General features: G+C 69.8%; 52 protein-coding genes and 1 tRNA gene (2 of these 53 cut by a window edge). 22 read left to right on the top strand and 31 right to left on the bottom strand.

The window, feature by feature from the left end; all coding sequences use genetic code 11:
* Together ABEA67_RS11355 and ABEA67_RS11350 are read left to right on the top strand one after the other, a co-directional pair.
* Positions 1–1,522 carry the 3' portion of an eCIS core domain-containing protein gene (locus tag ABEA67_RS11355; protein WP_345465176.1) on the top strand. 1,274 nt of this gene lie to the left of the window's left edge, so 1,522 of the gene's 2,796 nt are visible here — the last part of the coding sequence; its start codon lies beyond the left edge, outside the window; it ends in the stop codon at positions 1,520–1,522.
* Between the two features lie 35 nt (positions 1,523–1,557).
* On the top strand, positions 1,558–2,208 hold the full coding sequence (locus tag ABEA67_RS11350; protein WP_345465175.1) for a hypothetical protein: 651 nt from the start codon (positions 1,558–1,560) through the stop codon (positions 2,206–2,208).
* A 100-nt stretch (positions 2,209–2,308) separates the two neighbouring features.
* On the opposite strand, the gene ABEA67_RS11345 is transcribed toward ABEA67_RS11350, so the two are convergent.
* From ABEA67_RS11345 to ftsH, 4 genes are all read right to left on the bottom strand, one after another.
* On the bottom strand, positions 2,309–3,616 hold the full coding sequence (locus ABEA67_RS11345; protein WP_345465174.1) for a thymidine phosphorylase: 1,308 nt from the start codon (positions 3,614–3,616) through the stop codon (positions 2,309–2,311).
* A gap of 27 nt (positions 3,617–3,643) precedes the next feature.
* Positions 3,644–4,078: a DUF4279 domain-containing protein gene (locus ABEA67_RS11340; protein ID WP_345465173.1), complete on the bottom strand. Its 435-nt coding sequence runs from the start codon at positions 4,076–4,078 to the stop codon at positions 3,644–3,646.
* Positions 4,075–4,617, bottom strand: a complete 543-nt coding sequence (locus tag ABEA67_RS11335; protein ID WP_345465171.1) for a (4Fe-4S)-binding protein — start codon at positions 4,615–4,617, stop codon at positions 4,075–4,077. Before ABEA67_RS11335 ends, ABEA67_RS11340 begins: the two co-directional genes overlap by 4 nt.
* An 84-nt stretch (positions 4,618–4,701) precedes the next feature.
* Complete coding sequence (gene ftsH, locus ABEA67_RS11330; RefSeq protein WP_345465169.1) at positions 4,702–6,564, bottom strand: ATP-dependent zinc metalloprotease FtsH; 1,863 nt, start codon at positions 6,562–6,564, stop codon at positions 4,702–4,704.
* Positions 6,565–6,751: 187 nt separating this feature from the next.
* Here ftsH and ABEA67_RS11325 point away from each other — a divergent pair, with 187 nt between their 5' ends.
* Positions 6,752–8,152 (top strand): tetratricopeptide repeat protein, encoded by a 1,401-nt coding sequence (locus tag ABEA67_RS11325; RefSeq protein WP_345465168.1) that lies wholly within the window; start codon positions 6,752–6,754, stop codon positions 8,150–8,152.
* Between the two features lie 147 nt (positions 8,153–8,299).
* Positions 8,300–8,902, top strand: a complete 603-nt coding sequence (locus tag ABEA67_RS11320; protein ID WP_345465166.1) for a hypothetical protein — start codon at positions 8,300–8,302, stop codon at positions 8,900–8,902.
* A gap of 239 nt (positions 8,903–9,141) precedes the next feature.
* Here ABEA67_RS11320 and ABEA67_RS11315 read toward each other — a convergent pair whose 3' ends face one another.
* Positions 9,142–11,622 (bottom strand): glutamine--tRNA ligase/YqeY domain fusion protein, encoded by a 2,481-nt coding sequence (locus ABEA67_RS11315; protein WP_345465164.1) that lies wholly within the window; start codon positions 11,620–11,622, stop codon positions 9,142–9,144.
* Positions 11,623–11,681: 59 nt separating this feature from the next.
* Between ABEA67_RS11315 and ABEA67_RS11310 the strand changes: the two genes are divergently transcribed.
* Positions 11,682–12,410: a GNAT family N-acetyltransferase gene (locus ABEA67_RS11310; protein WP_345465162.1), complete on the top strand. Its 729-nt coding sequence runs from the start codon at positions 11,682–11,684 to the stop codon at positions 12,408–12,410.
* A gap of 457 nt (positions 12,411–12,867) precedes the next feature.
* On the opposite strand, the gene ABEA67_RS11305 is transcribed toward ABEA67_RS11310, so the two are convergent.
* From ABEA67_RS11305 to ABEA67_RS11295, 3 genes are all read right to left on the bottom strand, one after another.
* Positions 12,868–13,350: a multidrug DMT transporter gene (locus ABEA67_RS11305; protein WP_345465160.1), complete on the bottom strand. Its 483-nt coding sequence runs from the start codon at positions 13,348–13,350 to the stop codon at positions 12,868–12,870.
* Positions 13,351–13,505: 155 nt separating this feature from the next.
* Positions 13,506–14,648, bottom strand: a complete 1,143-nt coding sequence (locus ABEA67_RS11300) for a S1C family serine protease (protein WP_345465158.1) — start codon at positions 14,646–14,648, stop codon at positions 13,506–13,508.
* A 3-nt stretch (positions 14,649–14,651) separates the two neighbouring features.
* Positions 14,652–15,029 (bottom strand): hypothetical protein, encoded by a 378-nt coding sequence (locus tag ABEA67_RS11295; RefSeq protein WP_345465156.1) that lies wholly within the window; start codon positions 15,027–15,029, stop codon positions 14,652–14,654.
* Between the two features lie 143 nt (positions 15,030–15,172).
* Between ABEA67_RS11295 and ABEA67_RS11290 the strand changes: the two genes are divergently transcribed.
* Entirely contained in the window at positions 15,173–15,874 is a 702-nt protein-coding gene (locus ABEA67_RS11290) for an XRE family transcriptional regulator (RefSeq protein ID WP_345465155.1), read from the top strand.
* 23 nt (positions 15,875–15,897) lie between these two features.
* On the top strand, positions 15,898–16,458 hold the full coding sequence (locus ABEA67_RS11285; protein WP_345465153.1) for a gamma-glutamylcyclotransferase family protein: 561 nt from the start codon (positions 15,898–15,900) through the stop codon (positions 16,456–16,458).
* A 56-nt stretch (positions 16,459–16,514) separates the two neighbouring features.
* Here ABEA67_RS11285 and rpsO read toward each other — a convergent pair whose 3' ends face one another.
* Positions 16,515–16,790: a 30S ribosomal protein S15 gene (gene rpsO, locus ABEA67_RS11280; RefSeq protein ID WP_345465152.1), complete on the bottom strand. Its 276-nt coding sequence runs from the start codon at positions 16,788–16,790 to the stop codon at positions 16,515–16,517.
* 211 nt (positions 16,791–17,001) lie between these two features.
* Between rpsO and ABEA67_RS11275 the strand changes: the two genes are divergently transcribed.
* The 3 genes from ABEA67_RS11275 to ABEA67_RS11265 all read left to right on the top strand — a co-directional run bounded on the left by ABEA67_RS11275 (position 17,002) and on the right by ABEA67_RS11265 (position 18,977).
* Positions 17,002–17,076 (top strand) — tRNA-Thr (locus ABEA67_RS11275).
* A 202-nt stretch (positions 17,077–17,278) separates the two neighbouring features.
* Entirely contained in the window at positions 17,279–17,578 is a 300-nt protein-coding gene (gene rpoZ / locus ABEA67_RS11270; protein WP_345465150.1) for a DNA-directed RNA polymerase subunit omega, read from the top strand.
* Between the two features lie 139 nt (positions 17,579–17,717).
* Entirely contained in the window at positions 17,718–18,977 is a 1,260-nt protein-coding gene (locus ABEA67_RS11265) for a cation:proton antiporter (protein ID WP_345465148.1), read from the top strand.
* A gap of 74 nt (positions 18,978–19,051) precedes the next feature.
* Here the strand turns inward: ABEA67_RS11265 and ABEA67_RS11260 are convergent, their stop codons facing one another.
* The 5 genes from ABEA67_RS11260 to ABEA67_RS11240 form a co-directional block, all read right to left on the bottom strand.
* A complete protein-coding gene (locus tag ABEA67_RS11260; protein ID WP_345465146.1) occupies positions 19,052–20,878 on the bottom strand; it encodes an N-acetylmuramoyl-L-alanine amidase in 1,827 nt (608 codons plus the stop codon).
* A gap of 267 nt (positions 20,879–21,145) precedes the next feature.
* Positions 21,146–21,937 (bottom strand): AIM24 family protein, encoded by a 792-nt coding sequence (locus tag ABEA67_RS11255; RefSeq protein ID WP_345465144.1) that lies wholly within the window; start codon positions 21,935–21,937, stop codon positions 21,146–21,148.
* Positions 21,938–21,953: 16 nt separating this feature from the next.
* Positions 21,954–23,147, bottom strand: a complete 1,194-nt coding sequence (locus tag ABEA67_RS11250; protein WP_345465142.1) for a DUF418 domain-containing protein — start codon at positions 23,145–23,147, stop codon at positions 21,954–21,956.
* Between the two features lie 76 nt (positions 23,148–23,223).
* Positions 23,224–23,547, bottom strand: a complete 324-nt coding sequence (locus ABEA67_RS11245) for a hypothetical protein (RefSeq protein WP_345465140.1) — start codon at positions 23,545–23,547, stop codon at positions 23,224–23,226.
* Between the two features lie 77 nt (positions 23,548–23,624).
* Entirely contained in the window at positions 23,625–25,058 is a 1,434-nt protein-coding gene (locus ABEA67_RS11240; protein WP_345465138.1) for a phytoene desaturase family protein, read from the bottom strand.
* A 101-nt stretch (positions 25,059–25,159) separates the two neighbouring features.
* Between ABEA67_RS11240 and ABEA67_RS11235 the strand changes: the two genes are divergently transcribed.
* Entirely contained in the window at positions 25,160–26,461 is a 1,302-nt protein-coding gene (locus ABEA67_RS11235) for an MFS transporter (RefSeq protein ID WP_345465136.1), read from the top strand.
* A 105-nt stretch (positions 26,462–26,566) separates the two neighbouring features.
* Here the strand turns inward: ABEA67_RS11235 and ABEA67_RS11230 are convergent, their stop codons facing one another.
* The 4 genes from ABEA67_RS11230 to ABEA67_RS11215 form a co-directional block, all read right to left on the bottom strand.
* A complete protein-coding gene (locus ABEA67_RS11230; protein WP_345465134.1) occupies positions 26,567–27,664 on the bottom strand; it encodes a glycosyltransferase family 2 protein in 1,098 nt (365 codons plus the stop codon).
* Entirely contained in the window at positions 27,661–28,320 is a 660-nt protein-coding gene (locus ABEA67_RS11225; protein ID WP_345465133.1) for a lysophospholipid acyltransferase family protein, read from the bottom strand. The genes ABEA67_RS11230 and ABEA67_RS11225 overlap by 4 nt, the downstream gene beginning before the upstream one ends.
* Positions 28,317–29,318, bottom strand: coding sequence for a carotenoid biosynthesis protein (locus ABEA67_RS11220; RefSeq protein WP_345465131.1), 1,002 nt, complete (start codon positions 29,316–29,318; stop codon positions 28,317–28,319). The genes ABEA67_RS11225 and ABEA67_RS11220 overlap by 4 nt, the downstream gene beginning before the upstream one ends.
* 106 nt (positions 29,319–29,424) lie before the next feature.
* Positions 29,425–30,960, bottom strand: coding sequence for a phytoene desaturase family protein (locus ABEA67_RS11215; RefSeq protein ID WP_345465129.1), 1,536 nt, complete (start codon positions 30,958–30,960; stop codon positions 29,425–29,427).
* A 114-nt stretch (positions 30,961–31,074) separates the two neighbouring features.
* On the opposite strand from ABEA67_RS11215, the gene ABEA67_RS11210 reads away from it, so the two are divergent.
* The 3 genes from ABEA67_RS11210 to ABEA67_RS11200 are packed head-to-tail and all read left to right on the top strand — an operon-like array spanning position 31,075 to position 32,040.
* Entirely contained in the window at positions 31,075–31,347 is a 273-nt protein-coding gene (locus ABEA67_RS11210) for a helix-turn-helix transcriptional regulator (RefSeq protein ID WP_345465127.1), read from the top strand.
* Positions 31,344–31,817, top strand: a complete 474-nt coding sequence (locus ABEA67_RS11205; RefSeq protein WP_345465125.1) for a hypothetical protein — start codon at positions 31,344–31,346, stop codon at positions 31,815–31,817. Before ABEA67_RS11210 ends, ABEA67_RS11205 begins: the two co-directional genes overlap by 4 nt.
* A gap of 34 nt (positions 31,818–31,851) precedes the next feature.
* On the top strand, positions 31,852–32,040 hold the full coding sequence (locus tag ABEA67_RS11200; protein ID WP_345465123.1) for a hypothetical protein: 189 nt from the start codon (positions 31,852–31,854) through the stop codon (positions 32,038–32,040).
* Between the two features lie 16 nt (positions 32,041–32,056).
* On the opposite strand, the gene ABEA67_RS11195 is transcribed toward ABEA67_RS11200, so the two are convergent.
* Both ABEA67_RS11195 and ABEA67_RS11190 read right to left on the bottom strand, forming a co-directional pair.
* A complete protein-coding gene (locus ABEA67_RS11195; RefSeq protein ID WP_345465121.1) occupies positions 32,057–33,475 on the bottom strand; it encodes a D-alanyl-D-alanine carboxypeptidase/D-alanyl-D-alanine-endopeptidase in 1,419 nt (472 codons plus the stop codon).
* Positions 33,476–33,552: 77 nt separating this feature from the next.
* A complete protein-coding gene (locus ABEA67_RS11190; protein WP_345465119.1) occupies positions 33,553–34,422 on the bottom strand; it encodes an SDR family oxidoreductase in 870 nt (289 codons plus the stop codon).
* 182 nt (positions 34,423–34,604) lie between these two features.
* Between ABEA67_RS11190 and ABEA67_RS11185 the strand changes: the two genes are divergently transcribed.
* Complete coding sequence (locus tag ABEA67_RS11185; protein WP_345465117.1) at positions 34,605–36,236, top strand: APC family permease; 1,632 nt, start codon at positions 34,605–34,607, stop codon at positions 36,234–36,236.
* Positions 36,237–36,299: 63 nt separating this feature from the next.
* Here ABEA67_RS11185 and ABEA67_RS11180 read toward each other — a convergent pair whose 3' ends face one another.
* Entirely contained in the window at positions 36,300–37,043 is a 744-nt protein-coding gene (locus tag ABEA67_RS11180) for an enoyl-CoA hydratase-related protein (protein ID WP_345465115.1), read from the bottom strand.
* Positions 37,044–37,124: 81 nt separating this feature from the next.
* Here ABEA67_RS11180 and ABEA67_RS11175 point away from each other — a divergent pair, with 81 nt between their 5' ends.
* Together ABEA67_RS11175 and ABEA67_RS11170 are read left to right on the top strand one after the other, a co-directional pair.
* The gene (locus tag ABEA67_RS11175; protein ID WP_345465113.1) at positions 37,125–37,502 is read left to right on the top strand and encodes a HesB/IscA family protein; all 378 of its coding nucleotides are present in this window, start codon (positions 37,125–37,127) and stop codon (positions 37,500–37,502) included.
* Positions 37,499–37,885 carry a (deoxy)nucleoside triphosphate pyrophosphohydrolase gene (locus ABEA67_RS11170; protein ID WP_345465111.1) on the top strand — a complete coding sequence of 129 codons (387 nt, stop codon included), beginning with the start codon at positions 37,499–37,501 and terminating at the stop codon, positions 37,883–37,885. The genes ABEA67_RS11175 and ABEA67_RS11170 overlap by 4 nt, the downstream gene beginning before the upstream one ends.
* A gap of 7 nt (positions 37,886–37,892) precedes the next feature.
* Here ABEA67_RS11170 and pdxY read toward each other — a convergent pair whose 3' ends face one another.
* Entirely contained in the window at positions 37,893–38,789 is an 897-nt protein-coding gene (gene pdxY, locus ABEA67_RS11165) for a pyridoxal kinase PdxY (protein ID WP_345465109.1), read from the bottom strand.
* Positions 38,786–40,330 carry a Ppx/GppA phosphatase family protein gene (locus tag ABEA67_RS11160; RefSeq protein ID WP_345465107.1) on the bottom strand — a complete coding sequence of 515 codons (1,545 nt, stop codon included), beginning with the start codon at positions 40,328–40,330 and terminating at the stop codon, positions 38,786–38,788. The genes pdxY and ABEA67_RS11160 overlap by 4 nt, the downstream gene beginning before the upstream one ends.
* 505 nt (positions 40,331–40,835) lie before the next feature.
* On the opposite strand from ABEA67_RS11160, the gene ABEA67_RS11155 reads away from it, so the two are divergent.
* Both ABEA67_RS11155 and ABEA67_RS11150 read left to right on the top strand, forming a co-directional pair.
* Positions 40,836–41,351: a MarR family winged helix-turn-helix transcriptional regulator gene (locus ABEA67_RS11155; protein ID WP_345465105.1), complete on the top strand. Its 516-nt coding sequence runs from the start codon at positions 40,836–40,838 to the stop codon at positions 41,349–41,351.
* Positions 41,348–42,577, top strand: coding sequence for a cytochrome P450 (locus tag ABEA67_RS11150; RefSeq protein WP_345465103.1), 1,230 nt, complete (start codon positions 41,348–41,350; stop codon positions 42,575–42,577). The genes ABEA67_RS11155 and ABEA67_RS11150 overlap by 4 nt, the downstream gene beginning before the upstream one ends.
* A 308-nt stretch (positions 42,578–42,885) precedes the next feature.
* Here ABEA67_RS11150 and ABEA67_RS11145 read toward each other — a convergent pair whose 3' ends face one another.
* From ABEA67_RS11145 to ABEA67_RS11130, 4 genes are all read right to left on the bottom strand, one after another.
* Positions 42,886–43,899: a GNAT family N-acetyltransferase gene (locus tag ABEA67_RS11145; protein ID WP_345465101.1), complete on the bottom strand. Its 1,014-nt coding sequence runs from the start codon at positions 43,897–43,899 to the stop codon at positions 42,886–42,888.
* Between the two features lie 216 nt (positions 43,900–44,115).
* A complete protein-coding gene (locus ABEA67_RS11140) occupies positions 44,116–45,078 on the bottom strand; it encodes a ferritin-like domain-containing protein (protein WP_345465099.1) in 963 nt (320 codons plus the stop codon).
* A 208-nt stretch (positions 45,079–45,286) separates the two neighbouring features.
* Complete coding sequence (locus tag ABEA67_RS11135; RefSeq protein ID WP_345465097.1) at positions 45,287–46,231, bottom strand: ferritin-like domain-containing protein; 945 nt, start codon at positions 46,229–46,231, stop codon at positions 45,287–45,289.
* A gap of 368 nt (positions 46,232–46,599) precedes the next feature.
* Positions 46,600–48,312, bottom strand: coding sequence for a M3 family oligoendopeptidase (locus ABEA67_RS11130; RefSeq protein WP_345465095.1), 1,713 nt, complete (start codon positions 48,310–48,312; stop codon positions 46,600–46,602).
* Between the two features lie 79 nt (positions 48,313–48,391).
* On the opposite strand from ABEA67_RS11130, the gene ABEA67_RS11125 reads away from it, so the two are divergent.
* The 3 genes from ABEA67_RS11125 (at position 48,392) to argR (ending at position 51,363) form a co-directional block, all read left to right on the top strand.
* The gene (locus ABEA67_RS11125) at positions 48,392–49,516 is read left to right on the top strand and encodes a hypothetical protein (RefSeq protein WP_345465093.1); all 1,125 of its coding nucleotides are present in this window, start codon (positions 48,392–48,394) and stop codon (positions 49,514–49,516) included.
* 66 nt (positions 49,517–49,582) lie between these two features.
* Positions 49,583–50,824, top strand: coding sequence for a bifunctional phosphopantothenoylcysteine decarboxylase/phosphopantothenate synthase (locus tag ABEA67_RS11120; protein WP_425557191.1), 1,242 nt, complete (start codon positions 49,583–49,585; stop codon positions 50,822–50,824).
* Between the two features lie 77 nt (positions 50,825–50,901).
* Complete coding sequence (argR, locus tag ABEA67_RS11115; RefSeq protein ID WP_345465089.1) at positions 50,902–51,363, top strand: arginine repressor; 462 nt, start codon at positions 50,902–50,904, stop codon at positions 51,361–51,363.
* A 96-nt stretch (positions 51,364–51,459) separates the two neighbouring features.
* Here the strand turns inward: argR and ABEA67_RS11110 are convergent, their stop codons facing one another.
* The 4 genes from ABEA67_RS11110 to ABEA67_RS11095 form a co-directional block, all read right to left on the bottom strand.
* Entirely contained in the window at positions 51,460–53,052 is a 1,593-nt protein-coding gene (locus ABEA67_RS11110; RefSeq protein ID WP_345465087.1) for a sensor histidine kinase, read from the bottom strand.
* 122 nt (positions 53,053–53,174) lie between these two features.
* On the bottom strand, positions 53,175–53,852 hold the full coding sequence (locus tag ABEA67_RS11105; RefSeq protein ID WP_010887388.1) for a response regulator transcription factor: 678 nt from the start codon (positions 53,850–53,852) through the stop codon (positions 53,175–53,177).
* Between the two features lie 45 nt (positions 53,853–53,897).
* Complete coding sequence (locus tag ABEA67_RS11100) at positions 53,898–54,482, bottom strand: adenylate/guanylate cyclase domain-containing protein (RefSeq protein WP_345465085.1); 585 nt, start codon at positions 54,480–54,482, stop codon at positions 53,898–53,900.
* Between the two features lie 84 nt (positions 54,483–54,566).
* Positions 54,567–54,670, bottom strand: the 3' end of a protein-coding gene (locus ABEA67_RS11095) for a hypothetical protein (RefSeq protein WP_345465083.1). 340 nt of this gene lie beyond the right edge of the window; only the last 104 of its 444 coding nucleotides appear in the window; the start codon falls outside the window, past its right edge; the stop codon is at positions 54,567–54,569.

Here is a 54,670-nt window from a genome sequence, read left to right as displayed (position 1 = left end):
TGCTTCCTCATCCACCGCCCGAACGGCGGCCAGACCCGCGGGCAGTTCCACGACCAACACCAACAGGCCACGAACGTCTGCCGCTGCCCCAGCTTCTGCCACCGCCCGGCCTGCTCAGGCCTCGGCTTCTCGTCCCAGTCCTGGACAGCAGGCCCTGAATCTCGTCCGCTTCGGGGTCAATGCACAGTTGAACTACCAGAAGGACGTTTTCAGCGGCGCGTATAGCGGCGCAAAGGACATGGTCACCGGCCTCTGGAACCTGGGGAAAAGTGCTGCGCTTGGGGCCTGGAACCTCACTGCCGGCTGGGCCACGGATCCCAAGGCAGCCCGCAATACCTGGGCAAGCGTGAAAGGCACGGCTCCCTTGGTCTCTGACCTCAACATGATGGCCAATCCCCTCCTCTACGGTCTCTCGGACCCCCAGGGGTATGCGGCGGCAAGGTCCCGCACGCAGCAGCGCGGCCTGAATCTCTGGAACGGGCTGAAAGCCCCGTATCAGGAGGCCTGGCAGAGTGGGCATCCCGGCCAGGCTGTGGGGCGCGGCCTGGTGGACATGGGCAGCCTCTTCGCGGGCGGCCTCGGGACAGTCGGCAAGGTCGGGGAAGGAGCCAGCCTAACCGGACGGGCGGGGGAAACGCTCAATACCTTCTCTCTCGGAGCGAGGAATGCGCTGGCCCCCCGTACACGCATCGCCTTGCCGGGTGGTGGCTACCTTGAGGTCCCCACGGCATCCACGGTGGACCGCATGGCTGTCCCTGGTGCCCAGGGCAGCAGCCGGGCAGGCGGCGCAGCAGCCGCAGGCTTGCGGGCAGCACGGGAACAATTCACGGGACTACAGAACACGCTTGATAGAATCTTGCCCCCAGGGAGCGCCACGGGAGATACCGCCAAGATTCGCACCTCTATTGATCGGATCATGAGAGATGCCCAGATTAAGATTGGCAAGGCAAGTACACCTGACGAGATCGAGAGAATCACGGAGCATATGCGCCGCGAAGTAGGACGCCAACTCCAGGGCATTGACACCAGCAAGGGGCCGTTCCGTGCCTCACCCAACGAGGTGATGTACCAGACCCGACAACAGGCCATTGATGCCGCCAAAGTAAGAGCCGGCATTCCAGCTGGGGCCAAACCCGTAGACCGTTGGCAGGTTGGTTCATCTGACACACAAGCCAGTATAGCTAAAGGGGTAGCAGCTAGAGATGGCAGGGGGACAAACTATGTTTATAGCAATAACCCTGGAGGCTACGGGCAATACGAGGTCTACAAAACCACAGACAGGTATGGCAGAACTACTTATAGAACAGTAGTTGTGCATACGGAAGATACGAATAACTTTTTGCCACATGTGCATGCTGGCATTTATGAGGCACCCCCAAGCATTAGGTCCCAAACAGCAGGTACCAATGGAGATAAAGCGACAGTACCGGACTTTAGAAACGATTCTTATATTTCAGTAGGAGATGACCACCACCTCACCTATCAATATAGATCTGCTACCACGTCAAGTAAAGCAAAATAATCATGCTCAGCCACCTATCGCTAGAATTGAAGGGGATGATGGATCTGAAAATAATAGCAGAATTTGGCTTTCCCTGGTCAGAAAAGACTTACTCCTATGCACAGGAGGAAGTGCGAGAATATTTCAGCAGTGCCAAAGACCTTCTTATTGACGGCTGGTACTATGGATCAGGAATAAGTTTTGGGAATGAGGACTTTTTAAGTAATAGAATTGACGATGATCCTTTAATTAAATCAAGAAACAGCGCTCTACCCGGAGTGCGAGATGAATTTTTTAAAGCAATGACAGAATATTTTAAAGAGTTTGAGCATGAAGGCGCAACACGCTTCTACATCGTTTCCGCGCCAGGCTTGTTCGGGTCTATACTTGTAGGAGTATGGTATCGTTTTAAGGAAATATATGAATACATGCTGTTTAAGAAAGAGAGCTATTTCTCAATTATAGATATAGTTGAAGGAGCACGCTATTCATATCGCACAAATGAACACCATTATGCCCTCTATAAGAAACACACCATACCTCCCGGAATGGACCTGCACAAGCACTTCTTTAAGGTGTACGACTTTATAACAGACACCATCCTCGTCCACGTCCATGACGAGCCGGAAGTCGGCCCCATAGTAGTAGAAAACCCTGTTTTTATTCCTTACGAGAAGCCCGAGCTCGGGGACAAGGCTCAAAAGTAATCGCGTCCAGCCGTAGCCCTCGCCTCTAAAAACAAGCAGGCAACCCCGGCCGAAACCAGGGCTGCCTGGGACAGGAGCCAGTCTGCGTCGCTGCGCCCCCTCAGCTCACCCGGTCCAGAATCAGCGGTTCGGGCGTGGGGGCCGCTTCGCCCACGCTCAGGCCCGCTTGCAACAGCTCCCGCGCCGCCTCCAGCCCCCGCCCATCGCGGTGGTACAGGCGCAGCACTGGCTCGCCCGCCCGCACCGCCTCGCCGGGCTTTTTCAGCAGCTCCACGCCGACGCCGTGGTCAATCGGCTCGCCCTTGCGCTCGCGGCCGCCACCCAGCGCGAGAACGGCGCGGCCCACCGCCAGGGCGTCCATGCGCTCCACGTAGCCGGAGGATGGGGACATGACCTCCGCACGGCCGGGGGCCACGTCCAGCCGCTCGGGGTGGTCCACCAGGGCCGCGTCGCCACCCTGCGCGGCGATGAAGGCGCGGAACCGCTCAAGCGCCGAGCCGTCCTCCAGGGTCGCGCGGGCACGGGCCTCGGCCGCCGCCTCGTCCTCCCCGTAGGCAGCCAGGGCCTCCACGGCCAGCGCCACGCACAGCTCCGTCAGGTCGGCAGGACCCTCGCCGCGCAGGGTGGCAAGGGCTTCTTGCACCTCCAGGCTGTTGCCGGCCATGTGGCCCAGCGGCGTGTCCATATCGGTCAGCACGGCGCGCACCTGCCGCCCGGCGCGGGTGCCGATGTCCACCATCGCGCGGGCGAGGGCGCGGCCGTCCTCCAGGGTCCGCATAAAGGCCCCCGCGCCCACCTTCACGTCCAGCACGACCGTGTGCGCGCCCGAGGCGAGCTTCTTGCTCATGATGGACGAGGCAATCAGCGGCAGGCAGTCCACCGTCGCCGTCACGTCGCGCAGGGCGTACAGCTTGCCGTCGGCGGGCGCGAGGTCCCGGCTCTGCCCCACCAGCGCGAGGCCGATCTCGCGGGCCTGGGCCAGAAAGCGGTCCTCGGGCAGCTCGGGGGTCCAGCCGGGAAAGCTTTCGAGCTTGTCGATGGTGCCGCCGGTGTGGGCCAGGCCGCGCCCGCTCATCTTGGCGACCGTCAGGCCCAGCGCGGCCAGCATCGGCGTGAGAATCAGGCTGGTCTTGTCGCCCACGCCGCCCGTCGAGTGCTTGTCCACCGTGTGCGGCAGGTCCCCCAGGTTCATCTGGTCGCCCGAGTCCGCCATCACGCGCGTCAGGTCCGCCGTCTCCTGGGGCGTCATGCCGCGCAGGTAGACGGCCATCAGCCAGGCGCTGATCTGGTAGTCGGGCACCTCACCGCGGGTGTAGCCCAGCACCAGGGCTTCAAGTTCGGCGGGGGTGTGCGCCTCACCGTCGCGTTTCTTGCGGATCAGATCGGGGATGTTGGGGGAGGAAGGCATACGGCAGTCTAGGCCGGCAGACGGAGTTCAGTCGTTCGGATAGAGCGGATAGAGGTCCACGTCAATGCACGCGCCCAATGCCACGAGCCGCCGCATATTCTCCACCGAGAAGGTCACGGCGGGCGCAGAGGTCTGCCGCGCGTCCCATTCCGCCACCACGGACAGGGAAATCCCCAGTCCCCACGCTGCCACCGTGTCCCGTAACCGTTCCTGACGGCACGGGAACCGGGCGAGGAGTTCCGTGACCATCTCATCCACGTCAAAGCCATGCCGCGCGTGGGCGTGGAGCTGCCAGTGATCATAACGGGGCAGGTCAAGGTTGACATTCCTCTCTCCCCTCCGCCGCGACTCGTCCGCCTCCAGGCCCACCGTTTCCCCGAAGGCCCCAGGATCGAAGGCACCCCAGATGCCCAGATAGACGCGCAGGTAAGGGGCGTTTTGCCCCTCAGCTTCTGCGGTCACTTCCCCTCCAGCGTCTGCGCCCCGTCCGCCCGCTGCCCCTCGCCGGGCTGGTCGTCGCCGCGCTGGCTGGCCGGTGCCTCACCCTCGCCCCCCACATCGGCACTGCTCCAGCCGATCTTGGCGTGGGTGCCGTCGCAAAAGGGCTTGTTGTGGCTCGCCCCGCAGCGGCACAGCGCCGCCCGCACCTCGCGCACCTCGCCGTCCGGCGTCTGGACGACGAGGTCGCCACGAATGTTCAGGGGACCGTCGGTGACGGGCGTGATGGTGGTGGGGTCCGCTGGCGTCTCGGGGGGGCCGCCCTCCAGCACGTAATGGAGTGCCCCGGTCGGGCAGGTCCGCACCACTGCCGCCACCTCCTCGGCGCTCGCGTTCCAGGCCTGCACCCAGGGGCGCTCCTTCGGGCGAAAGACGCGCGGCAGCCCCCGCACGCAGTTGGCAACGTGGATACAGCGGGGCGCGTCGAAATAGACGGTCACGCCCTCGCCCTTGTAGGCCTTGCCGCGCGCGAGGTCGTCATGGGGTGGAGTGGTCTGCGTCATGGGCCATTGTAGGCCTGGCCCACAGGAAAACGGGGCAGAACAAAACCCCCCGCATGAACGGGGGGCCGGGTCAGGGTGCCTGGTTTACGCGGTCGGTGTCAGCGTCTGCGGGCTGCCCGCGCCGCCCACCCGGGCCACGGCGTCGCGGACCACGTCGCCGGTGATCAGTTCCTGCGACAGCAGCGCGTCCGCGACCTCGTGCATGGCCTGGGCGTACTCGGTCACCAGGGTCTTGGCCCGCTCGTAGGCGCGGCCCAGGATGCGCTTCACGTCCTCGTCGACCAGTTGCGAGGTGTGCTCGCTGAAGGCCTTGGGCTTGGCCATGTCCTCGCCCAGGAAGACCGGGCCGGAGTCGGTGGTCAGGGCCATGTTCTTGAAGTTCTCGCCCATGCCCCACTCCAGCACCATCTTGCGGGCGATATTGGTGGCCTTGCGGAAGTCGTCTGCGGCCCCGCTGGTCACGCTGCCCATAAAGACTTCCTCGGCGGCGCGGCCCCCCAGCGACACGATCAGCTGGTTTTCCAGGCGCTCCTTGCTCATCAGCACCTGCTCCTCGGGGAGGTAGAAAGCGGCCCCCAGCGCGCGGCCACGCGGAATGATGCTGACCTTCTGGAGCTTGTCGCTGCCCGGAATCACGGCGGCGGTCACGGCGTGCCCCGCCTCGTGGTAGGCGATAGCCTTTTTCTCCTCGGGGCTGATCGTCAGGGAGCTGTTTTCCAGGCCCAGGGTGATCTTGTCGAGCGCGCGGTAGAAGTCGCTCATGTCGATCTGGGTCTTGCCCAGGCGGGCGGCTTCCAGCGCGGCCTCGTTGGTCACGTTCTTGAGGTCGGCCCCCGAGAAGTAGGGCGTGCTCTTGGCGATTTCCGGCACGTCCACGCCGCCCGCCATCGGCTTGTTCCGCAGGTGGACTTTGAGGATGGCCTCGCGCTCCTTGAGGTTGGGGAGGTCGATCGTCACCTGGCGGTCGAAGCGGCCGGGGCGCAGCAGCGCGGGGTCCAGCACGTCAGGACGGTTGGTGGCACCCAGCACGATGACGCTGCTGGCCTTGTCAAAGCCGTCCATCTCCGAGAGGATCTGGTTGAGGGTCTGCTCGCGCTCGTCGTGGCCGCCGCCGATGCCCGCACCGCGCTTGCGCCCGATGGAGTCGATCTCGTCGATGAACATGATGGCGGGCGCACTCTTGCGGGCGTCCTCGAACAGCGTGCGGACGCGGCTCGCGCCCACACCCACGAACATCTCCATGAACTCGGAGGCACTCACCGAGAAGAAGGGCACGTCCGCCTCACCCGCGATGGCGCGCGCGAGCAGCGTCTTGCCGGTGCCGGGAGGGCCGACCAGCAGCACGCCCTTGGGAATCTCGGCCCCGATCTGGTGGTACTTGCCGGGATTTTTCAGGAAGTCCACGACCTCGATCAGCTCGCGCTTGGCCTCCTCGTGGCCGGCCACGTCGGTGAACTTGGTCTGGACGCGGTTTTCCTTGCCGTACTTCTTGGCGCGCGACTGCCCGAACTGCATCACGCCGTTCTGGCCGCCCTGCGCGCGCATGAAGAAGAAGTACATCATGCCGATCAGCAGGATGATGGGCAGCAGGTTGATCAGGATGGCAAACCACTGGCTGGGGGCCTCGAAGCGGTAATCGACACCCTGCGTCTGGAGCTGCCCTATCAGGCCGCTGTCGGGGGTGGCCTGGTTGCCGGGCAGACGCACGTTGAAGCCCGGCAGGGTCCGCGGCGTGTCCGAGCCGGCCACGTCCACGGGCGTGGGTTCTTTCAGCGTGACCTGCGCCTGGTTTTCCTGCACGACGACCCGCTCGATCTTGCCTTGCGCCAGCAGGTCCTTGAATTCGTTGTAACTGACATTGACCCGCCCGTTCATGGGTGCCTGAGAGAACATCAGGAACAGCGCCAGAACGAACAGGACGATGAGCCAGGGATTGAGCCGCCTCAAGTGTGGTCCTCCGGGGGAGAAAGGGGTCTATTGGGACGGTTTCCGCCCCACGGACTTGAGTGTACCAGACTCAAGATGTGTAGGCGTAGCCCGCATCACACAGAAGCGTCAGAACGGCGGCCACGCCAGGGCCGCACCGTGCCTGAGACCGCCTGCCAACCGCCTCCCCGCGTTATGCTGAGGGGTGATGATCGATGTCGCCACCACCTGGCAGCAGGCTTGCACGGCGCTCGCGGGGGGCGACTATGACACGGCCTTTGGCGTGCTGGACGCTGCCATGCAGGAAGCCAGGCGGCCCGAACGCGCCCGGCTCGCGCTGTACCTCGCCAGCGTTCAGGCGCTGTACGGGGACGCCGCCACGGGCGAAGTCGCCGCCGCCCTGCGCGAAGCCCGCACCCTCGACCCCGCGCTGCGCGAGGACCCGCTGTATCTCACCCTGAGTGCCGAGCTGGCGGCGCGCACGGGCAGCCCGGACGCGGCCCCGCTGCCCCAGGCCGTGCGCGAGGCCGCCGACCCGGTCGCCCGCTACCACGCGCTGGCGGCCCTGGCGCTAGCCGGACAGCCTCAGGCCGCGCTTGACGTGCATCTGCCGCTGAATGAGCTGCCCGAACACCTCCAGTGGCGGCTGCGCAGCTGGCAGGCCGACGCCGAGGAGGCCCTGGGCCACCCCCAGGAGGCCGCTCACCTGTACGCGGAGGCCGCCCACCACGCGCACGGGCCGGACCGGGCGGTGATGCTCCAGGAACAGGCGGCGCTGCTGCTGCAACTGGGGCAGCCCGACGAGGCCCAGCAGGTGCTGGATCAGGCCCTCCCCCTCTACACCCGCCACGACCCCGACGAGGGCCTGAACCTGGCGACCTGGCACTACCTGTCGGCCCAGGCCCGGCTGAACCTGGGCCAGCCCGACGAGGCCCTGGCCGCCATCCGCGAGGCCGACCGGCTGGAGCGCGCCCACGGCGACCCCAGCTACGGCGTCGCGCTGGTCTGGGGGCAGGTGATGACCCACCTGGGGCAGCCCGACGAGGCCCTGCGGCATTTCGAGCGGGCGCTGTCGCTCGCCACCGACGCCGACCGCCCCTACGCCCAGCACGAACTGGGGGTGGCCCTGCTTGACCTCGACCGGCCCGTGGAGGCCCGCGAGCGGCTGGAGGCGGCCCTCGCGGACCCCGACTACCCCTACCACCCCGAGGTGCTGGCCGACCTCGCGGAGTGCGACTACCGCCTGGGCCGTCTTCAGGAGGCGCAGCAGGCCGCCGAGCAGGCGCTGGCGCAGGGCGCGGTCATTCCTGCCAGCCTGGTGCTGGGCAGCGTGGCCCTGGACTACTACCACCTCGACGAGGCGCTCGATCACTACGAGCGGGTGGTGCGCGAGGCCGCCCCGCAGAGCCGCGACTGGATCACCGGCCACCAGATGGCCGCCGACGTGATGGCCCAGCAGGGCTTCCGCGACCCCGCCGCCGCCTACGCCCACGCCCAGCAGGCGCTGGAACACACCCCCGAGAGCGACGACTGGCACGTGACCCTGCAAGAGCACCTGAAAAAGGCGCAGGGCCTGATGGCGAGCAGCAGCGGGCGGATGCTGAATTAGGAGGAGGAGGAACCGGAACAGAGTCTCCTGGGAAAGCCCCTTTCCTGATGCCCAGGCTCATGGTTGCCGCCGGAGCCGCGTCTGGCGAGCAGGGACGGCAGCGCCCCGCCCTCACACAAGCTGACGGAAGGGGCCTAGAGTGGCGCGGTGAAAATCTCGTCCTGGCTGTTCCTCCCCGCCCTCCTCCTGACCCCGGTGTCGGCCCAGCAGGCCGCCGTGCAGCAGGTTCCCGGAGCCGACTGCACCACCGTCCGCCTCGACGATTTCGGCAGCCTGTCGGTGAAGGCCGGCAAGCAGACCGTCACCCTCCAGACGCCCCTGACCTTTCGCTGCGGCACGCTGAAGGTCATGGACAACGGTCAGATTCTGAATGTCAGCGGCAAGAACCTGGCCGAGGTGCTGTCCATTTTCCCCGCGGACAGCGCCTTCGGGCAGGTCTGGGGCCTGTACACGGTGGACTTCCGCAAGCCCGGCCAGCTCCGCATCCTGGACAGCTCCGACGGCACCACTCCCGACCCCGCGCTGCTGCAAAGCATGAAGGGCACCATCGGCGACGTGTCGGCCACCTTTACCCAGCCGGGGGGCACCAGCGGCTGGGTGTTCCGCAACGGCCAGATCCAGGCGGCCAAGTACGACATCAAGCAGCCCCTCACCGTGACCATCCGCTCCAGCCAGACCACCCCGCCCTGGACCTCGATTGTCCTCGATGCCCGCAAGGGAACGCTGCGGGCCGTCCGCGCCGCGCAGTAAAAGTAAAGCAGGAAAGCCAAACGTGGAGAACCGCCCCCCTCTTTTAAGCCGGGGGGCGGTTTCCTGTGCGCTGACCAGCACCGGCAGCCGAGTCATACGGGATTGCTCTGATTCCCGGACATCTGGGAAAGCGCCAGATGTCCGTCCATCGCCGCAACCCCGTCCTTTTTGCCACTCGCTCTCCTACGGAGCTGTGCCAGTCCGCTCGGATGATTCAAAGGAATCATCGCAATTTGGTATCAGCTTCCGCCCAGTGCCTCCGCCAGCTTCTGCCCGACCACCTGCGGGTCGGCCTGGCCCCCGGTCGCCCGCATCACCTGCCCGGTGAAGAAGCCCAGCAGGCCCGTCCTGCCGCCCCGGTACGCTTCCACCTTGTCGGGGTTGGCGGCCAGAACCTCGCGAACGGCAGCCTCGATGGCCCCGGTGTCCGTCACGACGCGCAGGCCCTCGCGTTCCACGATGGCGGCGGGAGCCTCACCGGACGCGGCGGCGCGGGCGAGGACATCCCGGGCGATGCGGGTGCTGATCTGCCCCTGTGCCAGCAACGCCGCCAGCGCGGGAAGGTCGCCCGCCGAGAGACGGCTCTCCCCTGACCGCAGCCCCGGCGCGAGGTCGTTCACCGTCCAGGCCGCCACCTGCCCGGCGTGTGCCCCGGCCTGTTCTGCGGCCTGTGCCCCCGCGAAGAACTCCCCCAGCACCGCGTCCCGCGCCAGCGTCCGCGCGTCGGCCTCCGCGACGCCCAGCGCGGTGAGGCGGGCGGCCTCGGCCTCCTGCTCGGGGGTGAGGAGGGTTGTGGGTGGTGGGTTGTGGGTGGTGGGGCGGGCCGCTTCGACCCTGGGCTTCGGCTGAGTGAGTTTGAGCTGTTCGGCCTTCTGCCTTCCGCCTTCCGCCTTCTGCGTCTCCCTCCCCCAGGTGTCCTTGAGCGTGATGATCCGCCCGAACACCAGCGCGTCCTCGCGGCTGTCCACCGGGTCACGCCAGAAGTAGCCCTGGCGCTCGAACTGGTAGCGGGTGCCCTGCGGGTCGCGGGCGACACTCGGCTCGACGTAGCCACGGGTCACGCGCAGGCTGTCCGGGTTGAGGTAGCGCAGGAAACCGGCGTCCAGGGGCGCGGCCTCGTTCTCGTGGCTCATGCGCTCGGGGTCGAAGTCGGGGGCGATGTCGTCGGGGTTCTCTCCCTCGGGGTTGGGCACGCGGAAGAGGCGGTCGTACAGGCGAAACTCGGCGGGGAGGGCGTGTGCCGCGCTGACCCAGTGAATCACGCCGGAAGCCTTCGCATCCTCGCCCAGCAGGGTCGCGTGGATGGTCGTGACGTTCCCCGCCTCGTCCGTCTCCACGTCGTCCGCGCGGATGATGCCCGCGCCGCGCAGGCGCACGGTGCCGCCCCTGGTCAGGCGCTTATAGCCTTTGGGCGGGTCCAGGTTGAAGTCCTCGCGCTCGATGTACAGCTCGCGCGTCAGGGGCACCTCGCGCACGGCCTGCTCGGGCGGCACGCGCTCGCCGGTGGGCAGGTTGACCAGGCCGTCGGGCGAGTCACGAATCACGTCGTGGGGCCAGTACGGCAGCGACAGGGTGCGCGTCTCCCCCGCCGGAATGTTCTCGACCACCACGCGCACCGGGTCGGTCACGGCCATCACGCGCGGGGCACGCCAGTTGAGGTCGTCGCGCACCGCGTTCTCATAAACGCTGATGTCCACAGTGCGGTTGGTGCGGTTCACGCCGATCTGACTGGCAAAGGCCAGGACCGCCTCGGGCGTCACGCCGAGCCGCCGCTGCGCGCGTAGGGTGGGCATCCGGGGGTCGTCCCAGCCGGTCACCCGGCCTTCCTGGACCAGCCGCCGCAGCTTGCGCTTGCTGGTGATGGTGTATTCCAGGCTGCGTCGCCCGAACTCGTACTGGTGGGGGCGAGGCGTGAACTCCAGCGCCTCCATCAGCCAGTCGTAGATGGCGCGGTTGTCCACGAACTCCAGGCTGCACATCGAGTGGCTCACGCCCTCCAGCGCGTCCTGAAGGGGATGCTGGAAGTCGTACATCGGGTAGATGCACCACGTGTCCCCGGCGCGGTAGTGCGGCGCGTGCAGGATGCGGTACAGCACCGGGTCGCGCAGCTTCATGTTCGGGCTGGCAAGGTCGATTTTGGCGCGCAGGACATGCGCCCCGTCGGGAAACTCGCCCGCACGCATCCGGCGGAAGAGGTCGAGGTTCTCCTCCACCGTGCGGTCCCGGTAGGGGCTGGGGGTGCCGGGCGTGGTGGCGTCGCCGCGCAGCCGCGCCATCTCGTCGCCGCTCACGCTGTCCACGTAGGCCTTGCCCCGCTTGATCAGTTCCTCGGCGTACTCGTAGTACCGCTCGAAGTTGTCGGAGGCGTAGTAGAAGTTCCCGTCCCAGTCCCAGCCCAGCCAGCGCAGGTCGTCGGCGATGGCGTCCACGTATTCCTGGGTCGCCAGTTCGGGGTTGGTGTCATCCATCCGCAGGTGGTAGCGCCCGCCGTACTGCGCCGCCGTCTGGAAGTCGAGGAAGGAGGCGAAGACGTGCCCCAGGTGGGCATACCCGCTGGGTTCCGGCGGAAAGCGCGTCACGACCGCCGGATACTTGCCGCTTTGCAGGTCGCGCTCGATGATCTCGGTGATGAAGTTGGGGGTCACGCGCGGGCCGGGGGCAGTTTCCGCGCCACCCGCAGGGTGGGCAGCCGGGTTGGGGGAGGCGTCGGGCGCAGTCATGGCCCCCAGGATACCGCCGCCCTCATGCCACACCCGGAGGCGGGCGCTACGTTGACCGCATGACCGTGACCGTCCGCCGCGTCACCGACCCCCACGACCCGGCCCTGACCACCTTCGGGCAGATTCAGGAGCGGAGCTACTACGCGCCCGACATGCTGATTCCCCCCGCCGCCTTCCCGCATCTGGTCGCGGGCGGCGGCCGGGGACCACGCGAAAACCGCATCCTGGTCGCCCAGGACGAGGCGGGGCGCGTGCTGGGTGGGACCGTCTTTCACCTGCTGCCACGCGCGGGTTTCAGTTCCTTTCTGGCGGTCGCCCCGGAGGCGCGGGGCCGGGGCATCAGCCACCTGCTGCACGCCGCGAGGCTCTCGGAGGTGCGTGGGGCTGGCCTGGCGGGCCTCTTTGCCGACAGCGTGTACGCGGGAAGGCAGGACGCGGCAGAACGCGAGGCCGAGGCCCGCACCGGCACCGACCCCGAAAGCCGCCGCCGCGCCCTGCACGCGCTGGGCTACCGCACCGTGGACCTGCCCTACTGGCAACCCGTCGGCGGCCCGGACGGCGGCCCCCTGACTGACCTCGACCTCCTGTACCACCCCCTGAACGGCGCGGATACGGTCCCCACCGACCTCGTGACCGACACCCTGCGCGCCTACTGGACAGGCTGGCTGGGCCAGGACCGCGCCAGCCGGGAAGCAGAGGCCCTGGCCCAGCGGGCCGGAAGCACCACCCTGGCCCTCCTCCCAGCGACGGAAACGCCGGCATACTGGCGGGACGGGGAAAGCAGCTAGAGAGGGAACTAGAGAGGGAAAGAGCCGCCTGGGGCTGCCATCCTCCACTCCACCTTCCCCGCGAGTGTGGAGGAGCAGAAAACACGCTCCTGCAAGCCCTTTTCTACTGTCCCCCCACAAAAGCAGAAGCTCCCGCTCCCCTGTCTTTTCAACTTTGGAGCGGATGCCCACATCCCACCCTCCAAGCGGTCAGGCATGGAAGAGGAGCCGTTCGGGCCGCCAGGCCCGAGGCCGCCCGGTGGGCCGGGCAGGGCGACCAGCGGGAAACCGGGGCGAAGCCTGGCAACCCTTCCACCGCAAGGAACCCCCTTGCCGAGCGCAGCGAAAAGCTCCCCCCTGCCCCCCGGTGGGGGGTAGGGGGGCTGGGGGGGCGGGGGGAAGCTCGCAGCAAGTTGCCCTGCCCCAAAAAAAACACCACGCCCCCACCCGGAAGCGTGATGCCCAACTCCAAACCCCCTTACGCCGCAGGCTGCTCGCCCACCGCCTCCCCCTCAGCCGCCCGCCGCCCACGAGCCGGCCGCTCCGGGGCCGCCTCCACAGGCGCGGCGCTGGCGGTCACAGGCACACCAATCCGCCCCAGCGTCTCCCCAAACGCCCGCATCGCGTCACTGGCCTCCAGCTCCGCGACCGCACGGGCGTTTAGCGCCTTGAGTTCCTCGCGCGTGACGGCGTACTCCGGGGCATCGTGGCCCTTGAGGGTCCGCAGCACGGCGTAGGCGTTGCCCGCCTCGATGGTCGCGCCCTTGCTGGTGCTGACGCTGGCGTCGCTGGTCATGTCGCCGCCGACCAGGGTGATCATCTCGGGCGAGATCAGGGTCACACGGTCACCCCGCTCCTCCATGTGGGCGGCGAGTTGCAGCAGGCCGCGCAGGTGCAGCATGTGGGTGAACAGGTCGAGGTGGGCGAGCATCGCGCCCGCTTTTTTCAGCAGGGTGTCCATAGTCGTATTGTTCTGTTTTTGGCAGAATTGTCAAGTCCCGTTCGGCTTAATCCTTCTCCTGCTTTCGTTGCTGGACAGAACGAGTGGGCAAAGCGCAGGGGGAGGTGGCGCGGCGGCCAGTCCTCCCCCTGCGGCAACTTCCCGCGAGGCCGACCTCAGCGGCGGAACTGGGGCCGGGCCGCGAGGGTGAGCCGGAGTTCCAGCGGCTTGCCCCCGCGCACCACGCTGAGGGTGATGGTCTGGCCGGGCTGGTAGCGGCGCACGGCAAACTGGAAGTCGGAGAAGTTGAAGACGCGCTGACCGTTGACGGCCGTAACGACGTCGCCGGTTGCGCGCTGACCGTCCGCGGTGGTCTTGAGGGGTTGCAGCCCGGCCTGCGCGGCGGGACTGTTCGGCGCAACCCCGGTGAAGAATGCACCGGGCGTAGTCCCCAGATCGAGGTTGAAGGTCTGCGTAAACTCCGCGAACAACTCGGCGGGCAGCGCGGTGACGGGGGACAGTTCATTGACCAGCGAGATGCCGATGATCGGCGCGTCCCGCTTGACCCCCTGCCGCAGGTCGGCCAGCCTGGGGTCTGCCTGCGTGACGGGCACCGCATAGGCGATGGACCGCTGACTGGGCGAAAAGGCCCCGTAGCTCACCACGCCGATGACCTCGCCGCGCGCGTTGATGATCGGGCCGCCGCTGTCACCAGGAATCAGTTGCGCGCTCAGCTCCAGCGTGCCGGGCGGCAGTTCGGCGTTGTCGGCCGCGTGATCCAGGCTCAGCAGGCGGCCCGTCTTGGGCATCAGGAAGGCCCCGTCGCCGTTGCCGATGGCGAGGGCCGGGTCGCCCACGGCGGGGCGGCTGGCTGCCAGCGGCAGGAAGGGGGTCCCGGCGGGGACATTCACCCGCAGCAGCGCCAGGTCGGCCTGATCGTCGTACCCGACCACCTCCACGGCGTAGCGCTTGCGGTCGAGGGTCTGGGCGCTGAGGGTCCCCGCCGCATACACCACGTGGTAGGCGGTCAGGGCGTAGCCGTTCCCGATCAGGAAGCCGGTGCCCACGCCGTCGGGGTCGCTGCAATCGTTGGGCGGGCAGCCCTCCAGCCGCAGGGTCGCGGGGCGCAGTTTGCGGTAGAGGGCGTCCAGGGCCGCCGCCTCGCTCTCAGACAGCGTACTCGGGGCCACGGTCTGCCGCTTGGCGGGCTGGGGAATCGGCGCGTGGACAGTGGTCTGGGCCAGGGCAGGCCCGGCACTGAGCAGCAGCGCCAGGGCGACGGACAGGCGGCGGGCAGCGGCCATCCAGACGGCGTTCATGCTTCAGTCTGACCCCCGGGAGGGCCGCCGTATGTGCCATGACTCCCGTTCCCCTGCTCCCTCGCGCGCGGCCTCGGGAGGCAGACCCAGTTTGCGCTCCAGCAGGGTCCCCAGGCGGGTCAGGATGCCGGGACCGCTCCAGCCTGTCACGCAGGCGGCGGCCAGCAGCAGCGCGGGCGCAGGCGCGGGCCGCAGCAGCGCCGTCAGCAGCGCCACGACCGTCAGCGCGGCAATCCCCGCGGCCGCCGCCAGAGCCGTCACCATCCGCGCACGCGGCGGCACTGGGCGGGCCAGTTGCCGCGCGAGCTGCGTCACTGCGCCGGCCAGAAACGCGCTGCCCAGCAGGGGAAGCAGGCCGGTGAGGGGAGTGGGGTCAGACATAGAAGCCACCTCCGGGGCAAGGGGGGCGAGGCAGGACGCGCAGGAGAAAGGGATGGATACGTCCACAGCATAATATGTCTACAGACATAAAGTCAACACACCCCATTCCATTCGTAGCACTTAGCGGCGTCTACACTGGCCGTATGCCGCGTCCCCTCCCCGAACCCTTCGACCTGGCATCCTGGCTGCGCGAGCGGCGGGCGGCCCTAGGCCTGCGCCAGGACGAGGTGGCCCGCCGCACGGCAGAACACGGCGGCGAGGCGGGAACGGTCACGCAGCCTTACCTCAGCCGCCTGGAACGCGGCACCCGGCCCCTGGCGGCCCTCACGGCGGCGCGGCAGGACGCGCTGCGGCGGGCGCTGGAGGTCAGCGCGGGCGAGTGGGTGGCCCGCACCGGCCTGCCGCTGCTCTCTCCCCTGCCGGAGGGCGGCGACGTGCTGTCCTCGCTGGAGTTGGTGCGGGTGCCGGTGCGGGCGCTGGCGACGGCGGGCCTGCCCCTGTCCGAAGACCCCGGCAGCATCATCGACATCGAGCTGGTGCCGGAGCGCGAGCACCGCCCCGGCATGCTGGTGCTGGAGGTGCAGGGCGATTCCATGAGCACCGCCGAGGGCGGCATCCGGCCCGGCGACCGCATCTACGTGGACCCCGGCGAACTCGACCTGCGCGAGGGCCGGGTGTACGTGCTGCACGTGCCGGGCCTGGGCCTGACCGTCAAACGCCTGCGCCACTACGGCGAACACGTCTGGCTGACCAGCGACAACCCCGACCATCCCCCGGTGCGCCCGGAGGAGGCGACCGTGGTGGGGCGCGTGTACTACCACCAGCCGCGCGGCACCCGCCTCTGAGCAGGCGCTGTACGCTGGGGCGCATGACCACGCCTCCCCTCATACCGACTGGCTCTGATTCCAGAACATCCGGGAAAGCGCCGGATGTTCTTCCATCGCCGCCAGTCGGTACTTTTTGCTGCTCGCTCGGCTCGGTTGATTCTTGCGAATCAACGCAACTTGGTCTCACCTGTGTCTTCGTCTACGGCACCCTGATGCCCGGTGAGCGGAATGAGGCCGTGGCCGCGCGGGGCGGGGCGTTCGAGGCTACCCCCGCCCGCCTCGTGGGCTTCCGCCTCCTGCACCTCCTGCCCGAGGAGTATCCGGGGATTGTCCCTGGCGAACCGGGGGAGGAGGTCCGGGGTCATATCCTGCGCTACCGCGAGTCGGACTGGCCCCGCGTCCTGCCCTTCCTCGACGCGCTGGAGGGCGTTCACGACACGCCGCCTCTCTACACCCGCGAGGGCGTGACCGTCACGCTGGAAAGCGGCGAACGGGTCCCGGCCTGGGTGTACGTATACGCCAATGCCGCCCGCCTCGCCCGCCCCGGCGCGCAGCCCGTTCCAGGAGGCGACTGGCGGCAGGTGGGGGAACGCCGGGGCTGAAGGCACAAAAAATGCCGCCCCGGCCAAGGCCCAGGGCGGCATGAACGAGTGCCGACTTAGCGAACGATACGCTGGCCGCGGCGGATGCTGAGCTGGTCCGTCAGGGCGATGTACTCGTCGTAGTTGGTGCGCTCCAGATACTTCAGCAGGCGGCGGCGCTGACCGTTCAGGAGCTGCAGGCCGCGCTGGCCGTGCTTGTCCTTCTTGTTCTCGGTCAGGTGGCGCGACAGGTTGTTGATGCGCTCGGTCAGCAGCGCGACCTGCACGGCGGTGCTGCCGGTGTCGTTCGCACTCTTGGCGTAGGCCTGGATGGTCTGTTGTTTGTCGATCACGTGATACCTCTTTTGTTATGAAGTCCCGCACGGCGTAGCCAGGGCCAAAATAGTCCAGCACGGCCCCACCACTTCGGCGGCAAAGGCGAGTGTAGCACGTCCACCGCCAGGGGGAACATGCTGGCTTGCAGGGTTTGACAAGGCCCGGCCCATCGTCTACCCTTGTGCGTGCAGTATTTTCGCCTCTGGGAGAATCTGCCTCCCAAAACCGGCCAGTGTAGCTCAGTGGTAGAGCAACTGATTCGTAATCAGTAGGTCGTCGGTTCAAATCCGACCCCTGGCTCCAGAAGAGACTCCCGCCCCACGCGGGAGTTTTTCGTTAGGGCCTCCCCAGGGCTGGAAGAGGCACGGAGGCCCAAGTTGTGGGCTGCTCCCTGGTCTGGCCCAGCCGCGCAGGGTAGACTGAACGGCTGACAGCGCGCCCGGTGTTCCACAGGCAGCGCGGCAAGAGTGCCGGGTCCCAGGACCGGGCCGAAAGGGGTTCAAACATGGCCGAAAAGGACATCGACAAGTTGCTTTCCCTGACCGACAGCAAGTACCGGCTGTCGGTCGTGACGGCGAAGCGGGCGCTGCAACTGCGCTCGGGCGCGCCCAGCGTGCTGCCCGTCGAGCAGCGGGTGCGGACGCGCAACCTGGTCACGCAGGCGATGCGTGAACTGGCGACCGGCAAGCTGACGGTGGGCACCGACCTGATGGACGAGGGCCGCTTTCATCAGGACTACGTGCGGCAGAAGCAGGCGCAACTGCAAGCCCAGCTCAATGCCGAACGCGAACGCGAACGAGACTGACGGGTCAAACCGTCAAACAGTTTGACCGTCTAACCGCTCAAAGCTCCAGCCGTTAGACGGTTCGGCAGTTAGACCTTTAGACGCCTCCTGCGTGCTCTTCGCAGGAGGTTTTCTGTTTCTGGCGGCTAGAGTGGGCGTCATGCTGACCGCCTTCGCCGTCCTGCTGAGCGTGACCGCCGTGCTGGCGTACCTGAACGAGCGCCTGCTGCACTTTCCCACGACGGTCGGCGTGACGCTGGCGGGCGCGCTGGCGAGCGTCCTGCTGACCCTGCTGGACGCGCTGGGCGTGCCGGGGCTGCGCGGCTGGGCCACCGGGCTGCTGGAGACACTGAACTTCACCGACTTCGTGCTGAACGGCATTCTGAGCATCCTGCTGTTCGCGGGGGCGCTGAGCCTGAACGCCGGGCAGATGTTCCGGCAGCGGGTCAGCATCCTGACGCTGGCGGTCCTCAGCACGCTGCTCAGCACGTTCCTGATCGGGTTCGCGGCGTACTTCGTGTTCGCGCTGTGCGGGCTGCACGTGCCGCTGATGTGGGCGCTGCTGTTCGGGGCGCTGATCAGCCCGACCGACCCGGTGGCCGTGCTGGACCTGCTCAAGCGGGCGCGGGTGCCCGCCCGGATCGAGACGCTGATCGCGGGCGAGAGCCTCTTTAACGACGGGGTGGGTGTGGTGATTTTCCTGGTGCTGGCGGGACTGGCCGGGGTGGGGGCGCACCACGCCGAACCGGGCGTCCTGGGTGCCCTGACGCTGTTCGGGCGCGAGGCGCTGGGCGGGATGCTGTTCGGGGCGCTGCTGGGCGGCCTGGGCTACGCCATGCTGCGCAGCATCGAGCAGCACGCGGTGGAGGTGCTGATCACGCTCGCGCTGGTGATCGGCGGCTACGTCGCGGCGGCGGCCCTGGGCCTCAGCGGGCCGCTGGCGATGGTGGTCGCGGGGCTGGTCCTGTCGGCCACCAAGGACCGCGTGTTCGGGCAGGAAAGCCGCGAACACGTCGAGGGCTTCTGGGAAACCATCGATCAGGTCCTGAACATCCTGCTGTTCGCCTTTATCGGCCTGGACGTGCTGCTCACCGAGACGAACGGGCCGCGGCTGCTCGCCAGCCTCCTCCTGATCGGGGTGGCGCTGGCCGCGCGCTGGATCAGCGTGGCGCTGCCCTTCCTGCTGGTACGCGCACGCGGGGGCTACGGGGCCTACACCGTGCGGTTGCTGACCTGGGGCGGCCTGCGTGGCGGCATCGCCATCAGCCTGGTGCTGGGCCTCCCCCAGAGTCCCTACCGCATGGACCTGGTGACGGCCACCTACGCCATCGTGCTCTTTACCATCGCCGTGCAGGGCCTCACCATCATGCCGCTGGTGCACAAGGCGAGCGCGGCGCTGCGGCAAGCAGAGGGCGAATAGCAGAAGGCCGGGAGCGCTCCTGCCTCAGCTCTCCCGGCCTTCTGCCCTCTGCGTTCAGCCTTCTGCCTCCTTGCCTACTTCCCGGCCCCGCCCACCGCGCCACTGGCCGTGACACCGCTCAGGAGCGCCTCGCGGATGCCCTGCGCGATACCCAGCGCCACGCGGTCGAGGTAGTTGCTGTCCTTGAGGTTCAGGCCGTCGACGGGGTGGCTGGTGTAGCCGATCTCGACCAGGGCCGCCGGGATGCGGCTGTTGCGCAGGACCGACAGCGAGCGGTTGTTCTTCAGGCCCTGCGAGAACGCACTCGTGACCGAAACGACGTTCTTCTGGACGATGGCGGCGAAGCTGCTGGAGAGGGGGTGGTTGGAGTTCCACCACGTCTCCACGCCGTAGCCGCGCAGGGCATTCTGAGCCGGCATGGCGTTCACGTGAATGCTCAGGAAAAGCTGGGTGCCCGGTGTGCCCATTCCGGCACGCATCTCCAGGTCAGCGTTCTTGCTGGCGTTCAGCTCGCGGTCGCTGTCGCGGGTCAGCACGGCGTCCACGCCCGCCGCCCGCAGGAGGTTGCGGACCCGCAGCGCCACGTCGAGCGTGACCTGCTTCTCGACAATCGCGCCCACGGCCCCCGGATCGTGCCCGCCGTGGCCGGGGTCGATCACCACGCGCGGCTGGACCATGCTGGCGCTGAAGGCGAGCAGGGCCGTCCCGCGCGCCACGGGCAGCAGGGGCACGGTGCCCAGCACACGCTCGCGCGCGCCCAGCGGCGTGAGGTCGGCCAGCGCGGGCGAGAGGTCGATCGCCAGCCGGGAGCGGTCACTGCCCTCGGTGGGGGGCACCAGTTGCGCGCGCCACCCGCTGCGGTCGGTGAGCGGCGTGCCGGTCAGGAGCGTCACGCTCACGCCGCCCCCCTCGGTGGGTTCGTAGCGCCAGGCGCGCACCTCGGGGCTGATGTTCTGGCCGGCCAGCGCGGCGGCGCTCACCCCACTCAGCTCCACCCGCAGGCCCAGGCTGCCGGGCACCATGCGGTAGCCCACGCCGGGCGGCAGGTCCAGCACCACCCGCGTCAGGCCGGGATTCTTGCCCACCCGCGGCGGGGTGAGGCCGACGCCGGGCTGGGAGGAGCCGGGGGTGCGGCCCGAGAGCGCGCTGGGGCGGGCGGAGTCCTGGCCGGGCAGGGCCGGGGCGGGGGGCGGCAGGCTACCCCGGGACGCGGTGGGCACCGTGTCGCCGGGCGGCAACTGGTCCTGGAGGGCCACGCCGCCCGCTGCCGGGGTGCCGGGAGCACTGCCCACCGGCGCACTCAGGGCCTGCCGCTCGCTGGGGGTGGGAACCGCCGCACTGGCGCGGACCAGCGCGAGCAGCGAGGAGCTGGCCCCACCCGCCAGGGTCGGCCCGAACTCCAGAATCAGGACCCGCGTGCCCGACGCCAGCGTGGCCTCGCTGGCCCGCCAGCCGTCGGTCAGCGAGAGCGGAAAGGGCGTGACCAGCGTCACCTGACCGCCGCCCGCCCGGTACTCGGTCACGCTGGCCCCCAGCCGGGCGGTGACGGCGGGCAGCACCCGCGCGCCCCGCACGTCGATGCGCAGTCCCCCGAAGGTCGGGGTGAGGGTGTAGGTCACGCCGGAGGGCAGGTCGAACACCACCCGCGTCTGGCTGCCGTCGCTGCTGGAGCGCGGGGTGCCGAACGTGACATTCGACACCCCGGTCAGGTTGTTCAAATTGCGCGGCGTGCTGGCCGCGGCGGCAGATGCCGGAGCGCTGACACCTGGAGCGCCGGTCCGCAGGCTGGGGGGAGCCTGGACCGGGGCCGCGCGCTGGAAGGGGTCGCCCTGCGCCGTGGCCCACGACCCCGCCATACCGCACGACATCACGGATGAGAGCAAAATGGCCTGCCGCTTCATGGGCCTCTATCTTGTCCTGCCACGGCGTGAGAAATGGCAACCAGCACTCATTTCTGACCGCCGACTTACTCAGAACGCTGGCCCCTGCCCGGCCTCAGCCCCGGCAGGGTTCTCTTTTCTCCCCCTGGGACGCCAAAAGTCGGTCAGGGCGGCGCACCCCAGCCGTTGCCGCGTGTCCTGGGCAGCAACTCCACTTCACGCCGCCCTTATCACGGTTTCTCACTTCGTTCGGCCCAGAAAGGTTCGGCAACCTTGCTGGGCACCGCCCTAGGGAGCCGTGAGGGACGACTGGACGTGCAGCGGCAGCGTCGGCGCGAGCCACACGCGCCCGGTGCCGCGGTACACCTGCACGTAGCCCTCGCCGGTGCGGCCGCTGCCCAGCAGGCTGCGGGTGCTTTTCTCCACGCTGAAGGCCAGGCCGCCCGTGTAGGCCAGCACCAGATTGCCGTCCACCTTGAGCGTCTCCCCTTGCAGGTCGAGCACCTGAAACTCCTCGGGGGGGACGGGGCTTTGCAGGGCGAAGACGCCCTCCCCGGAGAGTTTGGGCTGCACCCGGCCCTCGCCGCTGCCCAGCGCCGCCGCGAGGCCCCGGTTCACGTGCCGCCCCACCGTGACCTGGCCCACGCAGGCGACAAAAGCGCCGTCGTCCACGATCAGGTCCTCGCCGCGCAGCTCGCCCAGCAGCAGGTGCAGGCGGGTCGGCTCGGTGTAGATCACGCCCGTGCCGCGGTAGGCGGTCTTGAAAAGGCCCTCGCCGGTGGCCGCCGCCGTGACCGCCCCGCGCAGCAGGCCGCCCAGGCCCCCGCCCGCCGCGCCACCGCTGGCCGTGGCCTGCATCTCGATCTCACCGCGCAGGTACTGGAGGGCACCCGGTTCCAGCACCGCCAGGCCGCCGCCCAGCTGCACCGCGAGCTGCCGCCAGCGCGCCGGGCGCACCAGCGGCTGATGAAAGCCCTCCAGCGGACGCTCGGTGGGCCGGGGATCGTACTCGGTGACCTCCAGGCGGGCACCGGCGGCCTCGGCGGTGTGAATCACTTCGGGATGCAGGCGGAATTCCATGCCGGGGAATACGCCCTCAGGGGGCGCGGGGTTCCCGCCGCCCGCCGGGGCCGTACACCAGCGCGCGGGTGAGGCGCTCCAGCGGGCCGCTGCCGAATCTCTCCAGCACCCAGGCGCTGACCGGAAGCTGCACCAGCCCGACCAGCAGCGCCAGCCCCACCGCGGAGGCCGCCCCCCACCGGCCGTACTGCACCCCGCCGTAGGGATAGAAGAAGGTGGTCATGATCAGGCTCTGCGCGATGTAGTTGCTCATGGCGACGCGACCACTGGCGGCAAAGGCCCGGAGCGGCCCCAGCCTCTGGCGCGCCGCCAGCAGGCCCAGCACACCCACATACCCCAGCGCGGTGGCGAGGCCGCCCCCCATGCGGACGGGGATGGAGAACAGAAAGGCCGTCCGCGTGCCCTGGGTGTTGAGCCAGGCGAGCAGCACGCCCAGCGGCAGCCCCACCGCCAGCCCCCAGAACGCCAGCCGGCGCAGCAGCGGCAGATGCGCCTGCGGGCGGGTCAGCAGCCCGGTGCGCTGGGCCGCCACCCCCAGGAAGAACAGGGCGATCAGCCACAGGGCGTTGTAGAGGGTGCCGCCGCTGAGGTCGGCCCGGAACTCGGCGGCCCGCTCGATGACCACCTCCAGATAGGTCATGCCGGGCGTCAGGTCAGGGATGCCGGTGGGCCGGGGAGCCGGGACGCCCGTCACCGTGCCCAGCCCGGCCAGCAGGCCCAGCAGCAGCCACCAGCCGCCCATCGCCCCAGCCAGCAGGACCAGTTCGCCCACCGCCAGCCGGACGGTCAGCAGCAGCGCCAGCGCCAGCAGCGCGTAATTGGCGATGATGTCGCCGTGCCACACCAGCACGAAGTGCGCCGTGCCGAGCAGCAGCAGCACCCCCAGCCGCCGCACCAGCGTGACCGCCCCCTGCCGCGCCAGCATCCCCGCTGCACCCCACCCGAACAGCATGGCGAACAGGCTGATCGAGCGCCCGTTGAAAAAGATGTCGGTCAGGACCTGCACCCCCCGGTCCACGCCCGTCTGGGTCCACTCGCGGAACCCCGCGAAGTCCTGCACGTTCACAATCAGAATCCCCAGCAGCGCCAGCCCCCGCAGCACGTCCGGCAGCAGCGCCCGCTCTCCCGGTGCCACCGGGCGCGGCGGGCCGGCTTCGGGGGCGCTGGCTTCCGGAATGGGGGCAGCTTCAGGCGGACCAGGCAGGGTCATGCGCCCAGGCTAGCGCGTAGAGGAATGACAGAAAAAAGCGCCCCGATGGGCGCAGTACCAAGCCGCGGGCCGGGCGTTACTGTGTGCAGCTTCTGGCAGCGTAAAGCTGATTCAGCTTGGCGATCCGGTCGTCCGCCGCCTTCTGGACCTGGTCGTTGGTGTACTCGTTGGCGAGGATCCCCGGGATAAAGAAGATGGCCCAGGCGATGTTCTGACCGCTCAGACCGCGGTTCTTTCCTGCTTCTTCACGGGCCTGCTGAGCACGGGCAACCTCACTCTTGATTTCCACACAGGAGAGTTCCGTATCGGGCTTCTGGGCATTCGGATTGTACCGAGGGGCGCAGGAAGCGAGACTCAGGGCAGCAAGAGCGGTGGCAACCACGAACAGTTTTTTACTCATGTGTTCCTCCTCGTTCTCATATACCACCCTGCCCCGAAGGCGTGTTGCAACTTTGACGCCTCGGCCGGAAATTGGCCTCAGCTTTCCCCCACCTCTGCCCACCTCTCCCCTTCCCCAGGTACCCGGAAGCCGTCGAGGTCGTCGTAAGGCAGGCCCAGCAGGCTGCCCGCGCCGTTCCAGCCGCTCAGCAGCGAGAGGGGCACGCCGCCGCCCGGATGAACCGTGCCGCCCACCTGCACCAGATTCCGTGCGTGGGGATGGGTCCAGCCGGGGCGCAGGCTCCCGGTCAGGCCGTGGGGGGCGCGGCCGTAGAGGGCACCGGCCACCCCTGTGCGCGCATAGTCGGCGGGAGCGAGAGGCCGCCACTCGGCCACCTCCAGCGGGAAACGCGCCTGCAAGCGCTCCAGCAGGAAAGCCCCATAGCCGCGTGGGTCGTCCGTCACGGCGGGGTCAGGCGGCGCGTTCACCAGCAGGAAGGCCCGGTCGCCGTCGAGGTGCAGGTACAGGGTGGGGTCGCGTGGCAGCCGCCCGGCCCGGATGTCACGCCACTCGCGAGCGTAGTCGGCGGGCCAGAAGATGTGATGGGCGTGGCCCCGGTCCTCCCGCAGGTACAGTTGCAGCGCGAACCCGCTGATTCCGCGTGGCGTGGGGTCAGGGGGCAGGTCCAGCCAGCGGCGCGTGAGTGCGCGGTCGGCGGCGCTGACCCAGGCGTCGGCGGCAAAAGCGCCCCGGCCCGTGTGCGCCCCCAGCACCACCCCGCCGTGCGTGATGAGATGCTGCACCTCCGTCCCAAACTCGAAGCGCACGCCCAGCGCCTCTGCCCGCTCGCGCAGGCGTTCGGCCAGGGCGGCCAGCCCCCCGGCCAGATGCCACACGCCGTCCCCCAGTTCCACCCAGGCGACGTTGTGCAGCACGGCGGGCGCACGGTAGGGGTCGGCCCCCAGGTATGTGGCGAAGCGCAGCCAGAAGGGGGTCAGAAAGGGGCCGGACTGCACGAAACGCGCGAGGCTGGCCCAGGGCGCGGCCCGCCTCCCCCGCGTGAGGGCATAGCCGGCCAGGGCGAGGCGGCCCGGCGGCGGGCGAAACAGGAAGGTCGGCGCGGCGTCGAGGTACATCCGGCGCGCGGCGGCCAGCAGCCGGGCATAGTCGCGGCCCTCCCGGCGCGAGAGCTGCGCCAGGGTCGGCTCCAGACTTCCGGCGACGTGCAGGGCTTCGGGGGCGAAGGTCCGGCCTTTCAGGTCGTGGTAGGTGGTCGTGGGGCGGGCGGCCTCCAGCTCCGGCGCGGGCAGCCCCAGCCGCTCGTGCAGGGCGCGGAACACCTGCGGCATGGTCACGACCGTCGGGCCGCTGGAGAAGTCGGGGTAGCCCAGCGCGGCCTTCCCGCCCGCCCGCTCCAGGTGGTCGAGCACCGTTACGCGCGCGCCTGCCTCCGCCAGCCGCAGGGCCGCCGCCAGACCCGCGAAGCCCGCGCCGATCACGGCGACATGCTGGGGCGTGCGTCCTGGGGCCACGCCCCGAGGATAGCCCGGCGGGGGGCAAGGGCAGCCACCGGGGCCGCGCGGGACAAGGCCACGTTCCATTGTCGGCCCCGCCGCCGTCCTACACTCCCCGCGTGTCCGCCCCTGCCGATTCCAGCCGCGCCGTCCTGAGGCTCCCCGAGTTCCGCGCCATGCTGCTGGCGACCGTGTGCAGCACCCTGGCGGGCCGCGCGGTCGCGCTGACGGTGGCGTACCAGCTCTACCAGCTCACCAAGAATCCGCTCACCCTGGGCGTGCTGGGGCTGGTGGAGGCGATTCCGGCGCTGAGCCTCGCGCTGCTGGGCGGCGTGGTGGCCGACCGCAACGACCGCCGCCGCATCCTGCTGATCACGACCGCGCTGGAGGTGGCCTGCGCGGCGCTGTTCTTCCTGTACGCGCCGCACGCCGCTGCGCTGGGGTACGGGCCGCTGCTGGTGCTGATCTTCCTGCTGGGCACCGCCCGCGGCTTTTCCGAACCGGCGCTCCCGGCCTTCGAGGCCCAGGTCGTGCCGCGCGAGCTGCTGCTGCGGGCCTCGGCGTGGCAGTCGAGCGCGTGGCAAGCGGCGGCCATCATCGGCCCGGCGCTGGGCGGGGTGCTGTATGCCGCCGCCGGGGCGGGCGGGTCGTACGCCTTCGCGGCCGTGCTGTACGCGCTGGCGCTGGGTTGCCTCGCCTACGTGAAGCCCAAACCCCGCCCCGCCTTCACGCCCGGCGAACCGGTGTGGCAGAGCGTGAAGGAGGGCCTGGCCTTCGTGGTGCAGCGGCAGGTGCTGGTGGGCAGCATGGCGCTGGACCTCTTCAGCGTGCTGTTCGGGGGCGCCGTGGCCCTGCTCCCGGTCTTCGCCTCGGACATTCTGGAGGTGGGGCCGCGGGGGCTGGGGGTGCTGGTCGCGGCCCCCAGCGTCGGGGCGCTGGGCGTGATGCTGTATGCCACCCGCCGCCCGCCGGGCCGGGGCGCGGGGCGCACGCTGCTGCTGGCGGTCGCGAGCTTCGGGGTGTGCATGCTGGTGTTCGGGCTGTCGCGCAACTTCGCTCTCAGCGTGGCGGCGCTGGTGCTGGCCGGGTTGTTCGACGGCATCAGCATGGTGATTCGCAAGGCGACCCTGCGCCTCAAGGCCCCCGACCACATGCGCGGGCGCGTGAGTGCCGTGAGCAGCATGTTCATCGGGGCCAGCAACGAACTTGGGGCCTTCGAGAGCGGCCTGGCCGCGAGCTGGCTGGGCACCGCCCGCAGCGTCTGGGCGGGCGGCCTCGTCACCCTGCTGGTGGTGGGGATGACGGCCTACCTCGCCCCCGAACTGCGCGCGATGGACCTGACCGACATCGCGGAGGACCGCCTCCCCCCGGAAGAGGCCGGGCGGCAGGCGATGAAGGTGGAACAGGGCTGGGAGAGCTGAGGGGGAAGGGGTGAGGCGTGAGGCGTTAGGGATTAGGCAAAGCAGGAGCAGAAGCTGCCCTTCCTACAACCTACAGCCCACAACCCACAGCCCACACCCCACTCCCTACAGCCTGCTCCCCTGCTCGTACTCCCGGCCCTTCCAGCTCACCCGGCGGCGCGTGGCGCGGAGGTACACGGGCAGCGTCAGCAGCGGCGTGACCGGCCCCAGCAGGCCTTCGGCGAGGTCGGCTGGCGCGCGGCGGCCGCTGACGAGGTTCACCAGCAGGCGCTCCAGCAGGCCCGCCGCCCGCAGCCAGGGCAGGCCACGCAGCGAGCGGGCGGGCAGCAGCCAGGGCAGGGTGTAGGCCGCGAGGTGCCAGGCAGCGGAGAGCAGTAGCAGCGCCCTTGAACGCCCATGAAACGCCCCCGCGTTCTTCCCGAACCCTGCCACCGACTCCGGGTAGCTCCGGTACATCCGCACGCCCAGGCAATCCTCCCCCAGCGCCAGCGCCAGCCGCCCGCCCCGCCCCTTGAGCCGCTGGGCAAAGGCCACGTCCTCCAGCAGGTCGGCGCGGACCAGGGCGTGCCCCCCCACCCGCTCGTAGGCTTTGCGCCGGAAGGTCATCAGTTGCCCATTCGCGGCGGCGGCGCTGGGGTGCGGCAGGCGCAGCAGCGGCGCGGGCAGGAAGGTGAGCAGCACGTCGTCCACCAGCGGCGTGAGGAGGCGTTCCCCCAGAGTGACGTTGTGCTGGCGGGGATACACGCTCAGCAGGTCGGCCCCGGAACGCTCCAGCTCGTGCAGCACCGCGCCTAGCGCCCCCGGATGCCAGGTCACGTCCGCGTCGGTAAAGACCAGAACGTCACCCCTCGCCGCCTGCGCGAGCTGCTGGCAGGCCCAGGGCTTGCCATGCCACCCGGCGGGGAGAGGCTGGCCGGAAATCACCCGCGCCCCGTACTGGCGGGCGACCTCTGCTGTCCCGTCCGTGCTGCCATCGTCCAGCACCAGCACCTCGTGCGCGCCCTGGGCCAGCAGGCCGGGCAGCGTGTGGGGGAGGTTGTGCGCCTCGTTGCGCGCGGGCACCAGCAGCGAGACGCGCGGGCCTGCGGGTGTGGGCCGGGGTCGCAGCCGGGGAAAGGTCAGGGCGTTGACGAGCAGGGTGGCGGCCTTGTACGCGAAAAAGCCGCCTACCGCGAGCCGGTAGACGCGGGAGAGACGGCTCACCGGTCCCCCGTCAGCCACGTCAACGCACGGCTGGGCCAGTCCAGACGCTCGTGGTCGCTGGCCCGCCCCCGCGTGAGGCGCAGGTATCCGGCGAGGGGACGCTCGGGGTCACTGTCCGCAAGGTCGGCGTCCAGCGCGGCGAGTTCGGAGGAAAGAGCCGCCGCGAGGTCGGGGGCGGCCACCGCCGGGCCGAAGCGCAGATAGGCCTCCGGGGACTGCCCCCCGCGCAGGGCCACCCGCAGCGCGACGGGGACCAGGGGGACGCCCGCCGCCCTGGCAATCCAGGCCGCGCCGGGCTTCACCCCCCGCAGCGGTCCGGCAGGCTGCAATGCTCCCTCCGGAAACACCACCACCCAGGCTCCTGCCCGCGCCGCACGCACGGCGGGCCGCACCTCCTCTGCCCCCAGCGCCCCCACCCGGCGCAGGAAGGGAAAGCGGGCCAGTTGCCGCGCCGTCATCAGCACCCGGTAGTCGGCCCCCGCCTGCCAGGCGACCTCGCGCAGCACGTAGCCGTCCCACCAGGAATGGTGGTTGGGGGCCAGCACCGCGCCGCCGGGCGGGAGCGGCCCACGCACCCACACGCCTCCCAGGTCGGCCCGGACGCTGCGGCGGATGCTGGCGCGCAGCAGGGCGGCCACCGGGTCAGGGCGTTTCACCTCTTCCCCCGCACAGCCCGCGCCAGGGCCAGCGCCCCTAGCATCGCCGCGAGCGTCACCGCCGCCTCCCGATAACGGCCCACCAGCACCAGGCCGCCGGGCAGGAAGAACGCCTCTATGGGGTACGCGACGGCGAAGGTGAGGCGGGAGAGGTCGGGACGGGGGGCGGATTCTCTCAGGATGGGACCGACTGTCACACGCACACGGGCCTCCCCCCTCACCTGCATCGGCCAGTCCCAGCCCCGCCCCCGCCGCCCGAACAGCCCCGGCGCGAGGCCCGTGAAGGCCCAGCTCAACCCCGCCCCGACCGCCCACCAGCCCAGGAAGTTCTGCACCGGCGCACCCGCCCACAGCGGCGCGGGGTCGCTCCAGCGCCAGTAGCCCTCGGCGGTCATCAGCGGTTCCAGGCCCACGTCCCACGCGGCCAGCAGCAGGCCCGCCAGCCAGGCCCTTCCCCCGGACAGCAGCGCGGCGGAAAGCGTCAGCGCGAACCACCCCAGCGGCACGAGCAGCGGCACGCCCAGCAGTGTGGGGGCCGGAGCAGTGGCATACGAGTAGACGCCGAAGGGAAACCCCGTCCGGCTTCCCAGCAGTTCCACCCCCAGCCCGACGCCGAACGCCAGCGCCGCCATCACCAGCGCCCGCCGCGCCCCGACCCCCTCCCAGACATACGCGAGCGCCGCGAGAAACAGCGCCCCGGTACTCAGCAGCGCCAGGGGCGCAAAGCCCTGGGGCCAGAGAGGGACGGGGATATGCAGCGCCGCGTACAGCACCGTCAGCCACATCCAGGGGCGCATCTGCCCCAGCACCACGCCTGCCCGCTGCCGCAGCGTTCCCACAAAATCACCCGTCAGCGCGTCCCCCGCCAGCGCCAGCACGGGCGTGAGCGGCAGGCCCAGCGCGATGAGGCCCCAGCCCAGCGGCAGGCCCCTCAGCACCAGCAGCGCGCCCAGAAAGGCCAGACCCAGGGCGGCAAAGGCGAGGGCGAGGCGGATCATGTGGCCTGTGGGGAGGCTCTGAGCTATGAGCTTTGTGCTATGAACCAGCCCCCAGAAGCTCCGGCTTGCGCCCTCGCCATCTTTTTCATAGCTCATAGCTCACCGCTTATAGCCCCTTTCGCCCTGTCAGCTCCCGCACCAGCACCCGCGCCGCGTTGCGCCCAGACGCGCCCATGATGCCGCCGCCGGGGTGGGTACTCGCGCCGGTGAGGTACAGGCCCTTGACACCCGGCCAGCGGTACTGGCTGGCCGACATCCACGGGCGGAAGGCGAACATCTGGTCGAAGCTCATCTCCAGGTGCATCACGTTGCCCCGGTGCAGGCCCAGGTTCGTTTCGAGCCACTGCGGCGTCTGCACCAGCTCGCCCACAATCTTGTCGCGCGTGCCCGGCGCGTAGTGCTCGAAGGCACGCAGGATGTTCTCGCGGGCCTCCGCCTGCCGCGTTTCCCACGTGCCCGACGCCAACTCGTAGGGGTAATACTGCGCCCACAGCCACAGCACCTCGCCTCCGGGGGGCGCGAGGCTGTCGTCCACGGCGGAAAAGCTCATGGCGATGAGGGGCGGGTCGGTGGTGGGTTCGCCCGCCAGATACTCGCCGTAGCCCTTCAGCAGTTGCCGCTCGTTTTTAATCAGGAGGCCCAGCCCCACCCGGCTCTCCGGCTCGGTGTGCTGGCGGTAGCGCACCCGCTCGCTGAGGGCCAGGCGCAGCACCATGCCGAAGCCGTTGCCCACCCGCACGTTCCGCGCCGCCTCCGGCACGTATTCGGGCGGCAGCGCCTGTGCCGTGGTGAGGACATGGGTGCCGGAGACGACCGCGCGGGCCGTGTACCGCTCCCCGTTCTCCAGCTCGATGCCCTGCGCCTTCCCGCCCTTCACCAGAATGCGTTTCACGGGCGCGTTGACAAAGACCTCGCCGCCGTCCGCCTCCACTGCCCGCCGCAGGGCGCGGGTCAGGCCGCCGCTGCCGCCCTTGGGCCGCGCCACCCCGCCCTCGTGGTAGAGGGGGTGCCACAGCAGGAAGGGCGCGCTGAGAGGGTCCGACGGCGGCGGGCCGCTCTGGGCCGCCATCCAGGTCAGCGGCGCACGCACCCTCTCCTCTGAAAAATACTCGCGGGCCACGTCGCCGTAGGGGCGCAGGATGCGGGAAAGCTGCGCCTGCCAGTCCTTCCCCTGCCCGCTTTTCACCACCATTTTCCCCATCTCCAGCGGGCCGGGGGCCGAGTTGAAGAGGTCGGCCACGCTGCGGGCGAAGGGCGTCCAGTCGGTAAGGAAGCGGCGGTAGGCCTCGCCCTGGCCGGGAAAGAGGGCTTCCAGTTCCCGCGCCGTGCGGTCGGCGTCGCGCCACACGAACCAGGGCGTTTCGCCGTCGGAGGCGTGGAACATGGGGTCCACTTCCAAGTAGTGCAGGCCGTGGCGGTTCAGCTCCAGCTCGCGCACCACGGGCGTCATCCGGATCAGGATGTGGGCGCTGCCGCCGTAGTCGAAGCGGTAGCCGGGGACCAGTTCCTCGGTGCTGACCGCGCCGCCGACCAGATGCCGCCGCTCGAACACGCCCACCTTCAGCCCGGCTTTCGCGGCATAGGCCGCCGTCACCAGCGCGTTGTGCCCCGCACCCACCACCACGACGTCAAAGTCCGGCATCCGGCCCGCATCCTGGCACGCCAGGGAGGCCGGAACGGTCAGGAATGCTTCAGGTGGGGGCGCGAGATGTTAGAAGGGTTGACATTCTGTTGTAGAAATACAACAATACGTGCCATGGTTGCGAAGGCCACTGGTCGCCCCTCCCCGCCGCCCCTGTACAACCGGCTGCCGGTGCTGCGGGCGGAGCGGGGCCTCAGCCGCCAGGACCTCGCCGCGGCGGTGGGCGTGAATTACCAGACCATCGGGTATCTGGAGCGCGGCGAGTACCACCCCAGCCTGGACCTCGCCTTCCGCCTGGGCGAGTTCTTTGGCCTCCCTATCGAGGCGATTTTCTCCCGCACGCCCTTCACGCCGCTCAGCGAGAAAGTGTATGGAGGTCCATCATGAATCCTGCCTTCGACTCCTCCCGTCCCCTGGCTCCTCTGGCCCAGCGACGCCGCGCCGTGTTGATCGGTGTGTTCGGCTTCCTTCTCCTGCTGCTCGCGCAGTTCCTGCGCAGTGCGGAAAGCAGCAGCGCCCTGTGGAATGGACTGAGCGCCGCCGGGATGGTCATCGTCGTCTTCGGATGGTCACGCCTGCTGTTTCCGGGGTTCATGGGGCTGCCACGCCTGGATCAACCTGATCTCGATGAACGCCAGCGGGCCGTGCTGACCCGTGCCTACGCCACGGCGTACCAGGTGCTGGCCCTCGGGCTGCTGCTGGTCTACGCCTATGGGTGGCTCACGGACGTGTTGCCGGGCCTGCCCAGACTGACGGGAGGCGTGAACGCCATCATGCTGGTCGGCCTGGTCTGGATCGTGATGGGTCTCCCCGCGGCCATCCTCGCCTGGACCGAACCCGACCCGGCAGGCGAGTAGGACGCCGTAACCTTCCGGGGGGTACGCTGTGACCATGTTCGGTCGCCGCGTGCCCCCCCACATCGTGTTTCTGCTGAGTCTGCTGCTGGCCGTGCTGGCTGGGGTGGCCGCCTTCCGCTACCTGCGGGCAGACAACTGGCTGCCGGGCCTGCTGTGGGGCGCGGTCGCGGTGTGGTTCCTGGTGGACGCGGTGCGTTCCTACGGCTGGTGGAAGGGGCGCTAGCAGGCGCTTCCCTGCCTCAGTGCGCCGCTGCCAGCGCCCGCACCACCTCGTCCTGCACGGCGCGCAGGGTCAGGATGGGGCTGTCCTCCGGGCCGTTCATCAGCAGGGCGAAGGCGAGGACGTGGCCGCTCCGGGCCGTGACGTACCCGGCCAGGCTGCTCACGCCGGGCAGCGTGCCGGTCTTGGCCCGCACGTCCAGGTCGGTGAGGCGCAGGGCGAGGGTCCCGCCGCGCCCGCCGTGGCCGGGCACGTTCTCGCCGGTCCCGGCCTGGGGCAGCGCCTCGGCAAAGACGTTGCGCCGCTCGCGGTAGAGGTGGCCCGGCAGTTCGGCCCGCTCTGGGGCGGCGGGCTGGGCCTGGGGTGGTTCCCCGGGATAGGGCAGGTCGTACAGGACGCGCAGCAGGCCCACCAGCGCGCGGGGCGTCAGGCGGTTGTCACGGCTCAGGCCGCTGCCGTCCGCGAGGCGCACGCCGGTCAGGTCCACGTTCAGGCGGCGCAGCACCGCCCGCTCGCGGGCCAGGGCACCGGCCAGCGTGCCGCTGCCACCGGGCCGGACGGCCAGCGTGGCGAGCAGTTCCTCGGCGCGCAGGTTGTCGCTGGGGCGCAGCGTCGCGGCCAGCACATGGGCGGGCGAGACGCTGCGGACCGACGCTGCCCCCTGCTCGGGCCGCTGCTCCACGGGCACCACGGGGTCGGGCGGCAGCGGCCTGCCCCGCTCGTCGGTGCGGGGGGGCGGCACGAAGGGCCGGAAGGGCGGCGCGGCCGTCACCTCCGCCGACCCGACCTTGACCCCGGCGCGGCGCAGTTCGCGGGCCAGGGCCGCCCCCAGCCGCGCCCGTGCCTCGGCGGCGCTGGCCGGGGGATCGTCGTGCCACTCGGCCAGGCGCACGGCGGTCATGGGCACACCCAGGGGGAGGGTCTGCCACGTCCGCGCGTCCAGCCCGCCCTCGTCCACCCGCAGCGCCCCGACCTCGCGCACGCCCCGCGCGTACACCTGCCGGGCCAGGGCGCGCAGGCTGTTGGGGCCGTCCGCGGCGGTCAGGGTGGGGTCGCTGCTGCCGCGCAGGGTCAGGTGAGAGACGCGCCCCCGGCCCACCTCGGCGGCCGGGAGGGTCAGTTCGGTGCTCCACCAGCCGTCCGCGCCGCCCCGGTCCACCAGCACCGCCGCCGCCGTGACCAGTTTCATGTTGCTGGCCGGAATCAGCGAGCGGTCCGCGTCCCGCGCCTCCAGCAGCTCGCCGGTGGTGAGGTCCCGCACCAGCAGGGCGGCCTGCACGTTGCCGGGCAGGCCGGCCAACGCCCGCCGGACCCCCGCACTCAGCCCCGGCTCCGGCCGCAGCGTGACGCCCTCCCCCGCCGCCGGAGCCTGCGCCCGTGACCCCGGCACCAGGGCCAGGCAGGCGAGGGCGAGGCAGAGGGGAAGGAGGCGGGGCACAGGGGAAAGATAGGGCAGATGGCCGAAGGCGGATGGCAGATGGCAACAAGACACCTCGGCACCCGCCGCGTGGGCCTTTAGCCTTCTGCCTTTAGCCTTCTGCCTTCTGCCTCTTGGCCTTCGGCCTCCTGCATCGCCAGATACATCTGGTACTGCGGCGCGCCCCCCAGCATGTTCTGGCCGCCGTCCACGGGCAGGATCACGCCCGTGACATAGCTGGCCGCGTCCGACACCAGAAAGAGGGCCGCGTTGGCGATGTCCTGCGGCACCCCGAAGCGGCCCAGCGGCACGGTGCGGGTAAACTGCCGCCGGGTCCGCTCGTCGGGGGCGAGGCGGGCCATGCCCTCGGTGCCGTCGATGGGGCCGGGGATGATGGCGTTCACGCGCACGCCGCGCAGGCCCCACTCCACCGCCAGCGTCTGCGTCAGGGCGTCCACGCCCGCCTTGGCCGCCACCACATGCGCCTGCATCGGCACCGGCACGCCGTAGGCGCTGATGGAGAGGATGTTGCCGCCGGGCACCCGCAGGTGGGGCGCACACGCCTTGATGGTGTTGTAGGTGCCCAGCAGGTCGATGTCCACCACCGTCTTGAATCCGTTGGGGCTGATGCCGTCCACCGGGGCGGGGAAGTTGCCCGCCGCACCCGCGAGCACGATATCCAGCGGCCCAAAGGCGTCCACCCCCGCCTGTGCGGCGGCCTGAAGCGCGGCGAAGTCGCGTACATCCGCCGAGACGCCGATCGCCCGGCCCCCGGCTTCTTCAATGCCCCGCGCCGCGTTCTGCGCCTTTTCGAGGTTGCGGCCCAGGATGGTCACGGCGCACCCGTGCGCGGCGAAGGTCTGCGCGATGCCCAGGTTGATGCCGCTGCCGCCCCCGGTGATGAGGGCGTGCTTGCCGCTGAGGAGGTCGGGGCGGAAGGTGCTGGCGGGGTCGTGGGGCTGGGTCATGGGGAACTCCTGGGAAGGGGCGAGAGGTCGGGGCGGCGCGGAGGCAGCTCAGGCGCGGGCCGGAGGGCCGGCGTTGCGTTCTGCCTATACTGCACCTTTCGCCACGGTGCCCCCCCTCCCCACGGGAGGAACACGGGCGGCACTCCGACCGTCACGCACAGAAGACAAGGAAGGAAACACCCATGACCTCAACCCAAGGGAAGCCGCAACGGAGCATCACGCCGCTGGCCCTGATGTTCACCTGTCTGGGGTCCATCATCGGCTCGGGGTGGCTGTTCGGGGCCTACAACACGGCCAAGATCGCGGGACCCGCCGCCGTCCTCGCCTGGGTGATCGGCATGATCATGATGCTGGTCATCGCCCTGACATACACCGAGCTGGGCGCGATGTACCCCGAATCGGGCGGCATGGGCCGCTACGCCCAGTACTCGCACGGCCCCTTCGCCGGGCTGCTGGCGAGCTGGTCGAACTGGCTGAGCATGCTGGCGATTCCGCCCATCGAGGCGGTGGCGAGCGTGCAGTACATGGCGGGCTGGTCCTTTCCGTGGGCACGCGGCCTGGTGGAACAGGGGACCCTGACCGCCAGCGGGCTGCTGGCCGCCACCGTGCTGATGGTGCTGTACCTGCTGCTCAACTTCTGGACGGTGGCCCTGTTCGCCAAGAGCAACACGGCCATCACCCTCTTCAAGCTGGTGGTGCCGCTGCTCACCGCCGTGTGCCTGCTGGCGCTGGGCTTTCACGGCTCCAACTTCAACGACGCGGCGGCCGGCGGCTTCGCGCCCTACGGCTGGGCGGCCATCTTCACCGGGGTGGCGACCAGCGGCATTGTGTTCAGCTTCAACGGCTTCCAGTCGCCCATCAACCTGGCGGGCGAGGCCCAGCGGCCGGGCCGCAGCGTGCCGCTGGCCGTGATCGGCGGCATCCTGCTCTCGGGCGTGATCTACATCCTGCTTCAGCTCGCCTTTATCGGGGCCGTCGAGCCGGGGAGCCTGGGCGCGGGCGGCTGGGCGGGCCTGAAGTTCGAGTCGCCCTTTGCCGAACTCGCGGTCGCCCTGGGGCTGAACTGGCTGGCCCTGACCCTGTACGCCGACGCCGTGATCAGCCCCTCGGGCACCGGCATCACCTACGCCGCCACCTCGGCCCGCGCGCTGGAGGCCCTGACCCGCAGCGGCTACCTCCCCGCCTGGCTGGGCCGCCTGCATCCCACCCTGGGCGTGCCGCGCAACGCCCTGCTGCTCAACCTCGCCATCAGCCTGCTGGCCCTGTACCTGTTTCCCAACTGGGAGGCGCTGGCGGCCGTGGTCAGCGTGACCTGCGTGGTGGGCTTCCTGACCGGGCCGGTGAGCGTGGTCAGCCTGCGCCGCACCGCGCCGGATGTCCGGCGGCCCCTGACCCTGCCGGGCCTGGGGGTGCTGGCCCCCGTGGCGTTCGTGTTCGCCAGTCTGCTGGTGTACTGGAGCCGCTGGCCGCTGAACGGCCAGATCATGCTGCTGGTGCTGCTGGGCCTGCCCATCTACCTCGTGGTGCAGGCGCAGCGCGGGTGGCAGGACACCGCCGTCCACCTGCGCAGCGGCCTGTGGCTGCCGGTCTACCTGCTGGTCATGACCCTGATCTCCGCGCTCGGCAGCCGCGAGTTCGGGGGCCGGGGCCTGTTGCCCTACGGGGTGGATTTCGTGATCGTCGGGGTCGTGGCCCTGGTCTTCTATGCCTGGGGCATCCGCAGCGGCGACCCCGACGCGGCCCACCACGGCCTCACCGAACACAGCGCCGACCCGGACGCCGTGCCCGAGTTGCAGGGGCGGACGGAAGTCTGAAGCGCCGCACAGAAAGAAGGAACAGGGGAAAGGGGCAGCGACCGGGCTGCCCCTTTTCGCTTGTCAGGACTTCTTCAGCGCCCCCAGCAGCGCCTCCGCCGTCATGTGCCGTGCGTTCCAGGTCACGGCGGAGGCGAGGCTCTCGGCGTGAGGCCGCTCGTCCGCGAGGGTGCGTTTGGTGCCCTCCACGGCCTTTGGGGGCAGGGCGGCAAGCTGCGAGGCGAGGGCGTCCGCGCGGGCATACAGCGCCTCTGCATCCGGGTGGACCTCCGTCACCAGGCCCCAGCGTTCGGCCATCTCCGCGTCGATGGGGTCGCCGGTCAGGGCCAGGTGTGCGGCGCGGCCCCGGCCCAGCAGCCCCGGCAGGCGCTGCAACCCTCCCAGGTCGGCGGTGATGCCCAGCCGCACCTCGGGCAGGCTGAAGCGGGCACCCGCGCTGCACAGCCGCAGGTCACAGGCGGCCGCCAGTTCCAGCCCCGCGCCGATGCACCAGCCGTCGATGGCAGCGACCACGGGAACGGGCAGCGACGCGAGGCCCTCGATGGCCGCGTGCATCTCGTCCACCACGGCCCGGAACTTCGCCTCGTCCCCCAGCGCGGGCGCAATCACAGGCGTGGTCGCCTTCAGGTCCAGCCCGGTGCTGAAGGCCCGCTCGCCGCGCACCACCAGCGCGCGTGCTTCCCCCAGTTCGGAGAGCGCCAGCGGCACCTCGCGCCACGTCGCCGGGCCGAACGCGCCCTTCGGGTGGGTAAACGTCAGGGTCGCCACCTGGCCCGCGTGGGAGAGGCGCAGACTTTCAAAGGTCATGGGGGAAGTGTACCGGGTTCAAAAAGAAGAGGATGCGCCTTTCGGACAGACCCTGACGGGATGGGCATTTATGTTCAAGCTATGAAGCCCCCGCAGCTCACGCCCGCCGCGCTCGCGCAGATTCGCACGCTGGGAAGCGTTCTGCGCGTGAGTCTGGAACCGGGCGGCGGCTGCGGGACGGCTTATGCCTTTGCACTCGCTGCCCAGCCCGGCGACCTGACGCATGACCTCGGCAGCGTCACACTGGCCCTCAGCCCGGAGGTGGCGAGGGTACTGACCGGGGCGCGGCTGGATTACGGCGCACGCCTGAAGCCGCCGCGCTTCCGGGTGCTGGCGCACCCCAACACGCCGCACCGCTGCGCCTGCAACCGCAGTTTTGGCGTCCCGTTCCCCGGCAGGGTCACCCCCGAGTGCCGGGCCTACCAGCCGATGCTATGGAATCTGCCAGAGTGCCCATGATGCGAACCGTCGTGGCAGGCATTCTGGAGCGCGAAGGGCGGGTGCTGGTCGGGCAGCGGGCGCGTCCGGCGTGGGCGGCGGGGCAGTGGGAGTTTCCAGGCGGCAAGGTCGAGGGCGGCGAGACGCTGGCCGAGGCCCTGGCCCGCGAGTGGCGCGAGGAACTGGGGGCGGAGGTGGAGGTGTGGGGGGAGGTCTACCGCCGCGAACTGGACACCCCAGCCGGGGCCTTCACGCTGGTGGCGCTGCGGGTGCACCTGCTGGCGGGCGAGCCGCGTCCGCTGGAGCACCGCGCCCTCGCCTGGGTGGCCCCCGCCGACCTGACGCGCCTGCCCCTCCTAGCGAGCAACGTGCCCATCGCGGCGGCGTTGACCGCTCCGGCCTGACTGTCCCCTACCCGACCCGTTCCACCTCAAAGACCCGGCTGGGCCGCGCGTACTCGTCCTGGGCGGCGACAAGCTGAATCTCGCGGGTGCCCAGGCGGTGCGTCAGGTCCAGCACGGCAAAGAGGCCGCTCATGCTAAGGCTCAGCGCCTGGCCCGCGTCCCCGGTCTGGAGGTAGTGGCCCAGGAACAGGGCGGCCATCGCGTCCCCGGTGCCGTTGCGTGGGGGGTCCAGCGGCAGCAGCGGCGTGCGGCACAGCCAGGCCCCGCCTTCCGTCACGGCCAGCGTCTCGATGACGCCTTCCGGCGCGTCCTCGCGGACCAGGCTGGTGACGACCACGATGCGGGGGCCATCCGGGCGCAGGCGTTCGCGCAGCGTTCGGGCGGCGTCCAGCGCCTGGGCCAGCGTGGTCACGCTCTGCCCGGTCAGCAGCTCCAGCTCGAACTGGTTGGGCGTGATGATGTCCGCTTCCGGGACCGCCTGCGCGCGAATCAGGTCGGGCAATTCGGGCCGCACGAACACGCCGCGCCCCACGTCGCCCATCACCGGGTCGCAGCAGTACAGCGCCTCCGGGCTGGCGGCCCGCACCCGGCGCACCGCCTCCACCACCGCGCCGACGGTGCCCTCCGACCCCATGTAGCCGCTCAGCACGGCGGCGCACTCGGGCAGCACGCCGCGCGCCGCGATGCCGTCCAGCAGGTCCGCGACCAGTTCGGGCGGGAAGACGGTGCCGGTCCACTCGCCGTAGCCGGTATGGTTGGAAAACTGGACGGTGTTGATGGTCCAGACCTCGAAGCCCAGGCGTTGCAGTGGGAAGAGGGCGGCGGCGTTCCCGACGTGCCCGTAACTCACCCACGACTGGATGCTGAGGATGTTCTGCGGGAGGGCAGCAGAAGAGGCGGTCATGCGCCGAGCATACCCTTCCCCTCCGGCACCGCCTCCCCCGCCACCATCAGCGTGAGGGGACCGAACTCGCGCCCCCACAGGTCGGCCTTGTCGCGCGCCCCGGCCAGGTCGAGTGGGTTGGCCCCGCCCACCGTGAGGGTCCAGCCGGACGGCGTGCGGGTGAGGTTCTGCACGCGCACCTGCCCCGCGTGCGAGCGGTCCAGCCCGTCCGCCACCCGCAGCACGGCGGCCAGCCGCGCCACCAGCGCCCGGTCGGTGGGCGGCAGGGCCGCGTATTCGGGATGCGCGGGCTTGGGACCGCTCTTGCGGTGGTAGCGGGCGAGCTGCGCGACCAGTTCGATTTCACGCGGCGTGAAGCCCCGCAGGCCCGCGTGGCGAATCAGGTAGGCGCTGTGCTTGTGGTGGCTGCTCTGCGCGACCAGTTGCCCCACCTCGTGCAGCCCGGTGGCGGCGGTGAGCAGACTGCGGGCTTCTTCCGGGAAGCGCTCCCCCGCCCCTTCCAGCCGCGCCAGCAGGTCGCGGGCCAGCGCCGTGACGTGCCGGGCGTGGGCCAGGTTCGCGCCGAAGCGTTCCGCCGTCTCCAGCACGCTGCGCTGCCGGGCGCTGAGGCCCCGCGCATACGCCACGTGCCGCCCCAGTTCCTCGATCAGCATCCCCTCGCGCAGGGCACCCTCGCTGACGGTCGCCCGGCCCGCCCCCAGCACCTCCAGCGCCGCGTGCAGCACCGCGAACCCCGCCACGACCGTCCCGGCCCGCTTCTCCAACCCGGGGAGGCGAGCACGGCGGGCCGCACTCAGGCTGCGGGTGCGTTCCAGCAGCGCCCCCAGGTCGGCGGTGGCGACGCTCAGGCCGTTCACGCTGCCCGGCAGGGTGTCGCCGTGGGCGGCGAGCAGGGTCGCGGCGGCCTCGGCGGTGCCGCTCGACAGCACCACCTGCGTGCCGGGCCGAACCGAGAAGCGCGCGGCGTGGGGGGCCAGGGCGGCGCGCACCGCCTCCTGCACGGCGCGAACCTCGGCCCGGGTGGGCGGGTCGCCCCGCAGATGGGCGCGGGTCATGCGGATGGCCCCCAGGGGCACGCTCAGCACGTCCCCCGCGTGGTCCGGCCCGCCCCGCGCCAGTTCCAGGCTGCCGCCCCCCAGGTCCAGCAGCACGTTGTCCGCACCGAACTCCACGCTGTGCGCCGCCCCCAGGTACGTCAGCTCGCCCTCGCGCTCCCCGCTGATGATGACGGGATAGAGGCCGGTGCGCTCCCGCATCCGCAGCGCCACCGCCTCACCGTTGGGAGCCTCGCGCAGCGCACTGGTGGCATAGACCTGCACCTCCGGCACCCCCGCCGCCGTCCCCAGTGCCCGGAACTGCGTCAGGGCCGCCCTGAGGCGTTCCTCGCCCTCCGGGGTGAGGTTGCCCGCCGCGTCCAGGCACTCCCCCAGGCGCGTGCGGTCCTTCAGCGCGTCCAGCACCCGGTAGCCGCCCTCCCCGCGCGCCTCGGCAATCAGCAGGTGACTGGAATTGGTGCCCACGTCCGCAACGGCGACCCTCATGGGGTGCAGGGTAGCGGGTTGGCGGGTGTGGAGGGCAGACGTTGCCTGCCACTCCTCTCCGGCAAGGGGGGAGGGAGCAACAACTCGCCTACACACCCTTTTTTCAACATCACCCACGAAAGCAAAAGCGCTAGCTCCCCTGTTTTTAAAACTTTGGAGCGGGATGCCAGGTTCCCACCCTGCGAATGGGCTGGCATAGCAGAGGAGCTTTCGGGCCGCAGGCCCGCAGCCGCCAGGTGAATTGCAACACGTTCCAGGCAGGAACCGTCAACGCTCAAAGCATGGCCGCCGCTGAACGGGACACCCTTTGCCCAGCGCAGCGCCGCTCCCCCCTGCCCCCCGGCGGGGGGAGGGGGGCTGGGGGGGCGGGGGGCAACTCGCTACAAGATGCCCTGCCCCCCAAACCCCTCCCCACGCCGAACAAAAAGCCCGCACAGCCTCCCATCCTTCAGACAATTGGTTGCAATCTGCAATTACTCATGGAGAACCCCGCCATACTGTGCCCGTGGCTGAAGTCTCCTCCCCCACTCCCCAGACCGAACGGGCAACGCCGGAAGTGGCCTTTCTGACGGCCCTGTGGGATGCCTGGCAGGCCCTGACCAGCCGCGGCGAGGCGGAGTTGCGCGCCCGGCACGACCTGGACCTGCGCTCGCTTATCGCGCTGGCCTACGTGCAGGGCGGGGCCGACCAGCCCGCGCAACTGGCCCGCGAACTCGGCGTGCCCCGCTACGAGGTCAGCCGCGTGCTGCACGCCCTGGAGACGCGCGGGGCCGTCACCCGTGACCAGACCCAGGCCGACGCCCGCCGCGTGACCGTGCGCGTCACCCCGCAGGGGGCGGCGCTGTGGGAGGAAGCCCTGGGCACCGTCCGCGCCGTGACGGGTCCGGCCCTCGCCGCGCTGGGTCCCCGCGCCGCCTCCCTCACGCACGACCTGCACCTGCTGGCCCAGTTCACCCGTTCCCAGCCGACGGCCACCTCCTCTTTTGCCACCCCCTCTTCTCCCGCACAGGAGTCCGAATGACCACGTCCACCCCTTCCGACCAGCCCCGCTGCCCCTTTCACCCCGCCGACACGTCGCTGACCCGCCGCCCCGCCATCGCCTCGGGGACCGGGCAGGCGGTGGAGGTGGACGACCAAGGCATCTACCGCATCCACGATTTCCAGGCCTCGCGCGAGGTGCTGCGCTCGGACGACGTGCGGCAGGCGGGCTTCATGTCCGAGGTCGCCAGCGGCGTGCGGGGGCTGGGCAACCTGCCGGTGCTGTTCGCGGAGGGCGAGAAGCACCACGAGATGCGGCGCTCGACCGCCCGCTACTTCACGCCCACCCAGGTGGCCGACTACCAGCCCATGATCGCCACGCTGGCCGACGACCTGATAGCCGACCTCCTCCGCAAGGGCGAGATGGACCTTGATGACCTCAGCCTCAAGCTGGCCGTGAACGTGGCCGCGCAGGTGGTGGGCCTCACCAGCAGCCGCGTGCCGGGGCTGGAGCACCGCGTCATTTCCTTCGTGGAGGGCGGCGGCGACAGCGAGCCGGGCAGCGTGCAGGCCCCGAAGGGGTGGCTGGCCGCCCAGCGGCAGCAGGCGCAGATGGCCCTCTTCTACTTTCTGGACGTGAAGCCTGCCATCGAGGCCCGCCGCAAGGAACGCCGCGACGACCTGATCAGCCACCTGCTCGACCGCGAGTACAACGACGTGGAAATCATGACCGAGTGCCTGACCTACGGCACGGCGGGCATGGTCACCACGCGCGAGTTCATCAGCGTGGCGGCCTGGCACCTGCTGAAGAACCCGGACCTGCGCGCCGAATACGTCCACGGCACCGAGAAGGAACGCCACGCCATCCTGCACGAGATTCTGCGCCTGGAACCGGTCGTGACCATGCTCTACCGCCGCGCCGAGCAGGAGCTGACGGTAGAGGGCCACACCATCCCCGCCGGCAGCCTGCTGGCCCTGAACATCCAGGAGGCCAACACGGACCCCGCCGTCGCGGGCGAGGACGCGGGGCAACTCTGCCCGGCCCGCAAGCTGCCGCGCGGCGTGCAGGGTCAGGTCCTGGCCTTTGGCGACGGCCACCACCGCTGCCCGGGCGCGTTCCTCGCCATCAAGGAGTCGGACGTGTTCCTGCGCCGCCTGCTGCTGTGGAACGACCTGGACATCGTGCAGGAGCCGGAAGTCAGCTACAACGAGGTCGTGAAGGGCTACGAGCTGCGGAACTTCCGGGTGCGGCTGGGGAAGCAGCGGTGAGGTTAGGCCATGAGCCGTGAGCTATGAGCTATGAAAAAAAGAGAGCGGACGCCAAGGCTTCAGCGTCCGCTCTCTTTTTTGGGTTCAGGCAGGCGAACGCCCGCAGCTTCTGGCCTCCACCTGCCTGTTCATAGCTCAGAGCTTATGGCTCATACGGATTCCGTCCAATTCCTGAACAGTCGTGAGGGCACCGCCTGTTCATCCATCTCCCGAAATCCGCCCTTGTTCCTTCTCCCTCTGGTCGGATTTCCGGGTGTTTTCAACACCCTTCAATCGGAATCAGTATCACAGCCCCTTGATACAGCCCCTCACCCGTCCAGCCGCACCTGCCACTCGGTGAAGCTCGCCCAGGGTGCGAAGCCCAGCGCCACGTTGATGCCCAGCATCGCGGCGTTCTCGTTGGCGTTGTTGGTGCGGACCCAGCGGGCACCGGGGCAGTGGGCACGCACGTGGCGCAGCATCGCCGCCTTGAGCCACTTGCCCAGGCCCTGGCCGCGTGCCTCCGGGCGGACGGCGGTCGCGCCCTGATAGACCAGCGCGGCGCGTTCGGGCGACCAGAGCACCTCGGTGTAGCCGGCGAGTTGCCCGCTGCGGGTGTCCTCGGCGGCCAGGAAGAAACACCGCTCGCCCGCCTCCTCGATCATGCTTTCCCAGGCGCGGACCATCTCGGGGGTGATGGTCCAGTCCTCCACATCCAGGTCGCCGCGGGGGGCCGTGTTCATCACCATCATCAGGTCGGCGGCGCGGGTCAGGAAGTCGTCGGGCAGACGTTCCCAGAGATGCAGGCGGTAGGGGTCGGCGTCCGGGCGGGCCGTCCAGGCGTCCAGCAGGGTGTCCGGCACCGCGCCCAGGTCCAGGCGGCTCTGGCGCATCGGGAGGGCGGCCTCGGCCCCCAGCGTCCGGGCGAAGGCTTCCCCGGCAGGGGCCTTGCTGGTCGTGCCGAACGTCACCAGGCGGCGGCCCTCCTGCCGGGCGGCGGCCTTTAGGGCAGCGGCCAGTGCCCGGCCCAGGCCCCGGCGGCGGTGATCGGGGTGGACCAGCAGCCGGGCGTGGGCGGCGTGCAGGTTCTCCCGCAGGCCGTAGTCCAGCCTGGCCCAGCCCAGCGCCCGCTCGCCCTCCGGCCCGTCCCACACCACGAAGTGGCGCGAGGCCTCGTCGGGCGTGACGTGGGTCAGGCTGAGCGCCTCGCGCTCGGGGAGCATGGGTGGGTCCTCGGGGTAGGCGTAGGCGTAGCACTCGGCCAGCAGGCGACCCACCGCCAGCCGCGCCCCCGGCGTCGCGGCCACGGGGTCGAAGGGCGTCACGGTCAGGGCAAGGGTCATGTGCCCAGTGTGCGCGGGCCGTGTCAGGACGGCATGGGCCAAGTGGCGGAGGGGTCAGGGAGCCAGGTGGCGGAGGCGGTTCCGGGCGTGCCCCTCTGCCCGCAACGACCTCGCCCTCACCTTCTCGCCGGGAGGCGCGCAACACCGCAAAAAGCTCCCCCTGCCCCCAGTGAAGGAGCAGGGGGGCAGGGGAAATCTCCCTGCCAGAAGCGACGCTTACTTGATGACCCCGTTCACCCCGTTGGGGAAGAACCCGCCGCGCGAGGCACCCGGTGCCAGGTAGACGATGTTCAGCACCTGCCGGGGCAGGCGGCTGTAGGCCACCGCGTTCTGGTCGGTCAGCACGATGTTCGAATTGCCGGGGCGCAAAATCGCCTCGGTCACGCCCTGGTCGCGGTCGCCCGGCCCGTCGGCCAGATCGCGGAAATCGCTGATGGCCTTGGTCACGGCGGCCACGTTCAGGCCTGCCGCCACCTGCTCGTCCCGGCGCTCGTACAACATCGAGCGGATGGCCCCTGCGTGGTAGCCCTCGACGGCCAGGATGCCCGCCGCCTGCTCCAGCACGCCGCCGGGCCGGTCGTCGTTGATCAGGGGCGAGGCCCCCTTGTAGGCCGTGACGCCCACGTCCTCGAAGATGTAGGCCCCGTGCAGGAAGAACAGGTCGTTCGCAAAGGGGTTGAAGCCCTGGATCTTGCCGCCGCTGGCCGCGCTGGCCGCCGTGGCAAAGGCACCGCTGAGGTCCAGCGCCGGCCGCTCGATGGGCGTGCCGCCCAGGGCCTGGATGGTGCTGATCAGGAACTTGACGTGCGCGATCTCGTCGCTGGCGAGTTCGTTGGCGAAGTCCTTGACCTCGGGGACGGCGAAGGGCACACCCTGCGTCCCGGTGGGCAGGCGAATCTCGGCGTTGCCGCCGACCCCCTGCAACTCCGCGAGGCGGCCCGTCGCGGCGAGGTAAAAGGCCGCTTCGAGGTATTCCAGGTTCAGCGCGAAATTCAGCACTGCGGCGTCCACGCCCGCGGCGGGCAGGTTGGCGAGGCTCGACAGGCTCAGCACGCCGGGCGCGCAGGACGTGACGGCCGCGCCGAGGCCCAGCAGCCCCAGTGCGCGCAGCACCTGACGGCGGGCGTTGGGGGTGGGGGCCGTTTCAGTGGGGGAACTTCCGGGAGCCACTTGGGTCATGAGCATCCTCCGAACAGGGATGAGGGGGAACGTGTCAGCCCAAATTGCTCTGATTCCAGAACACCCGGAAAGGACACCGGATGTTCCTGCCCGCCCTGAAAGCGTGTCCAGAAACAGCTCTGGACACTGGGCGGTTCCATCGCCGCAATTCGGTCTTTTCTTCTTCTCGCTACACTCGGGTTCGTCTTCGACTCACCTGAAGTGGAAATCACCGCAGCTTGCCGTTCACGCCGTTCGGGAAGAAGCCGCCCGCGGCCGCCTCCGCCTTCTGGTAGACGATGTTCAGCACCTCACGCGGCGTGCGGCTGAAGGCCACGCCGTTCGCGTCGGCGGGCACGATGTTCGACTCGCCGGGGCGCGGGCTGTTCGTGATGCCCTGGTCCTTGTCGCCGGGGCCGTCGAGCGAGTCGCGCAGGTCGCTGATGGCCTGGGACATCGCCGCGACGGTCAGGCCGGGGGCCACTTCCTGATTGCGGCGCTTGTAGAGCTGGTAGCGGGTGGACCCCATATGGTAGCCCTCGACGGCCAGGATGCCCGCTGCCTGTTCCAGCACACCGCCGGGCTTGCGGTCGTAAATCAGGGGAGAAGCACCCTTGTAGGCGGTCACACCCACGTCTTCGAGGGTGTGGCTCGCCAGCAGGAACGAAATGTCGTCCCGGTAGGGGTTGAAGTCCGTGACCTTGCCGCCGCTGGCCGCCGCCGCCGCTGCCATAAAGGCCGGCCCGATGCTGAGCGCCGGGCGGGGAATGGGCGTGCCGCCGATGGCCGCGATGGTGGCCCGCAGAAACTGGACGTGGGCCAGTTCGTTGCTGGCGAGTTCGTTGGCGAAGTTCCGAATCCCGTCGGTCTGGAACGACATCGGCGTGGTGCCCGTCACCCCCGCGGGAAACTGAATCGGCGCGTCGCCCCCGATACCCTGCAACTCGGCCAGCCGCCCGGTCGCCGCAAGGTAGAAGGCGGCTTCGAGGTACTCCAAGTTCAGCGCGAAGTTCAGGATGTCCGCATCCATGTTGGGCTTGCCCTGGCGCGGATTGAAGCTGGGCGCGCAGGCCGTCAGGGCAACACCCGCCCCGACGAGGCCGACGCCGCGCAGAAACTGGCGGCGCGTGTTGTCGGTGGGTTCGGTGGATGGATTCGGATTCGGTGGGTTCATACCGTCCTCCAGTCGTGCGGTGATACCGGTGCAGTGGTTCCCGTGAAGTCGGGCCAGCAAAAAGGGGGCAGGCACCACGGAACACGCCCAGCCGCCCGATAGCCCACGCACGCCGTCCCGCGTTGTGCGGGAGAGCGAGTGCCTGTGGGCCAACTTGAACCCGGACTGTTTCGCAGTACCTGGCACCTTACCGGGCACCGCGGGAAGCCGAATGACAGCCGACTAAACCCGGCGTTTAGCTGTGATGGGGGGAGGCGGGGGGAAAGCGAAACAGGCCAGCGCGCAGCCAGCCTGTTTCAGGCGGTCCGGGCCGGGGTGTGGCGGGAATCAGGCCCAGCCCGCCCCGCCCGCACCCCGGCCTTCTGCCTTCAGCCCTCCGCCATCTGCTCCTTCAGGAACGTCATCAGCCCCCGGATGTACTCGCGGTCGAAGCGGAACTCCACCCCGGCGGCGCGGTACAGCTCGGGCACGGGCACGGTGCTGCCCAGGCGCAGGCTGGCCTTGTAGTGGGCGAGGGCCTGCGCCGGGTTCCCCCGCGCTTCCCGCCAGATGCCCACCGCCGCGAGGTAGCACATCGCGTACTCGATGTAGTAGAAGGGCGCGCGGAAGATGTGGTAGTAATGCCAGCCCTTCGCCCGGACGCTCTCGTCCAGCCCGTCCCAATTCACGAAGGGGTGGAAGGTCTTATCCAGCTCCAACCACTTCGCGTCGAGGTCGGCAATCGTCAGGTTCTCCCCGGCCTCGGCGTACAGCCAGTGCTGGAAGGCGTCCATCTGCGCGGCCCAGGGCAGGAAGGCGACCACGCCCTGAAGCTGCTTCTCGCGGTAGCGGGCCAGTTCCTCCGGCGAAAAGACGTGGCCCAGGTGGTCCAGCGTCAGGAACTCCATCGCCATGGAGGGAATCTCCACGAACTCGATGGGACTCCAGCGGTTCCAGACCAGCGGCTGCGCGTCGCCGCTGAGGAAGCCGTGGAAGGCGTGCCCCACCTCGTGGAACAGCACGCGCACGTCCTCCGAGGTGCCCACCACGTTCATCAGAACGAAGGGTTCGTTCTGGACGGGGAAATACTGGCAGTAGGCGTGCGTCATCTTGCCGGGCCGCGATTCGAGATCGAGCAGCCCGTCCCGCATGGAGCGGAAGCGCCCCGCCAGATCGGCGTCCAGCCCCTCGAAGGCCGTCTGCGCGAGGTCTTCGAGCTGCGCGCCGGTCGTGAACGGCTTCAGCGCCTCGCGACCTTCCGGGTCGAGGAGGTTGTTGCGGTTGTAGTCCCAGGGGCGCACCGCGTCCAGGCCCAGGCGCGCGGCCAGGTCGCCCATGATCTCGGCGGCCAGCGGCACCACCTCGTCACGCACGGCCTCATGGAAGGCGCGGCAGTCCTCGGGGGTGTAGTCCACCCGGTCGAGCCGCCGCCACATGAAGTCGCGGTAGCCGGGGAGGTCGGCGTTCCAGGCGAGCTGCTGCCGGGTCCGGATCAGCTCCAGCATCAGCGCGTCGAGGCCGGGCGCAATGCCCTGGTTGCTCGCGGCCAGCGCGTGCCAGGCCTCCTCGCGCACGGCGCGGTCGGGGCTGTCCATCCGTTGCTTGGCCTGCGGCACGGTCAGTTCCTCGCCCCCCAGCGTGACCTTCTGGTTGCCGGTGAGGACGCCGTGGCGGTTCATCTGCGCCTCGTGGGTCACGCCCAGGTCCACGTTCGCCTCGCGGAACAGCTCGGCGGCGTCGCGGAAGCGGCGGTAGGTCAGGGCAAAGTCGGGGGCGGGCACGTAGCCGGGCACCGCCAGCAGCTTCTCGGTCAGGGCCTGCTCGGTCCGCTGGACCTGCGGCAGCACCTCCTCCAGAAACCGCGCGTACCGCGCCTGAATCGCCTCGTCGCCGGTGTGCAGGTCGGCATGGGTGGCGAGCTTGCTGGCGGCCTGCCCCACCTCCGCGTCCAAGGCGCTCCATTCCGTCAGCCAGGCGGGCACGGCGTCGGCGGTGAGGTCGGCCGCCAGCAGGCGCTCGTAGCGCGGCGCGTAGGTGTCCCAGCGGGTCTGTTCGTCGGGCACGCTCAGCACACGCTCGACGGCATTCAGGGTGGCGGTCATGGCCTGAGTCTAACGCCCGTTAGGCAGAGGCGGGGTAGGCCAGATGGCGTGACTGGGCACGCGCCGGGTACGCTGGACCATGCGTGCATTCCTGACGGTGCTGCTGCTGTCCTCCGGTCTGGCCCTGGCGGGAGGTGGCGGCGGACCCCCAGTGCGCGAACTGCCCCCGCCGCCGCAGACGGGCCGCCCCGAACGCACCGCGCTCGCCGTGGACGGCACTGGGACCCCCGTGCTGGCCTGGACCGCGCCGGGTCCCGCCGGAAACCGTCAGCTCCACGCCGCCCGCCTCACCGCCGGGGGCTGGACCCCACTGGGCGGCGTGCTGAACGAGGGCCGGGCCTTCAACGCCGGGCAGCTCAGCGCCCGCACCGACGCAGCGGGCCGGGTGTGGCTGGGCTGGTCGGAGGACAGCGGCGAGGCCCACGTGGACTCCTACCTGATGAGCCGCTGGGACGGCCGGGCATGGTCCAGCCCCTCCCGGTACGCCGTGCGCCGCAACCTCAGCGACGCGGGGCGCTCGCGGGCCTTTGCCCTACTGCCGAACGGCACGCCCGCCCTGGCCTGGCTCGACCTGGGCGTGCACGGCGCGTTTGCCGGGGTGGTGCGGCCCCTGGCGCGGCAGGGGGGAACCTGGGTGCCCCAGACGCCCCTGAGCGACACCGCCCGCGCGGGCTTCGCGCTCGACATCGCCGTGGACCGTTCCGGGCAGCGCACGGTGGCTTTTCTGGAGGGGGACTTCGCCACGATGAACGTGCGTGTGCGGCAGGAAGGCGCTTCCGGCACCTGGCCCGCCCTGGGCGGTCCCCTCAACCGCCATCCCGGCACCTTCGCCGCCGCGCCGAAACTGCTCCTTACGCCGCAGGGCCGGCCCCTGGTCGCCTGGCTGGAGGAGGACCCCTCCGGGCATGACCGCCTGAACGTGAGCCGCTGGACCGGCACGGCCTGGCAACCGGTCGGTCCCGCCGTCAGTTCCCCCGGGGTCAGCGCCGAGGCCCCCGCCCTGGCCCTCACCCGCGCGGGGCAGCCCGTGCTGGCCTGGCTGGAGGCCGGGCACCTGCATGCGGCCCACTGGAACGGCCACGGCTGGCAGGCCCTGCCCCTCCCCCCCACCCACGACGCCAGCGGCCCCAGCCTCAGCGCGGACGGCGCGTATCTGGCGGTGGGCGACGGGGAGAGGGTGCGGGTGTGGGCGCTGCGGTTCTAGACTGGGCGGGTGAACACGGCCGCCCCCCGCCCCTCTCCCTCCGTCCTCGTCATCGTGGGAGGCAGCATGGCCGCCGTGAAAGCCCCCGCGGTGCTGCGGCGGCTGCGCGAGCGGGGGGCGCGGGTACAGGTCATCGCCACCAGGGCGGCCCTGGCCTTTATCACCGAACTCAGCCTCGCCACCGCCGCCGACGGGGAGGTGGCGACCGACGCCACGTGGTTTGAACCCCGCCCCGACGCCCAGCACCTGACGCTCGCGCGGGCGGACGCGGTGGCTATCGTGGGCGCGTCGGCGGACCTGCTCGCGCGGGCGGCGCAGGGCCGGGCGGACGACCTCGCGGCGGCCACCCTGCTGGGCGTGGAGGGGCCGGTGCTGTGGGTGCCCGCCATGAACGAGCGGATGTGGCGGCATCCGGCGGTGCAGGCCAACGTGGAGCGGCTGCGCGGCTGGGGGCACGCCTTCCTGGGACCGGAGGTCGGTGCGTTCGGCACGCGCGGCGAGGGCACCGGGCTGGGGCGGATGGCGGAGCCGGAGGACATTGCGGCGGCGGTACTGGAGCAGCTCTCCAGGGGAGAGTCGAGAAGTCGAGAGGTCGAGGAGTCGGGGAGGCAGATTGAAACCTCGACCTCTGGACCCCTCGACCCCTCGACGCCCCCCGACCTGCGGGGCCTGCGCGTCGTCGTCTCCGCCGGGCCGACGCGCGAGTACCTCGACCCGGTGCGCTTCATCAGCAACCCCTCCAGCGGCAAGATGGGCTTCGCCGTGGCCGAGGAGGCGCGTGACCGGGGCGCGGAGGTCGTTCTGGTAACAGGCCCGGTGAGCCTCCCCAACCCGCCCGGCGTGCAGGTGGTCCGCATCGAGACGGCGCTGGAGCTGCGGGACGCGGTGGTGGAGGCCGCGCGGGACGCGGAGCTGGTCGTGATGACGGCAGCGGTGGCGGACTACCGGGCGGCGGAGCGTTCCGAGGAGAAGCAGGCGAAAGTGGCCGGCGACGTGACCATCCACCTCACACCCAATCCCGACATTCTGGCCGAGCTGGGCGGGCAGAAGGGGAACCGCGTGCTGGTGGGCTTTGCGATGGAAACGCACGCGGGGGTCGAGCGCGCGGCCCTCAAGGCTCAGCGCAAGAACGCCGACTTCATCCTGCTGAACTACCCCACCCGCGAGGGCACAGCCTTCGGCGGCGACGACAATGAGGTCACGCTGGTGCGCCCGGACGGCACCTCCGAAGAATGGCCGCGTCTGAGCAAACGCGAGGTGGCGCGGCGGCTGCTGGACGAGGCGGTGAGGGTGCGCGGTACGCGGTAAGCGGTGCGCGGGGAAGGCCCTCTTTTCCCCACTTCCCCTCATTGCATTATTCACTGCATATTCATAGGATAGAGGGAATGCTCAGCAAGGAACAACGCCAGAAGCGCATTCAGGACATCATCGCCCGCGACGCCATTTCCACCCAGGCCGAACTTGTCGAGCGGCTGCGCGCAGAGGGAATCGGGGTCACGCAGGCGACCGTCAGCCGCGACATCAACGAGTTGCGGCTGGTACGGCTCCCCATCGGCAAGGGCCGTCACCGCTACGCCCTGGCACAGGTCGCCGGACATGAGGGCGTCGAGGAAGAACTCAGCCGCCTCTTTCAGAACTTTGTGCGCGACGTGGACCGGGGCGAGAACGTGCTGGTCATCCGCACCGCCGACGGCCACGCGACGGGGGTCGCCCTGCTGCTCGACCGCCTGCGCCGCGACGACATCGTGGGCACCATCGCGGGCGAGGACACCATCTTCGTGGTTGCCCGCACCACCGCCGAGGGCGAGGCGCTGATGGAGGAGTTGCACGCGCTGATGCTGGGATAGGTGAGTGGTCAGTTGTAAGTGGTTAGTGGTTGCCCTGGCTGAGGCTCAAGCATCGGCTGAGGCAACCACTGACCACAACCCACTCACCACTCACCCCTACGGCACATCCTCCTCCTCCAGCGCCGGAATGTCCCCCACCGGAAGCTGCACATAGGCCGTGGTGCCCTTTCCCGGCTCGCTTTCCAGCCAGATGCGGCCGCCGTGCGCGTCCACGATGCCCTTGGCGATGCTGAGGCCCAGGCCCGCGCCGCCCTGGTCGCGGCTGCGGCTGTCCTCGACGCGGTAGAAGCGGTCGAAGAGGCGTTCGAGGTGCTCGGGGGAAATGCCGGGGCCGTCGTCGCGCACGCTGAGGCGCACCTCCTGGCCGTTCTCCTCCGGCTGGCTGCCCAGGGTGATGTGCTGCGCCCCGGCCTTGAGCGCGTTGCCGACGAGGTTGATGATCACCTGCCGCAGCCGATCGGGGTCGCCCTCAAAGGCCACGTCCTGCCCCTGCACCGTCAGCTCGGTGCCCTGCGCCTGCGCCAGCGGCATCAGCTCGCGCGCGACCTCGGTCAGGAAGAGGACCGCGAGGATGGGCTGGCGGGTCAGCACCAGCGCGCCGCTGTCCGAGCGGGCGAGTTGCAGCAGGCTGGCGATCAGGGTGGTGAGGCGTTCGGACTCGCTGCGGATGATGCCCAGGCTCTCGCGCTGCTGCTCGGTGGGGTGGGTGCGGCGCAGCAGGTAGCTGGCGTGCCCGCTGATGGCGGTGACGGGCGTGCGCAGTTCGTGGCTGGCGTCGCTGGTAAAGCGCCGCTGCGCCTCGAAGCTGGCCTCCAGGCGGCTGAGCATCGCGTTCAGGGCGTGGGCGAGGGCCTGCACCTCGTCGCCGGTGCGGGGTTCGGGCACGCGCTCGGCCAGGTTCTGCCCGCCGATCCGCTCGGCGGCCTGTTGCACCTGCCGCAGGGGCCGCAGCGCCTGACCGGCCAGCAGGTAGGCCCCCACGCCCGCCGTCAGCAGCCCCAGCAGGAACAGCAGCAGAATCACCCGCTGAAGCTGCATCAGGGTGTCGTTCAGCGAGGTGAGGTTGCGGCCCACGTAGGTCAGGGCAAAGCTCTCGCGCGGCCCCCCCACCACGCCCGGCTCTATCTGGACCGGCCCCAGCGTCACGAAAACCCGCATGGGCACCAGCGCATGCTGCGGCTGGTAGGGTTCCTTGACCATCTGGGTGATCGTGAGGCGCTGTTCAGGGGACCGGATCAGGCGGGCGAGATCCTCGTCGGAAAGCCGGATGGGAGCGTTCGGGTCCAGACCGACCACCCGCCGGGTGCTGTCGGCCAGCCGCCGCAGCGACGCGAAAAGCGGCTGCCGGTCGGCGGCGCTGTCCATCTCCAGCAGCGCCTGCGACAGGGACGCGCCGTCATAGAAGGGCAGCTCCTCGATCTGGATGGCGGCGTTCGGAAACAGGTAGCGGGCGGTGGAAAGCTGGGGCGGCACCCCCGATTCCAGGCTCTCGCCCAGCGCAGAGGCAGGCGGCGGCAGCTCAAGCTGGCTGAAAAAGCTGGTGAACTGCCGGTAGGTGTCCTGAAGGTCGCGGTCGACGCCCAGCAGCAGGTTGTTGCGCATCAGGGCCAGGGTCGCCACCGCCACCACGGTCAGCAGCGCGGCGAGCAGCCCCGTGTAGAACAGCGTGAGCCGCCAGCGCAGGGTCACGGCGTCTCCCCCATCTGAGCCTGCCCTTGCCGGGCCGGGCCGGGCATGTCAGGAAGGAGCACCACAGCAGGGCACGTCACGTCCGGCAGTCTACTGCCCCCACCGGCAGCACGGCAGGAACTTCACTCCTCGCGCAGCACGTAGCCCACGCCGCGCACGGTGTGAATCAGGCGGCGTTCCCCGCCCTCCTCCAGCTTGCGGCGCAGGTAGCCGATATACACGTCCACCACGTTGCTGCCCCCGGTGTACTCGGGCCAGACCTTTTCCTCGATCTCGAAGCGGGAAAACACCTTGCCGGGGTTGCGGGCCAGCAGTTCCAGCAGCTCGAACTCCTTGGCGCTGAGTTCCACCCGGCGGCCTCCCCGGAAAATCTCGCGCCCGTCAAGGTTCATCACCAGGTCGGCCACCCGCACCTCCCCGGTCACGGCGGGGTTCACGCGGCGCAGGTGCGCGCGCACGCGGGCCAGCAGTTCCTCAATGGAAAAGGGCTTGATCAGGTAGTCGTCGGCCCCCGAGTCCAGACCCTCCACCTTGTCCTGAATGCCGTCCTTGGCCGTCAGGATGATGATGGGCGTATTGCTGGTCTTGCGGATGCGCCGGGCGACCTCCAGCCCGTCGAGCACCGGCAGCATCAGGTCGAGAATCACCAGGTCGGGGTTCACTTCACGAAATTTGCTGAGGCCGGTCACGCCGTCAAAGGCCACCTCGGTGGCATACCCCTCGGCGGCCAGTTCCAGTTCTATAAAGCGGGCAATATCTTTTTCATCCTCAATGACGAGGACCAGGGGCTTGCGTTCCATGCCCGCAGTCTATTGACCGTTCTCATGAGAAGCCGACCCCGACGCTTAACCGGTTTTCATGCCGTCTGCGGCGCAGGTGACCGTGTAGGCCCGGCATTCCGGCCCAAACCCCGGCAAGGGCGGCAGGGAACGGGATGCCGCCTGCCGCTGCGGCCCTGGCTGACGCGCCACCTGTTCACACACCAGCGTCTCACCCGGCAGGGCCGCGTCGCACAGGCGGCGGGCGTAGTTGACAGGCAGTCCGTAGGCGCTGAGCTGCCCCCCGACCATCCCCGTGATGACCGGCCCCAGCGCTGCCCCCGCCCGCACCTGAAGCTGCACGCCCAGCACGCCCGCCAGCCCCAGACGCGCCACCCGGTCATGGGCATCCAGGGCTGCCGTGACGCCCTGCCCACTCTGCTCCGGCGGCCACAGCGCCAGCACCGCGTCGCCCTGATGCTGGAGAACCTGCCCGCCCCCCACCTCGAAACTCAGAATCAGCACCTGCACGAACTCGGCCATCAGGGCCGCGTAATCCTCCAGCAGCAGGTGGTGGGCCAGCCGCGTGCTGCCGACCAGATCGACCATCACCAGACAGGCGGCCTGCTGTTGGGCAGAGCGGGCAGGCAAGGGGAGCAACAGATCAGTCATGGGAAGCCTGTCAGAAGTATGACCGAACATACTTTTTAAGTAAAGGCTGGAACTCTGACAGAATGAATACAACCCGGGCAGCCTTCAGCTCTGAACCAGAAACCCATGCAGCGGTGGCAACGTCCGGAAAGCCACCCGGTCCCCGGCCTGCACCGGCGGCAGGGCCTCGAAGGCGGCCAGCACCAGGG

Source organism: Deinococcus carri, assembly GCF_039545055.1.
Lineage (GTDB): Bacteria > Deinococcota > Deinococci > Deinococcales > Deinococcaceae > Deinococcus > Deinococcus carri.
Note: the sequence above shows the minus strand (reverse complement) of the source record. Positions and strands in the feature narration are given on the sequence as shown.

What these genes read in the sequence shown, in the direction of transcription:
- ABEA67_RS11255 (WP_345465144.1), bottom strand. Translation starts at nt 21,937, where the DNA reads ATGGAATTCCGCCTGCATCCCGAAGTGATTCACACCGCCGAGGCCGCC.
- ABEA67_RS11150 (WP_345465103.1), top strand. Translation starts at nt 41,348, where the DNA reads ATGACCACGTCCACCCCTTCCGACCAGCCCCGCTGCCCCTTTCACCCC.
- ABEA67_RS11250 (WP_345465142.1), bottom strand. Translation starts at nt 23,147, where the DNA reads ATGACCCTGCCTGGTCCGCCTGAAGCTGCCCCCATTCCGGAAGCCAGC.
- argR (WP_345465089.1), top strand. Translation starts at nt 50,902, where the DNA reads ATGCTCAGCAAGGAACAACGCCAGAAGCGCATTCAGGACATCATCGCC.
- ABEA67_RS11170 (WP_345465111.1), top strand. Translation starts at nt 37,499, where the DNA reads ATGATGCGAACCGTCGTGGCAGGCATTCTGGAGCGCGAAGGGCGGGTG.
- ABEA67_RS11215 (WP_345465129.1), bottom strand. Translation starts at nt 30,960, where the DNA reads ATGCCGGACTTTGACGTCGTGGTGGTGGGTGCGGGGCACAACGCGCTG.
- ABEA67_RS11120 (WP_425557191.1), top strand. Translation starts at nt 49,583, where the DNA reads ATGGCCGCCGTGAAAGCCCCCGCGGTGCTGCGGCGGCTGCGCGAGCGG.
- ABEA67_RS11325 (WP_345465168.1), top strand. Translation starts at nt 6,752, where the DNA reads ATGATCGATGTCGCCACCACCTGGCAGCAGGCTTGCACGGCGCTCGCG.
- ABEA67_RS11125 (WP_345465093.1), top strand. Translation starts at nt 48,392, where the DNA reads ATGCGTGCATTCCTGACGGTGCTGCTGCTGTCCTCCGGTCTGGCCCTG.
- pdxY (WP_345465109.1), bottom strand. Translation starts at nt 38,789, where the DNA reads ATGACCGCCTCTTCTGCTGCCCTCCCGCAGAACATCCTCAGCATCCAG.
- ABEA67_RS11305 (WP_345465160.1), bottom strand. Translation starts at nt 13,350, where the DNA reads ATGGACACCCTGCTGAAAAAAGCGGGCGCGATGCTCGCCCACCTCGAC.
- ABEA67_RS11200 (WP_345465123.1), top strand. Translation starts at nt 31,852, where the DNA reads ATGTTCGGTCGCCGCGTGCCCCCCCACATCGTGTTTCTGCTGAGTCTG.
- ABEA67_RS11300 (WP_345465158.1), bottom strand. Translation starts at nt 14,648, where the DNA reads ATGAACGCCGTCTGGATGGCCGCTGCCCGCCGCCTGTCCGTCGCCCTG.
- ABEA67_RS11245 (WP_345465140.1), bottom strand. Translation starts at nt 23,547, where the DNA reads ATGAGTAAAAAACTGTTCGTGGTTGCCACCGCTCTTGCTGCCCTGAGT.
- rpoZ (WP_345465150.1), top strand. Translation starts at nt 17,279, where the DNA reads ATGGCCGAAAAGGACATCGACAAGTTGCTTTCCCTGACCGACAGCAAG.
- ABEA67_RS11345 (WP_345465174.1), bottom strand. Translation starts at nt 3,616, where the DNA reads ATGCCTTCCTCCCCCAACATCCCCGATCTGATCCGCAAGAAACGCGAC.
- ABEA67_RS11145 (WP_345465101.1), bottom strand. Translation starts at nt 43,899, where the DNA reads ATGACCCTTGCCCTGACCGTGACGCCCTTCGACCCCGTGGCCGCGACG.
- ABEA67_RS11135 (WP_345465097.1), bottom strand. Translation starts at nt 46,231, where the DNA reads ATGAACCCACCGAATCCGAATCCATCCACCGAACCCACCGACAACACG.
- ABEA67_RS11175 (WP_345465113.1), top strand. Translation starts at nt 37,125, where the DNA reads ATGAAGCCCCCGCAGCTCACGCCCGCCGCGCTCGCGCAGATTCGCACG.
- ABEA67_RS11190 (WP_345465119.1), bottom strand. Translation starts at nt 34,422, where the DNA reads ATGACCCAGCCCCACGACCCCGCCAGCACCTTCCGCCCCGACCTCCTC.
- ABEA67_RS11185 (WP_345465117.1), top strand. Translation starts at nt 34,605, where the DNA reads ATGACCTCAACCCAAGGGAAGCCGCAACGGAGCATCACGCCGCTGGCC.
- ABEA67_RS11285 (WP_345465153.1), top strand. Translation starts at nt 15,898, where the DNA reads ATGACCACGCCTCCCCTCATACCGACTGGCTCTGATTCCAGAACATCC.
- ABEA67_RS11180 (WP_345465115.1), bottom strand. Translation starts at nt 37,043, where the DNA reads ATGACCTTTGAAAGTCTGCGCCTCTCCCACGCGGGCCAGGTGGCGACC.
- ABEA67_RS11260 (WP_345465146.1), bottom strand. Translation starts at nt 20,878, where the DNA reads ATGAAGCGGCAGGCCATTTTGCTCTCATCCGTGATGTCGTGCGGTATG.
- ABEA67_RS11315 (WP_345465164.1), bottom strand. Translation starts at nt 11,622, where the DNA reads ATGACTGCGCCCGACGCCTCCCCCAACCCGGCTGCCCACCCTGCGGGT.
- ABEA67_RS11350 (WP_345465175.1), top strand. Translation starts at nt 1,558, where the DNA reads ATGATGGATCTGAAAATAATAGCAGAATTTGGCTTTCCCTGGTCAGAA.
- ABEA67_RS11335 (WP_345465171.1), bottom strand. Translation starts at nt 4,617, where the DNA reads ATGACGCAGACCACTCCACCCCATGACGACCTCGCGCGCGGCAAGGCC.
- ABEA67_RS11205 (WP_345465125.1), top strand. Translation starts at nt 31,344, where the DNA reads ATGAATCCTGCCTTCGACTCCTCCCGTCCCCTGGCTCCTCTGGCCCAG.
- ABEA67_RS11310 (WP_345465162.1), top strand. Translation starts at nt 11,682, where the DNA reads ATGACCGTGACCGTCCGCCGCGTCACCGACCCCCACGACCCGGCCCTG.
- ABEA67_RS11290 (WP_345465155.1), top strand. Translation starts at nt 15,173, where the DNA reads ATGCCGCGTCCCCTCCCCGAACCCTTCGACCTGGCATCCTGGCTGCGC.
- ABEA67_RS11130 (WP_345465095.1), bottom strand. Translation starts at nt 48,312, where the DNA reads ATGACCGCCACCCTGAATGCCGTCGAGCGTGTGCTGAGCGTGCCCGAC.
- ABEA67_RS11220 (WP_345465131.1), bottom strand. Translation starts at nt 29,318, where the DNA reads ATGATCCGCCTCGCCCTCGCCTTTGCCGCCCTGGGTCTGGCCTTTCTG.
- ABEA67_RS11295 (WP_345465156.1), bottom strand. Translation starts at nt 15,029, where the DNA reads ATGTCTGACCCCACTCCCCTCACCGGCCTGCTTCCCCTGCTGGGCAGC.
- ABEA67_RS11160 (WP_345465107.1), bottom strand. Translation starts at nt 40,330, where the DNA reads ATGAGGGTCGCCGTTGCGGACGTGGGCACCAATTCCAGTCACCTGCTG.
- ABEA67_RS11100 (WP_345465085.1), bottom strand. Translation starts at nt 54,482, where the DNA reads ATGACTGATCTGTTGCTCCCCTTGCCTGCCCGCTCTGCCCAACAGCAG.
- ABEA67_RS11265 (WP_345465148.1), top strand. Translation starts at nt 17,718, where the DNA reads ATGCTGACCGCCTTCGCCGTCCTGCTGAGCGTGACCGCCGTGCTGGCG.
- ABEA67_RS11140 (WP_345465099.1), bottom strand. Translation starts at nt 45,078, where the DNA reads ATGACCCAAGTGGCTCCCGGAAGTTCCCCCACTGAAACGGCCCCCACC.
- ABEA67_RS11210 (WP_345465127.1), top strand. Translation starts at nt 31,075, where the DNA reads ATGGTTGCGAAGGCCACTGGTCGCCCCTCCCCGCCGCCCCTGTACAAC.
- ABEA67_RS11105 (WP_010887388.1), bottom strand. Translation starts at nt 53,852, where the DNA reads ATGGAACGCAAGCCCCTGGTCCTCGTCATTGAGGATGAAAAAGATATT.